Annotated in this window: 45 protein-coding genes (2 of these 45 only partly in view); 29 read left to right on the top strand and 16 right to left on the bottom strand. The window is 40.8% G+C overall.

From position 1 onward, the window contains the following. Nucleotides 1-794, top strand: partial view of an NCS2 family permease gene (locus tag BN3283_RS08160; protein WP_059026340.1) — the 3' portion only. The gene continues 508 nt to the left of window position 1, outside the view; 794 of the gene's 1,302 nt are visible here — the last part of the coding sequence; its start codon lies beyond the left edge, outside the window; the stop codon is at nucleotides 792-794. 21 nt (nucleotides 795-815) lie between these two features. On the opposite strand, the gene BN3283_RS08155 is transcribed toward BN3283_RS08160, so the two are convergent. Then, on the bottom strand, nucleotides 816-1,880 hold the full coding sequence (locus tag BN3283_RS08155) for an RluA family pseudouridine synthase (RefSeq protein ID WP_041504357.1): 1,065 nt from the start codon (nucleotides 1,878-1,880) through the stop codon (nucleotides 816-818). Next, on the bottom strand, nucleotides 1,877-2,701 hold the full coding sequence (locus BN3283_RS08150) for a PASTA domain-containing protein (RefSeq protein WP_059026339.1): 825 nt from the start codon (nucleotides 2,699-2,701) through the stop codon (nucleotides 1,877-1,879). The genes BN3283_RS08155 and BN3283_RS08150 overlap by 4 nt, the downstream gene beginning before the upstream one ends. A gap of 204 nt (nucleotides 2,702-2,905) precedes the next feature. On the opposite strand from BN3283_RS08150, the gene BN3283_RS08145 reads away from it, so the two are divergent. Beyond that, nucleotides 2,906-4,651, top strand: a complete 1,746-nt coding sequence (locus tag BN3283_RS08145) for a LysM peptidoglycan-binding domain-containing protein (RefSeq protein ID WP_059026338.1) — start codon at nucleotides 2,906-2,908, stop codon at nucleotides 4,649-4,651. A gap of 189 nt (nucleotides 4,652-4,840) precedes the next feature. Continuing rightward, nucleotides 4,841-7,024, top strand: a complete 2,184-nt coding sequence (locus tag BN3283_RS08140) for a RelA/SpoT family protein (RefSeq protein WP_059026337.1) — start codon at nucleotides 4,841-4,843, stop codon at nucleotides 7,022-7,024. Here the strand turns inward: BN3283_RS08140 and BN3283_RS08135 are convergent. After that, a complete protein-coding gene (locus tag BN3283_RS08135; protein ID WP_059026336.1) occupies nucleotides 7,021-8,283 on the bottom strand; it encodes an Nramp family divalent metal transporter in 1,263 nt (420 codons plus the stop codon). The two genes, BN3283_RS08140 and BN3283_RS08135, sit on opposite strands and share 4 nt — an antisense overlap. Before the next feature lie 121 nt (nucleotides 8,284-8,404). On the opposite strand from BN3283_RS08135, the gene BN3283_RS08130 reads away from it, so the two are divergent. The 18 genes from BN3283_RS08130 to BN3283_RS08045 all read left to right on the top strand — a co-directional run bounded on the left by BN3283_RS08130 (nucleotide 8,405) and on the right by BN3283_RS08045 (nucleotide 33,582). Then, entirely contained in the window at nucleotides 8,405-9,334 is a 930-nt protein-coding gene (locus tag BN3283_RS08130) for a calcium/sodium antiporter (RefSeq protein WP_059027215.1), read from the top strand. A gap of 76 nt (nucleotides 9,335-9,410) precedes the next feature. Beyond that, nucleotides 9,411-9,959, top strand: coding sequence for an RNA polymerase sigma factor (locus tag BN3283_RS08125; protein ID WP_059026335.1), 549 nt, complete (start codon nucleotides 9,411-9,413; stop codon nucleotides 9,957-9,959). 60 nt (nucleotides 9,960-10,019) lie between these two features. Then, nucleotides 10,020-11,171 carry a FecR family protein gene (locus tag BN3283_RS08120; RefSeq protein WP_059026334.1) on the top strand — a complete coding sequence of 384 codons (1,152 nt, stop codon included), beginning with the start codon at nucleotides 10,020-10,022 and terminating at the stop codon, nucleotides 11,169-11,171. A 74-nt stretch (nucleotides 11,172-11,245) separates the two neighbouring features. Beyond that, nucleotides 11,246-12,511 carry a SusC/RagA family TonB-linked outer membrane protein gene (locus BN3283_RS14675; RefSeq protein WP_059026333.1) on the top strand — a complete coding sequence of 422 codons (1,266 nt, stop codon included), beginning with the start codon at nucleotides 11,246-11,248 and terminating at the stop codon, nucleotides 12,509-12,511. Continuing rightward, on the top strand, nucleotides 12,487-14,838 hold the full coding sequence (locus BN3283_RS08110) for a TonB-dependent receptor domain-containing protein (protein WP_286137603.1): 2,352 nt from the start codon (nucleotides 12,487-12,489) through the stop codon (nucleotides 14,836-14,838). The genes BN3283_RS14675 and BN3283_RS08110 overlap by 25 nt, the downstream gene beginning before the upstream one ends. Nucleotides 14,839-14,856: 18 nt before the next feature. Next, nucleotides 14,857-16,266: a RagB/SusD family nutrient uptake outer membrane protein gene (locus BN3283_RS08105; protein ID WP_059026331.1), complete on the top strand. Its 1,410-nt coding sequence runs from the start codon at nucleotides 14,857-14,859 to the stop codon at nucleotides 16,264-16,266. Nucleotides 16,267-16,299: 33 nt separating this feature from the next. Beyond that, on the top strand, nucleotides 16,300-17,217 hold the full coding sequence (locus BN3283_RS08100; RefSeq protein ID WP_059026330.1) for a zinc-binding metallopeptidase: 918 nt from the start codon (nucleotides 16,300-16,302) through the stop codon (nucleotides 17,215-17,217). Nucleotides 17,218-17,319: 102 nt separating this feature from the next. Next, entirely contained in the window at nucleotides 17,320-18,240 is a 921-nt protein-coding gene (locus BN3283_RS08095; RefSeq protein ID WP_059026329.1) for an ABC transporter ATP-binding protein, read from the top strand. Between the two features lie 23 nt (nucleotides 18,241-18,263). Continuing rightward, complete coding sequence (locus BN3283_RS08090; RefSeq protein ID WP_059026328.1) at nucleotides 18,264-20,561, top strand: Gldg family protein; 2,298 nt, start codon at nucleotides 18,264-18,266, stop codon at nucleotides 20,559-20,561. Nucleotides 20,562-20,870: 309 nt separating this feature from the next. Then, nucleotides 20,871-22,019: a thioredoxin family protein gene (locus tag BN3283_RS08085; RefSeq protein WP_286137602.1), complete on the top strand. Its 1,149-nt coding sequence runs from the start codon at nucleotides 20,871-20,873 to the stop codon at nucleotides 22,017-22,019. Between the two features lie 355 nt (nucleotides 22,020-22,374). Next, nucleotides 22,375-23,688: a carbohydrate-binding protein gene (locus BN3283_RS08080; RefSeq protein ID WP_059026326.1), complete on the top strand. Its 1,314-nt coding sequence runs from the start codon at nucleotides 22,375-22,377 to the stop codon at nucleotides 23,686-23,688. Between the two features lie 273 nt (nucleotides 23,689-23,961). Further along, nucleotides 23,962-27,279 carry a hypothetical protein gene (locus BN3283_RS08075; RefSeq protein WP_147625562.1) on the top strand — a complete coding sequence of 1,106 codons (3,318 nt, stop codon included), beginning with the start codon at nucleotides 23,962-23,964 and terminating at the stop codon, nucleotides 27,277-27,279. Between the two features lie 193 nt (nucleotides 27,280-27,472). Beyond that, nucleotides 27,473-27,883: an immunoglobulin domain-containing protein gene (locus BN3283_RS08070; RefSeq protein ID WP_059026324.1), complete on the top strand. Its 411-nt coding sequence runs from the start codon at nucleotides 27,473-27,475 to the stop codon at nucleotides 27,881-27,883. A 180-nt stretch (nucleotides 27,884-28,063) separates the two neighbouring features. Then, nucleotides 28,064-28,477, top strand: coding sequence for an immunoglobulin domain-containing protein (locus tag BN3283_RS08065; RefSeq protein WP_059026323.1), 414 nt, complete (start codon nucleotides 28,064-28,066; stop codon nucleotides 28,475-28,477). Between the two features lie 138 nt (nucleotides 28,478-28,615). Then, complete coding sequence (locus BN3283_RS08060) at nucleotides 28,616-28,831, top strand: carbohydrate-binding protein (RefSeq protein WP_059026322.1); 216 nt, start codon at nucleotides 28,616-28,618, stop codon at nucleotides 28,829-28,831. A 275-nt stretch (nucleotides 28,832-29,106) separates the two neighbouring features. Further along, on the top strand, nucleotides 29,107-29,535 hold the full coding sequence (locus BN3283_RS08055) for an immunoglobulin domain-containing protein (RefSeq protein WP_059026321.1): 429 nt from the start codon (nucleotides 29,107-29,109) through the stop codon (nucleotides 29,533-29,535). A 97-nt stretch (nucleotides 29,536-29,632) separates the two neighbouring features. Further along, nucleotides 29,633-32,959, top strand: coding sequence for a hypothetical protein (locus BN3283_RS08050; protein WP_059026320.1), 3,327 nt, complete (start codon nucleotides 29,633-29,635; stop codon nucleotides 32,957-32,959). Nucleotides 32,960-33,174: 215 nt separating this feature from the next. Beyond that, on the top strand, nucleotides 33,175-33,582 hold the full coding sequence (locus tag BN3283_RS08045; protein ID WP_041504362.1) for an immunoglobulin domain-containing protein: 408 nt from the start codon (nucleotides 33,175-33,177) through the stop codon (nucleotides 33,580-33,582). 760 nt (nucleotides 33,583-34,342) lie between these two features. On the opposite strand, the gene BN3283_RS08035 is transcribed toward BN3283_RS08045, so the two are convergent. From BN3283_RS08035 to BN3283_RS08020, 4 genes are all read right to left on the bottom strand, one after another. Next, nucleotides 34,343-35,773, bottom strand: a complete 1,431-nt coding sequence (locus tag BN3283_RS08035; RefSeq protein WP_059026318.1) for a polysaccharide deacetylase family protein — start codon at nucleotides 35,771-35,773, stop codon at nucleotides 34,343-34,345. 379 nt (nucleotides 35,774-36,152) lie between these two features. Next, on the bottom strand, nucleotides 36,153-37,802 hold the full coding sequence (locus BN3283_RS08030) for an AMP-binding protein (RefSeq protein ID WP_059026317.1): 1,650 nt from the start codon (nucleotides 37,800-37,802) through the stop codon (nucleotides 36,153-36,155). Between the two features lie 104 nt (nucleotides 37,803-37,906). Further along, the gene (locus BN3283_RS08025) at nucleotides 37,907-38,491 is read right to left on the bottom strand and encodes a DUF4251 domain-containing protein (RefSeq protein ID WP_059026316.1); all 585 of its coding nucleotides are present in this window, start codon (nucleotides 38,489-38,491) and stop codon (nucleotides 37,907-37,909) included. Nucleotides 38,492-38,635: 144 nt separating this feature from the next. Then, entirely contained in the window at nucleotides 38,636-40,282 is a 1,647-nt protein-coding gene (locus tag BN3283_RS08020) for an AMP-binding protein (protein ID WP_059026315.1), read from the bottom strand. A 299-nt stretch (nucleotides 40,283-40,581) separates the two neighbouring features. Here BN3283_RS08020 and gad point away from each other — a divergent pair, with 299 nt between their 5' ends. After that, nucleotides 40,582-41,979: a glutamate decarboxylase gene (gene gad, locus BN3283_RS08015; protein ID WP_041504370.1), complete on the top strand. Its 1,398-nt coding sequence runs from the start codon at nucleotides 40,582-40,584 to the stop codon at nucleotides 41,977-41,979. Between the two features lie 206 nt (nucleotides 41,980-42,185). Further along, complete coding sequence (locus BN3283_RS08010) at nucleotides 42,186-42,698, top strand: ferritin-like domain-containing protein (protein ID WP_041504371.1); 513 nt, start codon at nucleotides 42,186-42,188, stop codon at nucleotides 42,696-42,698. Nucleotides 42,699-42,770: 72 nt separating this feature from the next. Here the strand turns inward: BN3283_RS08010 and BN3283_RS08005 are convergent, their stop codons facing one another. The 5 genes from BN3283_RS08005 to BN3283_RS07985 all read right to left on the bottom strand — a co-directional run bounded on the left by BN3283_RS08005 (nucleotide 42,771) and on the right by BN3283_RS07985 (nucleotide 48,636). Continuing rightward, on the bottom strand, nucleotides 42,771-43,448 hold the full coding sequence (locus BN3283_RS08005) for an ion channel (RefSeq protein WP_059026314.1): 678 nt from the start codon (nucleotides 43,446-43,448) through the stop codon (nucleotides 42,771-42,773). A gap of 70 nt (nucleotides 43,449-43,518) precedes the next feature. Beyond that, a complete protein-coding gene (glsA, locus tag BN3283_RS08000; protein ID WP_059026313.1) occupies nucleotides 43,519-44,484 on the bottom strand; it encodes a glutaminase A in 966 nt (321 codons plus the stop codon). A 20-nt stretch (nucleotides 44,485-44,504) separates the two neighbouring features. After that, nucleotides 44,505-46,058 (bottom strand): glutamine/gamma-aminobutyrate antiporter GadC, encoded by a 1,554-nt coding sequence (gene gadC, locus BN3283_RS07995; RefSeq protein ID WP_052634823.1) that lies wholly within the window; start codon nucleotides 46,056-46,058, stop codon nucleotides 44,505-44,507. A gap of 135 nt (nucleotides 46,059-46,193) precedes the next feature. Beyond that, the gene (locus tag BN3283_RS07990) at nucleotides 46,194-47,381 is read right to left on the bottom strand and encodes an MFS transporter (RefSeq protein WP_059026312.1); all 1,188 of its coding nucleotides are present in this window, start codon (nucleotides 47,379-47,381) and stop codon (nucleotides 46,194-46,196) included. A gap of 76 nt (nucleotides 47,382-47,457) precedes the next feature. Then, nucleotides 47,458-48,636 carry a THUMP-like domain-containing protein gene (locus BN3283_RS07985; RefSeq protein ID WP_059026311.1) on the bottom strand — a complete coding sequence of 393 codons (1,179 nt, stop codon included), beginning with the start codon at nucleotides 48,634-48,636 and terminating at the stop codon, nucleotides 47,458-47,460. 72 nt (nucleotides 48,637-48,708) lie between these two features. On the opposite strand from BN3283_RS07985, the gene BN3283_RS07980 reads away from it, so the two are divergent. The 5 genes from BN3283_RS07980 (at nucleotide 48,709) to BN3283_RS07960 (ending at nucleotide 52,719) form a co-directional block, all read left to right on the top strand. Beyond that, on the top strand, nucleotides 48,709-49,137 hold the full coding sequence (locus BN3283_RS07980; protein ID WP_059026310.1) for an N-acetyltransferase: 429 nt from the start codon (nucleotides 48,709-48,711) through the stop codon (nucleotides 49,135-49,137). 79 nt (nucleotides 49,138-49,216) lie between these two features. Next, a complete protein-coding gene (locus tag BN3283_RS07975; protein ID WP_059027214.1) occupies nucleotides 49,217-50,008 on the top strand; it encodes a UDP-2,3-diacylglucosamine diphosphatase in 792 nt (263 codons plus the stop codon). Between the two features lie 10 nt (nucleotides 50,009-50,018). Continuing rightward, nucleotides 50,019-50,924 (top strand): glycosyltransferase family protein, encoded by a 906-nt coding sequence (locus BN3283_RS07970; RefSeq protein ID WP_059026309.1) that lies wholly within the window; start codon nucleotides 50,019-50,021, stop codon nucleotides 50,922-50,924. A 45-nt stretch (nucleotides 50,925-50,969) separates the two neighbouring features. Then, nucleotides 50,970-51,875: a bile acid:sodium symporter family protein gene (locus tag BN3283_RS07965; protein ID WP_059026308.1), complete on the top strand. Its 906-nt coding sequence runs from the start codon at nucleotides 50,970-50,972 to the stop codon at nucleotides 51,873-51,875. A gap of 406 nt (nucleotides 51,876-52,281) precedes the next feature. After that, nucleotides 52,282-52,719 carry a putative signal transducing protein gene (locus BN3283_RS07960; protein ID WP_059026307.1) on the top strand — a complete coding sequence of 146 codons (438 nt, stop codon included), beginning with the start codon at nucleotides 52,282-52,284 and terminating at the stop codon, nucleotides 52,717-52,719. Nucleotides 52,720-52,728: 9 nt separating this feature from the next. On the opposite strand, the gene BN3283_RS07955 is transcribed toward BN3283_RS07960, so the two are convergent. The 4 genes from BN3283_RS07955 to BN3283_RS07940 form a co-directional block, all read right to left on the bottom strand. Next, a complete protein-coding gene (locus BN3283_RS07955; protein WP_052634830.1) occupies nucleotides 52,729-53,664 on the bottom strand; it encodes a DMT family transporter in 936 nt (311 codons plus the stop codon). Nucleotides 53,665-53,739: 75 nt separating this feature from the next. After that, nucleotides 53,740-54,546, bottom strand: a complete 807-nt coding sequence (locus BN3283_RS07950) for a sensor histidine kinase (protein WP_286137601.1) — start codon at nucleotides 54,544-54,546, stop codon at nucleotides 53,740-53,742. Between the two features lie 858 nt (nucleotides 54,547-55,404). After that, nucleotides 55,405-55,677 (bottom strand): GNAT family N-acetyltransferase, encoded by a 273-nt coding sequence (locus BN3283_RS07945; RefSeq protein WP_059026305.1) that lies wholly within the window; start codon nucleotides 55,675-55,677, stop codon nucleotides 55,405-55,407. A gap of 77 nt (nucleotides 55,678-55,754) precedes the next feature. After that, nucleotides 55,755-56,657 carry an alpha/beta hydrolase gene (locus BN3283_RS07940; protein WP_052634832.1) on the bottom strand — a complete coding sequence of 301 codons (903 nt, stop codon included), beginning with the start codon at nucleotides 56,655-56,657 and terminating at the stop codon, nucleotides 55,755-55,757. Between the two features lie 355 nt (nucleotides 56,658-57,012). Here BN3283_RS07940 and BN3283_RS07935 point away from each other — a divergent pair, with 355 nt between their 5' ends. Then, nucleotides 57,013-57,671: the 5' portion of a T3SS (YopN, CesT) and YbjN peptide-binding chaperone 1 gene (locus BN3283_RS07935; RefSeq protein WP_059027213.1), read on the top strand. 679 nt of this gene lie beyond the right edge of the window; only the first 659 of its 1,338 coding nucleotides appear in the window; the start codon lies at nucleotides 57,013-57,015; its stop codon lies beyond the right edge, outside the window.

Below are 57,671 nucleotides of genomic sequence, written 5' to 3'. Positions count from 1 at the left end.
CCCCGTCGGTCGTATTGGCCATGACGGGTATTGTTTTGGGAGGAGTATTGTTGGCCAGGCGTGTGAAAGGTGCTCTCTTTTACGTGATATTGGTCTGTACTTTGATCGGAATTCCTCTGGGTATTACTCGGATCCCGGAAAACTTTTCTCCGGTTTCTTTACCGCATTCTCTTGAGCCCGTGTTTCTTAAATTTGATTTTCATGCATTATGGGATCCCGATATGTTGATTGCCATATTCTCGTTGATTTTTATGGATATATTTGATACATTGGGAACTCTTGTAGGGACGGCTAACAAGGTGGGAATGGTGGAGCCCGACGGAAAAATTCCCCGTATAAAAAAAGCGTTGTTGGCTGATGCGATAGGAACGACGGCCGGAGCCGTATTGGGAACCTCTACAACGACAACCTATGCCGAGAGTGCGGCAGGAATTGCGGAAGGAGGACGTTCCGGACTTATGGCTTTTACGGTCACCTTGCTTTTTTTAGTCTCTCTCTTTTTTGCACCTCTTTTTTTGTTGGTTCCCAGTGTGGCGACGGCCGGAGTTTTGGTAATAGTAGGCGTATTTATGTTCGATGCCGTGGGGAAGGTTGATTTCGAAGATATGACAGAAGTACTTCCTGCTTTTATTACGATACTTATGATGCCTTTGACTTATTCCATTGCCGAGGGGATCGTTCTGGGAATGTTGTCTTATACTTTTTTGAAAGTGTTGAGCGGAAGGTATCGTGACCTGAATCCGGTCATGTATGTTTTATCCTTATTGTTTATATTGAAGTATATATTTGTTTAACAGCCCTTGAGAGAAGGAAGACTACTCTTCCGGCTCTCTGTTTATAACGTAGTTTCTCCATTTGGAGATGAGTTGTTGCATGTCGTCCGGAATTTCCGAATCAAAGGCCATGTATTTTTCCGTCGTCGGGTGAATGAACCCCAAGGTTTTGGCATGTAAAGCCTGACGAGGGCAAATGGCAAAACAGTTTTGTACGAATTGTTTGTATTTGCTGAAAGTCGTTCCTTTCAGTATTTCATTGCCGCCGTATTCCGGGTCGTTGAATAACGGATGTCTGATATGCTTGAAATGAGCCCGGATTTGATGGGTCCTTCCGGTTTCAAGTACGCATTCAATGACATTTACATATCCGAGACGTTCCAGCACACGGTAGTGGGTGACGGCGTGTTTGCCGTATTCACTGCCTTCGGGAAAAACGCCCATGATTTTCCGGTTGGAAAGATTCCTGCCGATATTGCCGATGATCGTACCGTTATCTTCTTCTAAATTGCCCCAACAGACGGCGACGTACTTCCGGTCGGAAGTTTTATTGAAAAACTGTAAAGCGAGTTTTGTTTTGGCTTCTTCTGTCTTGGCAATGACCAATAGTCCGGAAGTATCTTTGTCTATCCGGTGAACAAGTCCCGGTCGGGGGTCATTTTCTTTAAAAAGAGGATTGTCTTTTAAATGCCAGGCCAAGGCATTGACCAACGTGCCCGTGTAATGGCCGAAAGAGGGGTGTACTACCATACCGGGTGCTTTATTTATGATTAGCAGGTCATCGTCCTCGTAAACAATATGGAGTGGAATGTTTTCGGGAATGATCGTGATCTCTCTTTTCGGATGAGACATCATCACCGAAACCACCTCTTTGGGTTTTATCTTGTAGTTGGGTTTTACAGGTTTCCCGTTTACCAATATATTACCCGCTTCGGCGGCATCTTGTATTTTAGTACGTGAGGCATTGGGAATCCGGTCTACTAAGAATTTGTCGATTCGTAAAAGGGCCTGTCCGGAATCTGCTTCCAAACGAAAATGTTCGAATAACCCTTGTGCTTGTTCTTCCTCTTCGTTCAGTTCGTCTATATCTTCAATTTCTTCGATCATTCTTCTTGTGTTTCAATGGAAAGAGAATCCTGTACAGCTAATTTTTCCTGATCTTTTGTCAAATAAACCGTTAGGTAACTTCCTAAGGTAATCTTAGGATGTTCTTCGATATCCGGCGTTTGTTGGTAGATAAAAGCTTCAAGTCGATCTTGGGGGGTACGAATGGTTTCATCTGTAATAACCTCTCCTAAATTTAAGAAAGAGAAAAGAATAAGAGTTTTGGCCTCTTCTAAGGTTTTGCCCCGTAAATTCGGGATGAAAATCTGGTTATTACTTGTATTCCCATCCCCTAATATGATATCGATACTCTCTCCTTTCTGGATAATATCTCCGGGTTCGATAGGTTCCTCCTTGTACATGAAACCCAATACCAGATTCTTAAAATTGGAGGAGGTATATTTTAGTCGGCCGATATTAAAACCGATATTTTTTAACTTTTGAATGGTCTGTCTGAATGCCGTGTTTTTTAGATTCGGGAAAATCAACTTTTCCGGAGCGTTGGCATTGATGGTGAGTTGAATGGTCCGGCTGTTTTTTACCTTGGATTCGGGAGACGGAAATTGCTCGACGACAGTTCCCGCTTTCGCGTGATCGTCGTAGATAGAGTCGATAACGACGGCGAATAAATTTTTTTCTTGAAGAAACGGTGCGGCCTCCGAAGGCGTGAGTCCTCGTAGATCAGGTACGGAAATGTATTGACCGTGCAGAGTATAGCTGTCTAAACGTTGGAGAACAACGTAACCGATAAGAAAAAGAAGTGACACGGCTACCAGCAGGTTGATGCCCCAGAATATGATTTTTTTCGTATTGAATACACTCATAAAATTTTACGTGTTTGAATATTTCATCTTTCCGATTTTTTTACTCAGAATGATGGATTGATCTCTTTCCCTGGCAAAAATAGCAGAGATTTTTCAATTATCTATTACTATTTTACTATTTTTGCTATGAAAAGGGATTTTGGTATTTTGTAAAACGAGGTTCCCCTTTATGAAAGGATTGTTTATTGTAAATGAAATAATAATATGATCAGAATTGTATTGTTGCTTGTTTTTCTTGGGTGGATAGGAGGTGTAAAAGCGCAAGACGTAAAGATTGAGCGTTCTAAAGAGATGGTCGTATGGAAAGGAAAAACATATTACCTGCATACGGTGGAACCCGGCCAGACTTTGTTTTCCATTTGCAAGGCTTATGAGGTTAGCGTGGAGGAAGTGATGGTGCTGAATGAGAAAAAAGACAATAATTTGACTATTCATGAAATATTAAAGATTCCTTACGTGGAGCCTTTTAAACGTTTGGATAACCAATTTTATTATCATAAGATCAAACCCAAAGAGACTCTGTACTCTTTATCCCGTAAATTTGGGATCCGTTTGAAACGTATACTGAAAGATAATCCGGAATACAACGAAAAAGATCCTATTCCGACGGGTTCAGTTGTTCGTTTGACTTTAAAACAGATAGATAAGGATGTTTTGAATGCTGAATTGGCATGGGAGGACAGGCAAGTCAGGGAGGAAGCGGAGGTGGAGGCCTTACGGGTTGCTGCTCAAACCGTGAAAGATGAGGTCGATCTGGAGATAAAGAGGATAGAAGAGGAGGTACAGCACCCGGTATCGACTTACGCGGAACGTCCGGTCTTTTCCTATCAGGTAAGAGTGGCTTTGCTTTTGCCTTTCTATTTGAATAATAATCAATATCCTGAAGAGAAACCTGTTGTATTGGACTCTCTGGCGGTCGACCAGCAAGAAGAGAAATGGAATTTATATTCGAAGTCAGAACCTTTTGTACAGTTTTATGAAGGGATATTAATGGCTGTCGATAGTTTAAAAAAAGCGGGATATTCGGTAGATCTTCAGGTGTTCGACACGGAACGGGATCCGGGTAAGGCACGGATGATAGCTAACGAGTTGAATCGATTCAATCCCCAATTGATATTGGGGCCTGTGTATGCCAATACTTTTCAAGTCGTGGCGGATCAGTTGTATGATAAGTCCATACCCATGGTATATCCTTTATCTGCCCGTACGGAGGGATTGGGGCGTTTCCCGAATTTTATTCAGGTGAATACCTCTACAACGACATTGCTTGAAAATATGGCTGATTGGGTCGTGAAAAATAGTATCGGAGCTAATCTTGTGGTTATTCGTCCGTCCGGGGTTTCCGCCAATTCGGAGGAGAGTCAATTGCCGTATTTGGTAAGATATCGGTTGCAACCGGATATGGAGATGAAAACGATAAATTGGAGTTCGAGTATAACGGTAGATTCGCTGAAAATGCTTTTGAAACCGCATACGGAGAATATTATTTTGTTTCCTACGGTTAATGAAGCTGCGGCGAGCCGGGTATTACCGGTATTATCGGCTTTGCCCGATAGTTATAAGGTAACGGTTGTGGGTTTTCCGGATTGGTTGAAGTTTACGACATTGGGAGATGATGTGTTCTTTAAACTGAATGTGAAGTTGTTTATGAATAGTTATGTCGATTATCAGTCGGAACCAGCCCGGAAGTTTGCAGAACAACACCGGAAATATTTTTACTCGGAACCTACCCCGATTGTGAATCGAGCTTTTGATATCGGATTGTTTTTTATGAAACAGGTCGCTGATTACGGCAGGCAGGTATTAGGTCATCTGGGAACGGAGGATGAGGAGGCTTTATTCACGAGGTTTAAGTTCAAAATGTTACCTGGGGGCGGGATGGAGAATCGTGGATTGTATTTGGTCCATTTCCGTTCTAATTACGAGATAAAAATAACACCGGTAAATTAAAAGTTTCTTAAAGAGAATGTTATTATTTTTCTGAGTTTGTCGTAGAAAAATAGTTATGTATCGATGACACGGTCGTTGTGTTTATTGTCGTTCGTCAATTGGTTTCCCCTAAATCATGTTAATTGAAAATGGACGGCACTCTTTTTGCAGCAATTAATCAGTTCGTATAAATCACTAAAATTTTGCAGTATGGCAGAAGATATAGCCAAGGAGATTATTTTAAAAAAGTACAGGTTACTTCTGAAATCATGTAAGAATTTGATCTCTAAAGAGGATATTCGTTTGGTCCGTAAGGCATTTAATATGGCTACGAGAGGGAGTAAAAATATGCCCGGGGCAGATAGAGAAGAGATGATTCGTATGTTGGAAGTGGGGCTTATCATTACTTCCGAAATAGGATTGGGAAGGACCTCGATTATTTGTGCCATGTTACATAAGGTAGCGGAGAGTGACGGTTTGTCAGAGTTGGAGATTCGGGAGTTATTCGGTGAGAAGGTAGCCCAAATTCTGTCCGGTTTACGCGATATCAGTCGTATTTATGCAACGCATGCGATTGTGGATTCGGATAATTTTCGTAAGCTATTGCTTAGTTTTGCGGAGGATGTACGCGTGCAGTTGATTTTTTTGGCCGAAAAAATTTATGATTTGCGTCGGGCGGATTCGTTTTCCCGAGAGGAACAGTTGAGGTTGGCTCGGGAAACGAGGTTTATTTATATACCGTTTGCGCATCGTTTGGGATTGTATAACGTAAAGTCGGAAATGGAGGATCGGGCTTTACGTTACGAGGAGCCTGAGATATACGAGGATATCTCTCGTAAATTGGAGGATTCGAAAGATACCCGTGAGAAATATATTGCGGAATTCATAGCTCCCGTCGTGGAAGAATTGGATCGACGAGGTATAAAGTATAAGGTAAAGTATCGTACGAAAACGATAGCTTCCATTTTGAATAAGATGCGCAAGAAACAGGTGGAGTTCGAGGAGATATACGATATTTTTGCCGTTCGCTTTATTTTGGATAGCCGGGGAGCAGAAGAGAAAGCCGATTGCTGGCGGGTATACTCTATCGTGGCCGATAAATATACTCCTAACCCGCAACGTTTACGAGACTGGCTCTCTGTGCCCAAATCGAACGGATACGAGTCATTGCAGACAACTGTTTTGGGTCCGAACAATCGTTGGGTAGAGGTGCAGATCCGGACCGAACGCATGGACGAAATAGCCGAGCGGGGATTTGCAGCCCATTGGAAATATAAAGGAGGTACGGCAGATAAGACGATTGAAAACTGGTTAGCCGAGCTGAGGGATATTTTGGAAAGTCCGGAGGTCGGGGCTGTCGACTTGTTGGGGGATATAAAAATTAATTTGCAGGATAAGGAGGTACATGTGTTTACTCCGGCCGGAGATTTGAAAACCTTATCGGCAGGTGCTACTTTGTTGGATTTTGCTTATGCCATTCATACGGATGTCGGATCAAAGTGCGTGGGAGGAAAGGTGAATCAAAGGAATGAAACCCTGCGCTATGTTTTAAAGAACGGGGATCAGGTTTCTATCTTAACATCTAATAATCAGCAACCGAGTGCCGACTGGTTGAATATTGCGGTAACTTCTAAGGCCCGGAATAAGATCCGGCAATACCTGACCGAGCAATCGAGAGCGCAAGCGGAGTTAGGTAAAGAGATGCTGATGCGCCGTTTTAAAAACTGGAAGTTGGAGTTGACGGATGAGGTGATAAGACGTTTGCAACAGCATTATAAGTATAAATTTGCCATTGATCTGTATCAGGGAATTGCGGAAGGGAAACACACGATGACCGAAATTAAGGAGTGGGTCACGAAACCGAAAGAGGAAGAAAAACTTGTTGTGCCAGCGAAAGAGGTACAGATCATTCATCCTAAAAAGGTGGATGAGGATGTTTTGTTGATTGACCGGAATGTGGACAATGTTGTTTATAAGTTTGCACGGTGTTGTAATCCTGTTTTCGGAGATGAGATTTTGGGGTTCGTTTCGATCGGAGAGGGAATTAAAATTCACAGGAAGCAGTGTAAAAATGCCATGGATTTGGAAAAGCGTTATCCTTATCGGATCGTAAAGGCGCAATGGACGAACGGGGGTGCTACTTCTTATCAGACGATCTTAAACATTGTCGGACGGGAAGATGCGGGGATGGTGAATAAAATCACAGAGGTGATTTCGAAAGACCCGCATGTTACCTTGAGAGGGTTATCCATTAATTCTAGCGAGGGATTATTTGATGGAAAAATTACGGTATTGGTAGGAAATACGGAACATCTTTCCCAATTGATTTCCCGATTGAAACGGATTCAGGGCGTGATGAGAGTCGCCCGGCATGATTCGGTTATTGAAAATTAAAAGAAACTGATTAACAGCATAATATTTAACAGGGTAACAATTCCGCCGATCGCGTAAAGTAAATATTTCGTATAGGTGGAATTTTTATATTTTCCCATGACCTTTTCGGAAGAGGTGAGATGTACTTGTAGAAAAATAGTGATGGGAAGTTGTATGCTAAGTGCCATTTGAGAGTAGATAAGTCCTTGAAATGGGTTGGAAACAATTAAAATCAATCCGAAAGCCATGATCAAAGAGATGAGTACGCCCCACCGGGAATGGTTGTCTTTAATGTCGTAAGGTTCCTTGAACATACCGGCGAAAATGGAGCCTGCAGCCATGCCTGAGGTAATGGTAGAGGCTACCCCCGCAAAGAGTAGAGCGACAGCGAAGATGATAGCTGCATTGTTTCCCAAAAGAGGCTGGAGCAGGGTATTGGCTTGTTCTAATTCCGTAACGGGAGTTCCGTGTTTAAAAAAGCTGGCCGCGGCTAAAAGAATCATGGCGCTGTTGATCGCCCAACCGATGAACATCGAGAGAATGGTGTCCGCGTATTCGTAACGTAATTGTTTCTTGATCACTTTATCGTCTTGAATATTCCATTGCCTGCTTTGAATGATTTCCGAGTGTAAAAACAGATTGTGCGGCATGACGACAGCTCCTAATACGCTCATGATAATGACCATGGAGCCCTGAGGAAAAGAGGGAGTTATCCAGGCTACGGTGGCGGTGTTCCAATCGATATCGACTAATGATAATTCGTAAATGAAAGATAAGCCGATAATGGACACGAAAGCGATAATCCATTTTTCAATGATCCGGTAGGTATTGGTGAAAAGCATAATCGTAACGAAGAGTAGAACCAACAAGGAACCGGCCTTTATCGGAATATGAAAAAGCATTTCCAGGGCGATAGCTCCGCCTAAAATCTCGGCCAGTGAGGTCGAAACGGAAGCTAATACTGCGGATCCGAGGATTAAGTTGGCCTGTTTGGGTTTGAGATGGGTTGCCGCTGCCTCCGACAGACAAAGACCGGTGGCTATGCCCAAGTGAGCCACGTTATGTTGTAGAATAATTAACATGAGGGTAGACAGGGTAACCATCCAGAGGAGGGTGTAGCCGTATTCGGCACCAGCCGCCAAATTGGAGGCCCAATTTCCCGGATCTATAAAACCGACCGTTACCAGTAAACCGGGACCGATGTATTTCAATATTTCAAGTCCGCCGAAATTCGGATGATGTTTTGCCGTACTGAATAATTGCTTTAAATGTTTAAGCATAAGTTCTTTTGTGAAAATAGATTTATTTTTGAGTGTATAGACTAAATTAGTTTATAATTTTGAAACTTCAAATATATTCTTTACGATTGTAAGAGGAAAAGAGTTTATATAATAGATGAATATGGTACTGAGTGTAGTTTTAGTTGTATTATCCCTGGCGATTCTTTATTTCGGGGCGGATTTTTTAGTAAAAGGAAGTTCATCCATGGCTGTTCGGGCGGGAATCTCCCCTTTGGTGGTCGGCCTGACGGTTGTTGCCCTGGGTACGAGTGCTCCCGAATTGGTGGTTAGTATAAAATCGGCATTGGAGGGTATCGGTAGCATCGCCGTGGGAAACGTGATCGGTTCCAATATTTTTAATATTTGTGTGATTTTAGGGATTTCCGCCATGATCTGTCCTTTGCAGGTCGATAGACGGTTGATTCGAATCGATACCCCAATCATGCTTATAGCTTCTCTCCTTTTTGTGCTGTTGTTTAGCGATGGGCATTTCGGGCGACTCCCTGGGATCCTGTTTTTGGTGGGGATTGCGGGATATATGTTATTTTGCGTATATAAGGCTAAAAAAGGAGAGGCTATCGAAGGGGAACAGGAGATAAAGCCGACGAAAAGTTGGTTGTTGGATGTAATTCTGGTGATAGGCGGATTGTTGTTATTGGTTTGGGGATCGGATATGTTGGTGAAAAATGCCGTGATCATTGCCAAAGCTTTGGGATGGAGTGAAGCCGTAATCGGATTGACCATCGTTGCTGCCGGAACGAGTATGCCGGAATTAGCGACTTCCGTCGTTGCCGCCTTAAAAAAACGGACGGATATAGCTATCGGGAATGTAATCGGTTCCAACATATTTAATTTATTTGCCGTGCTGGGAGCTACGGCAACCATTACTCCCATCCGGACAGATCAGATTAATGTATTGGATATGGCTGTCATGCTGGGGGCGGCTATCATTGTACTTCCTTTTATGCGTACGGGATTTCGAATTGAACGTTGGGAAGGAATAGTACTATTTGTTATTTATTTGGTTTATACGCTCTATTTATTGATATAATTTTGTCAGCTCTATTGTATTTCTTTTATATATTTGTATTTTATTAATAGTATGCATGTCATAATTTGCCGGGATAATGAACGAAGATTTAGTTTTATCTGGTGTAAACGATAAAGACGAAAAGGCTTGGGCGAGTCTTTACGATTACTATTATGCGGCATTATGTACATATGTTAGTCGGATTTTGAAAAGACCGGAGAGTAGTGAAGATTTAGTACAAGAGGTGTTCATTGCTGTCTGGAAATCAAATAGAGTTTTTATTTCCGTGCGTGAACTGACCAACTATCTGTACCGGGCATGTTATAATAATGCATTGATCTTTGTCAGAAATAATCAAATTCATGATACTATTTTGGATTCAATCGGTGCCGGAAAAGAGTTTACGGCTGATGATGTTTATGCTTTAACTGTGAGTGAAGAGGTTACCCGGCAATTATATGTGCATATCGAATCTTTGCCATCGGAACAAAAACGGGTAATACTATTAAGTATTGAAGGATATTCCTGGGAGGAAATAGCCGAAAAATTGGGAATTAGTATTAATACGGTTAAAACCCATAAAGGACGTGGCATTAAGTATTTACGTTCAAAACTGCAAGATTCGATCTATCTTTTCTTAATTTAAATCAAAAAAAATGGACTTCGTGTCATCTTATAATAAGTATAAAAACCGAATAAAGATGATATGAAACGAGATATACATGAGGATGCTTCTTTGTTCCGGAAAGGGTTGCTTGGAGAGACGACCGAGGAGGAACAACAAAAATTGGAGAAGCTATTGGAAAACGCTTCCTTGCATGAAATATACGATCAGCTAAAAACGAGTTCTTTTTTAAAAGAGCAGTTCGATGCCTATAAAAATTATTCGAGTAAGGAAGGTTATCGAAAATTTTGTCTAAGGGTAGGGCGGAAAAATGAACAGAAACGGTTCGTGTTACGATGGGGTAGTGTAGCTGCGGTTATGCTTTTGGTTTTAACAATCTCTTTTTGGCTTGTAAGAGATGAGACGAGACCGTCGGCGCTGCCGAAAAAAATAGCTATGATCTCCGCCGGAGGGAAAAAAGCACAGTTGACATTGGCCGACGGTCGTGTGATCCCCGTGATGACGAAAGAGATCTCTTTACAAGAAAAGGACGGTACGGAGATATCCTATAAAGACGGTACATTGTGTTACCATAAAGGAGAGAAGGGATCGAAGTTGATATTCAATGAACTGAACGTTCCAATGGGAGGAGAGAGTTTTTTGGTTTTGGCCGATGGAACGAAAGTCTGGTTGAATGCCGGGACGAAGTTACGTTATCCCGTGAGTTTCGTGGGAGAGTCCCGGGAGGTTTATTTGGAAGGAGAAGCTTATTTTGATGTAGTGAAGGATGAATTGCCATTCGTAGTGAAAACCTCCTTCGGAGAGGTGAATGTGTTGGGAACTGCATTTGGCGTCGAAGCTTATACTACCGGGTCTGAATGTTTTACGACGTTGGTAAGGGGAAAAGTAAGTTTTACGACCGAGGAAGGTCATCCCCTTGTTATCGTTCCGGGTGAACAGGTGATTGCGGATAAATCGGGAGGAATGCGAAAAAGGACTGTAAACCCCGAAGAATACGTGGGATGGAAAGATGGTTTGTATGTGTTCAAAGAGAAGTCTTTGGGCGAGATTATGAATACACTGGAGCGTTGGTATGATATTTCGGTCTCCTTTCGGGAGCAATCTTTACGTGATATTCCTTTCACGGGTAATCTGAAACGATATGATTCCATCGAGCAGTTCCTGGATGCCTTAACGCGTACGGGAGATATACGATATGAAATCGAGGGAAAACAAGTGATCTTGTTTAAATAAAACAAGGCGACAAACTACAATTTCTCAGGTTGGAGGTCTGCCGCCTTATTTACTAACTGATATTTTACAAAATTATGGGAAAAAAGCGATTAATCAAGTGGGATCGGACAAAAAATCAAACGCATCTGTTGCGTGTATGCTGTCTGATTCTTATGTGTTTGTCCGGAAGTATTCCGAAACTAATAGCGGTGAATATGTTTGCAGATACGATTTCTCTGGATTTGAAAGAGGTGAAGATGGAGGAGTTCGTGGAAGTAATGCGGCAAAAGACGGGTCTGAATTTCTTGTATAATGCCCTTTTGCTAAAAGAGACGAAGCCCGTATCGATCAAGGTAAAAGGAGAGTATTGGGAATCCGTGTTAAAACGGGTTTTGGTAAAAGAGGGGCTTACCTATGACTTGAAAAATGGAATTGTGGTGATCAAACGTGCTTCTTTGAATCCCGAAGATGAGCGAAAAGTCAAGGGTTTTATTGTTAAAGGGCAGGTGGTCGATCAAAAAAATGTTCCGCTTCCCGGGGTGACTGTTTTGTTAAAAGGAACCACGATAGGTACGGCTACGGATTCGAACGGTCGTTTTTCATTGGAGGTTGTCGAGGGGGTGGATACATTGATCCTTCGTTTCGTCGGTATGCAGACACAATACGTACGATTAGATCGGAACAAAACCGATTATCGGGTTAAAATGAAAGAGGAGACCGAGGCATTGGAGGATATAGTGGTGACGGGATATGGAAATGTAGCGAAGCGAAATTACACCGGGGCGGCAACAACGATAAAAGCAAAGGATATTATTATTCCGGGTGCCAGTACGATCGATCAGATGTTACAAGGTGTTGTGCCGGGAATGTTGGTACAAACGCGTACCGGAATGGTGGGAGCTTCTCCCAAAATTAGGGTGCGGGGGACTTCTACCTTATTGGGAAGCCAGGAACCCGTGTGGGTGGTCGATGGCGTGATCCAACGAAATCCGCAACCTTTTGATGCGAGTGATAATACGAAGTTTTCGATGGATGCCGATGATATCAGTAAAATGGCCGGAAATGCCATCTCTTGGCTGAATCCGCACGATATTGAAACCATCACGGTGTTAAAAGATGCATCAGCCACGGCGATTTACGGTTCGCAAGCTGCAAATGGGGTGATCGTGATCACGACCAAAAAAGCACAGGTCGGAAAGGTGAGTGTATTTTATAATGGAGATTTTTCTATCGGACAATGTCCCAAGTATGCCTTGTACGATCGGATGAATTCCCAGGAAATGATGCAATTCTCCAAAGAGATGTATGAGGAAAGGGTGAGTTATCCGACCCTTATTTGCCGATCGGATATGCCGGTTTGATTGAAAGAATGCTCGATAAGGAGATTACTTTCGAAGAGATGGATCGGGAATACCGGAAAATGGCTCGCCAGAATACGGACTGGTTTAAATTGTTGTTCCGCAATTCATTTAGTCACAAGCATGCTTTAAGCATAAGCGGTGGGTCTGAAAAAATCATGAACCGTACGTCTTTCAATGTAGATCAACAGATGGGTGAGGCTAAGGGAAATGATTTGTCGAATATCGGTATGATATCGAGTACGGAGATACATATCGGAAAAAATTTTGTGATGAATTGGTCTTTGAATGGGAGCATGAGAAAGGTCGAAAGTTTTGCTTACGGGGTGGATCCTTTCACTTATGCTTATGAAACGACTCGGGTCATTCCCGCTTACAATGAAGACGGAACCCTGTATTATCATGACAAGTGGGGTGCGGGTAGTTTTGCGGTAAATGATAAAAATAATTACAATTATAATATATTGAACGAATTGTCCAATACCGGTGCCCGAACGGAATCAAGAAATTGGGGAACGACATTGGATGTGAGTTGGGAACTTTTTCCGGGCTTACAATATCAAGGTGTTTTTTCTTACAACTCTTCTTCTTCGGATGTAAAGCAGTACGCCACGGAACGTTCGTTCTATATAACACAATATAGGGGGTACGAATACGGGACAGCTCTGCCTAATAGTCAAGAGGAGCGTTCCGCCCGGATTCCCTATGGTGGAGTGTTGGAAACCGGAACGACAACGGTGGAATCAGTTACGGTAAGAAATAGTTTGAACTACTCTAAATTATTACGGGATAAACATTTTGTGGTTTTTGCTACAGGAGTGGAAACGAATTCGACCAAAACTACCGGAGGGACGAATTTAAAATATGGTTATTTGAAAGACCGGGGAGAAACGTTTGTCAATATTCCTTTTATGATCTATTATGGAATGGATATGGAAAATTCGGAATATGCCTACGGAAAGACTACGGTTTTAAACCGGAAAAATAACTTGCTGAGTGTTTATGCCCAAGGTGTTTATTCCTATGATGATCGCTATGTTGTAAACGTGAGTGCCCGGGTAGATGCATCCAATCGTTTCGGACAGGATAAGAACAGGCGTTTTGCCCCGACCTGGTCTGCCGGAGTCAAGTGGAGCGTGGGAAACGAGTCGTTTTTAAAGGGTTCGCTCTGGTTTAATTTGTTGGACATCACGTTGTCGTATGGTTATCAGGGCAACGCGGTAGAAAGCGTCTCTCCCTATTTGATTGCTCGGGATGGGGGGATCGATGCTTCCTATAGTTCTTATATTTTGAAAATAAAATCTCTGCCTTATCCTAATTTAGGCTGGGAAAAGACAAAAAGCTATAATTTGGGAATCGATGCCTCTTTTTTAGACGGACGTTTGAATTTCGGTTTTAACTATTATGAAAAGGATAGCGATGTCTTATCGTCGCGGGATATTCCCCATGAGAACGGAATGGCCCATTCCGTTGTTTCCGGTTCGAAAATGAAGAATACCGGATTCGATTTTACGGTAGAAGTGATACCCGTGAGAACAGATCAATTTTCCTGGCATTTATCGGTAAATTCGGGAGCAACAAAAAACAACGTCCGTAGAAACGACCGGATTAATACCTTGGAGGACTTTCTCTCGGGTTCGGCCGTGGTCGAGGGAGAGCCCTTCTCTACTTTTTATTCTTTTCAATTTAAAGAATTGGACCAGAAGGATGGTACTCCCTTATTCAATAAGTTGGATCAGACACAGGTGAGTTCCCCTGTGGAATACCTCGTGAAGAGCGGGAAATTCACCCCGGATTTTTCGGGCGGATTGAACACGATGTTTAAGTATAGAAATTGGAATCTTTCTGCCTTTTTTGCCATGCAATGGGGGGGAAGCGGTCGATTGCCGGAATTGTATCGAACCGAATACAATAACGGAGTGCCTACTCCGGAACAAAATGTATCTCGAAAATTACAGAGAAGGTGGAGGAAGCCGGGCGATCAAACGATCTATCCTTCCATTCCGGGTGTCGGGAGAGCCAAAAAAATGAGTTTGCCACAAGAGCAGACGGTTTGGTCGACCCCGATAAGGAGTCCTTATAAAATGTATAACGAATCGGATATCCGGGTGGCTAAAACCGATATGATACGGTGTACTTCCATCTCTTTGGGATACGAATTTAATCCCGAAATATTGCGGAAGTTATACATCGGTCGTTTGTCTCTGATAGCTTCGATGCAGAACCCTTTTATGTGGGTAAGGGATAAAAAATGGGAAGGAATAGATCCTGAAACGGGGAACTGGCCTGCCCGGAGAGTCACATCTCTCTCGTTACAAGTAGCATTTTAACCCGTAAATAATTTGAGGATGATGAAAAAGTTTCAAATAATAATATCTGTTTTGAGTCTTGTCTTTGCCTGGGGATGTTCCGATTTTTTAAATGAAGAATCGCAAGACGAGGTAATCGTGCATACGGTGAAAGACTATAGCGAGCTACTATTGGGGGCGGGCTATCCTGAGCCGTACGGCTATCTTTATGCTTCGCTTTTTGTGTTTGACGATGATTTGGAAATCGATGAGTTAGAGTTAAAAGATAAAGATCATTTTATACTTACGGCCAATTTCGGTTGTTTCACCTGGCAGCCGGATATGTGGGATCGGGTGGCCAAAATGAATGAAAGTTATATCGCTTCCTATCGGCGTATCATGGGATGCAATGCCGTGCTCGACGGGATTGATAACGCTATCGGAAATCAAGTCGATCGGGAGCGCGTGAAAGCAGAGGCACTTGCCGTACGGGCTTATTTTTATTTTCAACTGGTGAATTTGTATGGACAACCTTATAATGCCGATAAGTCGGCTTTAGGTGTGCCTCTGAAACTAACGGCGGGAATCGAAGAAAACGGGATTCGACGCTCAACCGTGGAACAGGTGTACAACCGGATCGTGGAAGACTTGGAGGAGGCTTCCGCTTTGTTGGAAAAACATCCGAAAACGAGGGGTGATTTTCGGATTAACTATCCATCGGTAAATATTCTGTTGTCCCGGGTGTATTTGTTTATGGAACGTTGGCAGGATGCGATTGCGGCGGCAGATCGGGCAATTAAAAGTGGTGGAAGTTTAACGAATTACACGCAACTCTCTGCGGAAACATTTTACTTCACGGATTATAAACTTTCGGAGGTGGAGTGGATTTATGGTGCGAATGATAGATCGGTCGGAATGAATGCGATGGTTCCCTCCAGGGAACTTCTGTCTAAATTTCAGACGGATGATCGTCGCCGGGATTTGTATTTCGGAAAGAGTATGTATACGGGAAGTACGGTGATAAAAAAGCAAAACCATAAAGAGGGGTTGGATATGCCCGATAATGTGCTGAGAATATCCGAAGCTTATCTGAACCGGGCGGAGGCTTATGCGCACGAGAAAGACGGACGTGTTGCTGCATTGGCGGATTTGAACAAACTGCGTAGAAACCGAATCGTTGGATATACTGATGTCGAAATTACCGATGCGACAACCTTATTGGAAGAGATTCGCTTGGAACGTCGGAAAGAGTTGTGCTTCGAGGAACAACGCTGGTTCGATTTGAGACGTTACGGAATGCCGTCCATTTCACATCGTTTCCGGGCAAAGAAAACCGACCCGTGGAAAGTGTATACGCTAAAAGAAAAAGATCCTCTTTATACCCTTCCGATACCGAATGAGGCTATTTTGCAAAATCGATTGTTGGAACAAAATCTTTCTCGGCAGGAGCCGATTCGACAAGGGCTTTGACGAATAAGAGAGAAACCGATAAAATTTAACTATATGAATATTATAATTATAAAATGGATTCTGGCAAGCATGTTGTTTTTGAGTGCGTGTGCCAAAGATCAGAAACTCGCGGAGATAGAACCTTTAACGAGTGACTACACCTTGCCGCAAGGAAAGTCGGCTGCAGACAACCGGATCGTGGAGTTGTACAATACATATGGAAGTTATTTCCTGTATGAATTTTCGAGACGGGATTTCGATTGGAAATTAATCAATACAAGTCTGAACGAATACGGTGATCCTGACTTTGTTTATAGATATACATCTGCGGATCCCAATTACATGGGAGATATATTGGATTTTTTAAATGATGTATGGTTTCGTTTTTACCCGGAACAGTTGTTGAAAAAACTGATTCCCTACCGGGTGATGTTTGTGGCGAAACTGGAAAGCAAGTTTCCTGGGTACGAGGAGGAGTGGGAGGTACGATATTTTCGACTCGAAAAGAATCAGTTCGTGTTTAGTTGTTGTTCGGAGGAATTAAAAGAGATGCCGAAGGAGGAAAAGGAGGAATTTAGAAAAAGTTTTCAATGTGAGTTATTTAACTTCTGTATATTTAGCGGAATCATGAAATTACCCGATGAATTTTACGAGTTAAGTGATTATTCTTCGAATGCCGACGAGGATCCGGAGTCAGATGATTTTACCCGTGAGCGGGGTTTTATAGCGGATAGAACCGGATACGAATGGAGTACGGATATGCAGGGAAGTTGGGGAGAGGAATTACGGGAGTTCGATTTGGCTAGTGATATATATTCATATTTGTATGGAATGCTACTACGCACGTCGGAAGAGTGGGAAGAAGATTTGACCTGGCCTCTTGTAAAGCGAAAATACGAGTTGATGCGGAATTATTTTAAAGAGAGTTACGGCATTGATCTTCAGTTAATTGGTGATGCTGTTTACGAATAAATAAAATTGAAATGTTTTTAGCTGTAAAGCCACGGGGGAGATGCTTTTGAGTCTCCCTCCTGCTAAGACTATGTTTTTATTGTATGTAAATAATTAAAAAAGATGGAAGAAACAATTGTAAAAGTAGAAAATTTATCCCATCGCTACAGCGTACAGTGGGCGATTCGGGATATAAACTTCGAAATCGCCAGAAATGGTATTTATGGTTTATTGGGTTCGAACGGAGCCGGTAAATCGACTACCATGAACATCATGTGTGGTGTTCAGAAGCAAACGGAGGGAAGTGTGATTATTAAAGGGATCGACATGCGGGAACATCCCGTGGAGGCAAAACGCCATATCGGTTTTTTGCCGCAAAAACCACCCTTGCATCCGGATTTAACGGTGGAGGAATACCTGGTACATTGTGCTAATTTGCGTTATATCCCGGGTAAAGAGGTAAAAAAAGCCGTGGCAGAGGTGATGGGACGCTGTGGAATTTCTCATTTCCGGAAACGACTGATCCGAAATTTGTCCGGTGGATACCAACAACGGGTAGGGATCGCTCAGGCTATCGTGCACAATCCTGATTTTGTGGTATTGGATGAACCGACGAATGGTTTGGACCCGAATCAGATCGTTGAAATCCGTCATCTGGTGAAGGAAATTGCGGAGGATCGTACCGTTATTTTGTCTACGCACATTCTGCCGGAAGTTCAGGCGACGTGTGACTATATCCGGATGATCGAACAAGGAAGTCTGGTATTTTCCGGAACTGTGGATGAATTTGATAATTACATCATGCCCAGTTCCGTGCTTGTTTCGCTGATTGCAATGCCTGCGGTCGACGATTTACAGGCTATTCCGGGAGTATTGAAGGTCGACGAGTTGGGCGGAACGAGATATCGTCTCCATTTCAGCGATGCACAGGAGGCCATGGAAAAAGTGGTTGAAATAAGTATGACCCGTGGTTGGCGCTTGAACGAGATCTATCTGGAGAAGAGTTCGCTCGATGCAATATTTGCGGAGTTGTCTAAAAAATAGGTTTATATTAAAAGAGAAAGATTATGAAAATGATATATAAAATCGCGAGAACAGAGTTACAAACACTATTTTATTCTCCCATCGCCTGGTTGATCTTGGTACTTTTTGCGTTTCAGGCGGCCATGCTATTTGCTGCAAACATGAGTAATTTTGTCGAATATCAAACTGCCGGATTCGGTATCGGGTTCGTGACTTTTTCGGTATTTGCAAATCCCTGGGGAGGCGTGTTGCCTGAAATGCAAGGTTATTTGTATCTCTATATCCCGTTATTGACAATGGGATTGATGAGCCGGGAATTGGGTAGCGGATCGATCACATTGCTCTACTCCTCTCCCGTGACAAACTTACAAATCATTTTAGGGAAGTATTTGTCAATGATGATCTACGGCTTGGTGTTGATCGGTGTTTTGTTTCTTTTTGCCGTGTTTGGTGCTTTCACGATAAAGGATTTTGATTTTCCGGCTATTGGGGCTGCACTGCTGGGGCTTTATTTGTTGATTTGCGCATATGCTGCCGTGGGACTTTTTATGTCCAGTCTGACTTCCTATCAGGTTGTTGCAGCTATATTGACGTTGACCATGCTGGCTTTCTTTAACTATGTGAGGGGCGTGTGGCAAGGTGTGGAGTTGGTGCGGGAGGTTACTTTTTGGTTGGGTATGTCCGGACGTGCAGACGAATTTGTACAGGGGTTGATTTGCAGTGAAGATCTACTTTATTTTATCATCGTGAGTGCATTATTTCTGACATTGTCCGTGATTCGTTTGAAAGCGTGTCGGCAGAAAAGTCTTTGGATGGTGACATTGGGAAAATATGTCGGAGTTCTTTTCTTGGCCTGTTTTCTCGGATACCTCTCCTCGCGTCCCATGCTGATGACTTATTATGATGCTACTGCGACCAAAACCAATACACTGACAGAAAACAGTCAAGATGTAATTGCTCGAATGAAAGGGGGATTGACTATAACGACTTATGTCAATCTTTTGGATGGTGACGACTTGTGGAACGGGCTTCCGGAAAATGTGAAAAGTGATCAGGAACGTTTTAAAAAGTATGTTCGCTTTAAACCGGAAATTGAAATGAAATACGTCTATTATTATGATACGATTCCCGGTGAGAATTGGGCAAAGTATTATCCGGGTAAAAATATAGATGAAATTGCCAGCGAACTTTTCCGGGCTTATAAACTCGATTCTTCCCTATTCCTGACTCCTGAACAGATACGCGAGCAGGTCAATCTTTCCGCGGAAGGAAAGGTGTTTGTGCGTTTATTGGAGCGAGAAAGTGGTGAAAAGACTTTTCTGAGAGTCTATAACGATATGCAGCATTTTCCGGGAGAGACGGAGATTACGGCAGCATTCAAACGTCTCGCGATGGAGCTTCCGAAAGTGGGCTTTTTGACGGGACACGGCGAACGGGATAACCGGCGGGTCGGCGACCGGGATTACAATGGTTTTGCCTTGGACCGCAAATTTCGTTATGCATTGATCAATCAGGGATTTGATGTGGTAGATGTGAATTTGAGTCAGGAGGTTCCGGCTGATATTCGAATCATGGTGATTGCCGAAATGAAGAGTGCGATGACAGATTCGGAGAAAGCGAATCTGGATCGATACATCGTTCGAGGAGGTAATTTATTAATCACGACAGAACCGAATCGTGCGGATGCAATGAATTCTTTATTGGCTGAATTCGGTGTAAAACAGATTCCCGGGACTCTCGTGAGAATGACTGAAAATTTTTCACCCACTATAGTCGTTGTAAAACCTACGCGGGAGGCTGCCGATTTGGTTTATTGGTTTAACGGAATGCTTCGAAACGAAGAAACGGTTACCATGCCGGGTGTTTCCGGGTTAACGTATGACTCGAATGCCGGTTACACGTTTACGCCCTTGTTCGTTAGTGATTCTTTGACTTGGAACGAAGTGGAGACGACTGATTTCGTGGATGAAGTTCCGGTGATGAACGCAAAGGCCGGAGAGATACAACAGCAATATGTGACAACCTTGGCTTTGTCCCGGAAGGTCGGAACAAAAGAACAGAAGATTATAATCATCGGGGATGCCGATTGTATCAGTAACGGAGAATTGAACATGCAACGAAAGGGTATTGAATCCAATAATTTTACGATTGTCATGGGGGGCTTTTTCTGGATGTCCGACAATGAAGTGCCGATCGACGTGCGCCGTCCGTCTGCCCCTGACGATAAGATGTATATTGGAGAAAAGGCGATGTCCGTTTGGGATATTGCCTGGAGGTGGATTTTTCCCGGATTACTGGTATTGGCCTCTGTCTTTATCTGGTTACGCAGAAGAGGACGATAGGATTTTTGAATGGATTTACTGACCTTTTATTTTATATTTTGATTAAGATGTGGACAAGCGGGGTACTATCAAGAGGTATAGTACCCTGAGCTTCCTGCCTTTATCTGCCAGGAGATTTGTTTGGATCATGATTTCGATGGTGGATGATCTGGAGAATGGAAACTTTTAATTAAAAACCGAATCAAATGAAAAAATATATGTATTATTTATATGCTGTTTTGGGACATTGTTTGCCCATAGTGAAGGAATTAAATTTTTTCAGGGAACTTTTGAGGATGTCCTGAGTAAGGCTAAAACAGAAAAAAGATAGTGTTTGTAGATTTTTTTGCAACCTGGTGCGGACCGTGTGCAATGCTCTCTACAAAGACATTTACGGATCAAGAGGTCGGGGCCTATTTCAATAAACATTTTATTTGTCTGAAGGTAGACGTGGATAAAGAAAAGGAATTGGTGCGTCGCTATGACATCGATGCCATGCCGACCTTGGTGTTTTTTGATGCCAACGGAAAAGAAGTAGAACGTTTAATGGGGTTTATGCCTGCAGAACGTTTGTTGAAAAAAGCAAAAGAGGCGACCGGGGAACTTCCTGTTTTTGATGTTTTGTGGGAAAAGTATGAGAAGGATAAAAATAATGTAAAGCTCATGCAGGAGTTGTTGCCGGAACTTCCCTACGTTATGCAGGAAAAGGGAGATGAGATCTGGGAAGGTCGAGGGATAAAAATGTTCGAAGAGTATATGAAGTTGAAACCCCGGAAAGAGCTGATCAATAAAACGGACTTCGATATCATTATGATGTATGCTCGATCGGGAAGAACGGACGAAATCATGGATTTTGTGAGTAAACATTTGGCCGATTACCTGAAAATCATGCCTTTTTCAGAAGTATTCGATGCAATTATTCCTTACACGGGAGGTTTAATCGGTAATTTGGCCAAAGCCGGATATGCCGGTTATAATAAAGTGATTGAACAGGCTGTAACGGAACAAAAGGTAGTTTTTGATTCGATAAAGCATGGGAAATGGATGCTGAAAGAATTTTTGACCAACAGAGCCGACGGTTATAATATGCTTTACGCGAAGAAAGATCAACAGGGATTTATAAAACTTCGGATGGTATTTTTTGAAAATATGGGAGATCAGGTGACGCCGGAAGCATACAACGCCATTATCTGCGATCTGTTCGATGCCACGAACGGGAATCTGACAGAAGAGTCGAGCAGGCAATGTATCAAATGGCTAGACGATCTTTTAAAATTAGGTGAAAAACCGGCCATAACATTGGATACAGCCAATTTAAGCCAGATCTACCTGTTGAAAGGAGAGTGTTATGCCATCCTGAAAGACAAAGTTAAAGCGGAAGAAAATTACAATCAAGCTTACAAACTGGCTTCACGATTGGGTGATGCCCGCTATTTGGAATACATTCAGCAAAGAATAAATTTACTAAAGAGAAATTAAGGTATAGTCGTAAGTGTGTTCAGGTATTCCCGTAAAAGGAATACAATCTTTATTACAAACGACGAAAGAGGATGTTTTGCATCCTCTTTTTCTGTGTAAAATAGGAATGTATTTTACATTTCTTTGTTGTAAAAAAAATAAGTATGTGATACTTATAAAGTGAATGGACTATTTTAAATTTTATAAAAACAACCCTAAATCTTTTTATTATAATCTATCATTGTAATAAATATAACATAATAATTACCCTTCCAAGGTCCCTGGCGTCATTGAGGAAGAAGAGAGAGAAGGTTACATCTCGAATATAAAATTAGCGAATGACATTGAAACATTTATTGGAGGCGGTAGTTGTAGCGTGAGGCCCACGTTACGGGGAAAAACGATATCCATAGCCTCGCCGGAGTGTCCTATCTTGCATGATATTTTGAGTGATGTGGCACGTAAAGATCGGGGAGTAAAATCGTGGACATACCCTGCTGAAGATTATGTGGCCGTGGAATACTTGAGTCGAAATAGCTTGAAAGATGCCTTGCAGGATAAATCCTTACCGCCCGAAGCATTGGATAATATCATTCGTAAAAAAAATAATGAATTGCAGGCCTATATGTCGTTGTTGATGGATCGAGAACGTTTTCGTCGATTTTATCATAACTTCTTAGCAAGTAATCTTTTCAAGGAGACGACAGCGGAAGAGTGTTTTTCCCGATTTTATCAAACATTTGGCATCCGGTTGGATTCGCTCGTTGAGGATTGGTACAACTCCGCTCGTTTGCCCTTACTCGATATACGGGATCCTCGGGCGATTAAAATCACAGGTACCGAAAAGGCTCACTGGTTGTATTGCTTTAAGGTGTTTAACAAGAGTGACGTGTCGGGGCTTGTTCAAACAGATAATGATCAAAAGTGGATTATTCCCCCTCGTGCGGGAAGAGAGATCAGAACACGTGTTTCCGTAAATCCTATGCAATCGTTTTTTAGCGTGAGTACTCCTTTGACTCGGAATCTTCCGGCTATGATATTATTGGAGCCGGAAGAGGCGAGTTATCTGTTTGTAGACACCACGACCGGTGTTTTTAACGTAGATTCGTCAGTCTTCCTTTCGATGGCGGGAGAGAATGAGATTATTGTCGATAATGAGGATGCCGGTTTTAGGGTGGTGAAAACGGAAAATCTTATTACTTCCCTATTCCGAAAAGAGAAGAGTAGTAAAAAGTATTATGATCATGTCACGGGTGAGGATATTTGGTTACCCATGATTAAAGAGCATTTTTATGGATTTCCCGTGCGAAGTGCACTCTATAAAAGAGACGGTACGGGGAAACAAAAAGTGGAATGGAATGTCCGGTTGCCGCGAGAGGGAAAATATGAGTTATTTTTCTATTACACGACGTTTTTCGGGGGAGGTAGAAAAAATAGTTTTGATAACAAATTGATAGTAGATTCTGGAGAAGCGATAGTATCGAAGGAACGAATTTCACGTTATTATACTATTTTCGACGGCCAAAGGGAGTACGAGGTTGTAGCTCATCCGAGTGAAGACGAGAAAGGAACATGGGTCTCTTTAGGAATATTTGATTTTTCAGAAAACGCCAAAGTGACATTGAGTGATAAGGCTGTAGATGAAGAAGGCCTTGTGGCGGATGCCGTAAAATGGGTAAAGGTAGAGTAGCGATAGGAAAAATTTAACGTGAATTCGGGTAAAGAATTATTTTATTGGTCGTTATATAATAATACTTTAAAGGTGATTTTAATTTATTGTATATATTGAAAATATTTTTCATTAATATTATTAGCAGATGTTTTTATTTTTATTTATTTTAGAAAACTTTATTGATTCATTTAGTGCAATTAGGATTGTTTGTTTTATGGAATGACTCCCTATTTCTGTCCTATGGAAAATGGTGAATTTATCAATTGGTTTATAAACATTAAGATGAATGTTATGGACAAACGTGCTGTTTTTGTGATTACTTTATACGAGTTTAAGTTTTCTTGCAGGAGTGTTGTTTTTGGTATATTCACCACTCTTTCCATCGTTGGGCTTCTTGTTTATCTGTTTGCCCCGGCATCGGCCGATTCGGTAAATGATTTGTTTCGTTCCTCTTTGGATTGGATCTCGCAAGTCTTGCCCTCGTCCATGGCTTATAAGGCGGCCTATTACTTTAATTTTGTCCAGTTGCTTTTTGTCATAGGTTACATCACCGGCGATTCGAGGGTGGCCAGGTTAAGAGCAATGGAGGCGTTACATGTTCGTCCCTTGAGTAACAGCGAGATTGTCGTCGGAAATTTCTTGGGAAAATTATTGTTTTTCACACTCGTGAATTTTATCGTGTTCGGCGTTTCCATCTTGATCAACGCCAGTTTTTATTCCCGTTCTTTCGATTTATGGGCTTATCTCTTTTATTGGGTTACCTTGACTCTGCCGACGTTGGTGTATTTTCTTGGTCTTTCTTTTCTGATGACTCGTGTCCTTCGTCACCAGGGAATCAGCTTACTGATCCTATTCGCAGTTCTTGGAGTTTTTGTTTTTTTCGGGAGCGATTGGTTAAATGGTTTGCTTGATCCGCTTGCACGATTTATTCCGAACATGTTCTCGGATTTCACGGGTCATGTTAACATAGGGAATTATTTGTTGCAACGGGGATCTATCTTGTTGACGGGAATAGGTTTCCTGACTTTGTCGGTTATTCCTTACCCGCGAATTCCCAATGATTTGCTTGTTTTCACAAAAACCGTGGGTGTGGCCTGTGGATTCTTTGTTTTCGCCGGGGGACTGGCTTTCGTTTATCACGTTCGTCACGCTTCCGTCGATAGGAACCGGGAGATTTACAGGCAAGTTTACGCCGAACATGGTAAACATCCTGCAGCCCGTGTGGTACGGAATGATTTACAGGTGAAGGAGCTCGAGAATGGTGATATCTTCGTGGTCAGCGAGTTGACCGTTACCAATCGGGCATCTGTTGTAATCCCTCTCGTGATTTACCTTAACCCGGGTTTAACCGTGAATCGTCTCGATATTGACGGTCAACCCGTTTCTTTCCGTAAAGATCACCAGGCATTGATCACGGGTAAAGAATTAAAGCCGGGAGAGAACTGCGAGGTTGTTATGAGTTACGAGGGAGGTGTTGTCAATGACCTCTGTTTTCTGGACGTTAACCCGAGAGAATACAATCTTTCCGGAGTAAATCGTATCGGTATATATGGTTTCGGTTATTCACCTGCCTTTTGCGGTAAGGATTACAAGTTACTCACGCCTGAATGTGTCTGGTATCCGGTTTGTGTGCCTCCATACGGGGATTTGGGAGTTCGGGATGTGAATTTTTCCCGCTATAGTTTAAGCGTGGAACATAATCCCGTGCTGACGGCTATTTCTCAGGGAGATGTTGTTAGCGAGAGAGAAGGAGAAACCGTGTTTGTCTTTGATCATGACATGCCGGGGATTAGTCTTTGCGTTGGACATTACAAGAAACGGATAGCCTCGTTAGGCCCTGTTCGTTTGGAACTCTATTATTTGCCTGATCACGAGTATCTTCTTAAGGATTACGATATTTTACTGAAAGACACTATCGTGTCGAGACTCTCGCATATTAAACGTGGTATGGAGAGTGAAGAATGTATACAAACGCCGAAATTTTTGGAAAAATGTTATATCGCAAGTTTTTATAATAAGGAGCGAGAAATTCATGATCCGATACAGCAATACCCGTATCGATGGGTGACTCTCTTGGAAGTACCTGTTGCTTTTTATTGTTTTCCAGGAGTGATGCAAAGAAGTGGAGAGAGAGTACAGGGAGGACTTGTTTTTCTTCCCGAGAAAGCTTATTCTATAAAAGATTATCCTTTTGAAAGTCCGGATGGCAAAGCCGAGGAGGAAAAAGAGAATTTTATGGATATAAGAATGAAGTTGCGTGATATTAAAACGTTATTAGGAGAGGGTAGTTGTGATATACGTCCCATGATGCGGGGTAAAACGACATTTATTGCTTCCCGGGAATACCCGATTTTACATGATGTCCTGGCTAACGTGGCCCGCAGGTATGGAGGTCTTAAAGCATGGTCTTCTCCCGTTGATGATTATGTTGCCGTGGAATACCTGAGTCATAATAGCCTGAAAGATGCTTTATACGATCATTCGTTGTTACCGGAGGTGCTGGAAAATATCATTCGTAAAAAAAGCGAGGAGTTGTATTCGTATATCTCTTTATTAGTGGGAAACGAGCCATATCGTCAGTTTTATCATGATTTTTTGGCAAACAATTTTTTCAGAGAGACGACCGCAAAAGTATTTTTTGACCAATTTCATCTGGCCTTCGGGGTTCGTTTGGACTCTCTCGTGGAGGATTGGTATCATGCCAATCGATTGCCTATACTTGATATCAGAGAACCTCGGGCAGTAAAGATTACGGGAATAGACGAACCCTATTGGCTGTACTGTTTTAAGGTATTCAATAGGAGTGATGTGCCCGGTCTTGTCGAAACTGAATTTCATCAGGCATGGATTATTCCCCCTCACGAAGCAAAGGAAATCAGAACACGTGTATCTCGGATTTCCAGTTTAAAGGCAGTTTTTAGCATAGGAACGCCATTGTCTCAGAATCTTCCTTCAATAATTCGATTAGAGCCGGAAGAGGCAAGTTATTTGAGTAAGGACACGATAACCGGTGTTTTTAGTGTGGATTCGTCTATTTTCGCTTCGAGTAGCGACGAAATTATAGTTGATAATGAGGATCTGGGTTTTAGAATTGTAAAACCGAAAAATTTTATAACTTCTTTATTCCGGCAAAAAGATGTTTCTAAAAAATATTATGAATATCTCACGGAAGATACTTGGTTGCCCACGATTAAAGAACATTTCTATGGTTTCCCGGTGCGAAGTGCGCTTTATAAAGAAGTTAGCGAAGGTAAACAAAAAGTGGAATGGAGTGTTCGGTTGCCTGAAGCAGGGAAGTATGAGGTTTTTTTTTACTACACGGCCTTCGCCGGTGGCGGTCGGAAAAGTATTCCTGATTGGATTGAATTCTCTTCTTTATCAGAAAAGAAAAAGCAAGAAACTTCACGTTTTTATACCGTTTTTGATGGCAGAAAGGAGCATGAAGTGGTTGTTGCTCCGGGAGAGGATGACTTGGGATGTTGGGTCTCTCTTGGAATATTTGATTTTACTGAAAACGCAAGGGTAACACTAAGTGATAAAAAAATGAATGAAGGGTATGCTCAGGGACTCGTTGCCGATGCGGTGAAATGGGTAAAAGTAAAAGAGTGATGTTTAATTTATTGCATACTGGTGTAATAAAACTGATTTTATTTGCTTTTGAGAATGAAAAATGATGATCTGAGATGATCGTTATAGTGATGTTTATTGTGATACATCATTTTAGTTATAAATATATTATTAATGTCGATAATGTATATTATTTAAATTGGCAAATTATATTAACTAATTAAAATTTATGACCATGAAGAAAAAATTATTATTTGTTTTAATGTTATTTGTAAGTCTTACGGGGTTTAAAAATAGAGAGGAAGTAACTTCTAACAGTCTTAATGTTTCTAAGGAGTTATATGCTGTTTTGTCCCAAGCTCCTGTGATAACTAGAACGATTCCTCGTGATGGTGAGGTTAAATGTTTTGAAGGTCAGATTATGACATTTGCTATTGAATTTGTTGCAGATGCGTCTACTGAATTTGTAATATTAAAGGATGGTGAACAATTTGGTTCTGGAAATATTAGTAAAAATCAAGATACGATGGAATGTACTATAAAGAATGTAAAAATAGCTCACTCCGGGGAATATAAAATTGTGCTTTGGAATAAAGCTGGAACAGCTGAAGCCAAATTTAATGTGAAGATATATCCTAATGAATAACATCTTATTGTATATTTATTTCGATGAAATTTGCCAGTAACATAAAATTTTATATAAATATTGTTGTTGAGCCAGGAAATATGAAATTACGGGTAAAGGAGATCATGATTTGTTATATTATAATTATTATGATCTTATATTATTAAAAAATAAAATAATTAATCATCTAAATTTGCGACAATGAAAATAAATATATTATTTGTTTTGATCTTATTTTTAAGTTTTACAGGGTTTAGAAGTCAAGAAGTAGAAAAAATTAATGATGTCAATATTAGTAAAATATTACTTTTTGCTTCACCGAGTAAACCTGTCGTTAACCATACGACTCCTAAAGATGGTAATGTAAAAGGTTTTGTGGGACAAATTGTTAAATTTGAAATTAATTTTACTGCAAATCCAGAGGCTACTTATAAAATATATAAAAATGGAGAATTATGGCAATCTTCGGAAGACGTTTCTTTTACTAATAAAGTTTTAACAATTAAACTACTATCTGCCGCTCTGGAAGATTCAGGGGAATATAAGATTGTGCTTAAAAATTCGGTTGGAGAGACTGAGGTTATATTTAAGGTAAAGATTTATCCAGATAAATAACATATTGTATTTTACAAGAATTGGCTTTGGGGTAAAAAGTATATCTCGAGTCAATTCTTTTATTATACAACGTTCTTAGGCAGGTGTGGAAAGAGGATTATAGTAGAGTATTTTACTGGTGAAGTCCTTGAATCAAAAGTGCAGGAATCAGGCTATTATACTGTTTTTGACGGAGAAAAGGAGCATAATGTTATTGCTGTTCCTGGTGATGACGAGGTAGGAACCTGGGTGTCCTTGGGTATATTTGATTTTACTAAAAACGCTAAAGTAACATTAAGCGATAGAAAATCAGATGAAAAAAATTCACAGGGGTTAGTGGCTGATGCCGTGAAATGGGTGAAGGTAGAAGAGTGATATTTTTATTAATGATATTATGATTAGCTGATTTTCAATATAATTTATGACTTCTTTATTGAATAGTACTGAAATGATTCATTTTTTAACATGAAATCGGTATAGAATCCATATTTAAAATGTTGTGTATTTGTATTTTTAATTAAATGAAGTATATCATTATCTCTTTATTTTTTTTTGATCTATTATTGTATTGTGAATGATATAATTATTTGCTATTGTAATTATTTTTATGTATTATTGTGAAAAGTGCAAATTATTAAAAACTCACGATCATGAAGAAAAAATTATTATTTGTCTTAGTGTCACTTGTAATTCTTACTGGATTTAAAAGCAGAGAAGCTGGATTAACCGATAATTTTAATGTCAAAAAGGTTCTTTCTTCGGAAGAGAACGGTTTACCTGAAATAACCAAAGTCGCCCCTAACGAAGAGGGACTTGTTTTTGGCATTGAGGGACAAATTATCACATTTTATATTGAATATACGGCAAATCCAGGTGCTACTTACAAGGTGTATAAAGGGGAACAGCTTCTGAAGAGTTCCGAGATTGCTAAAAACAAAAATAAGGTGACGGTTACGATAGAAAATGTAACGCGAGCATCAGAAGGAAGTTATAAAATCGAAGTTGTCAATACGATTGGGGTTGTTGAGCAAATGTTTTATGTGACGGTAATTGTCATTGCCCCTGAATTGGAAGTTTAATTGACATATCGAAAATATATCTAAAAAAATAACTCTTTGTGGTATATGATTTTTAATCTGTTTTTTAGGTAGATAATTGAAAACGAGATCGGTCATTATGAATAAACGTAATATTTTTATAATAGCCCTGTACGAGTTTAAATGTGCTCGTAGAAATATCTTTTTCGGTATATTTACGATTTTATCTCTTGTCGGGCTTGTTATTTATCAATTTACCCCGACAGAGGTTAATTCCGTACATGACGTGTTTCGTTTTTCCATGGAATGGATTTCACAAGTTTTTCCTGCATCCTTGGCTTATAAAACGGCTTATTTTTTTAACCTTTTTCAATTGTTTTTTATTGTTGGCTTCGTTGTTGTCGATTCAAATATAAACCGGCTGGGAGTAATAGAAACTCTTCACGTACGCCCGTTTGGTAACACGGAGATCGTGATCGGGAATTTTTTGGGGAAGCTCTTTCTTTTCACGTTAGTGAATTTGATCGTGTTTGTCGTTTCTATTTTGCTCAATGTTAGTTTTTTTTCTCGTTCTTTTGATTTGTCAGTTTATTTCTTTTACTGGATTACGTTGATTTTACCGACATCGGTTTATTTTCTCGGATTTTGTTACCTCGTGACTCGTTTTGTGCGGCATCCGGGGATCAGTATGCTGCTCCTGCCTGCTTTCTCGGGAATTATTATTTACGACGGGGCCGGATGGTTAAACGGCTTGCTTGATCCGTGTGCCCGTTCCATCCCGAACATGTTTTCGGATTTTACAGGGCATGTGAACTTAGAAAATTACTTGTTGCAAAGAGGTTTTACCTTGTCGGTCGGTATCGGCTTTCTGGTATTGTCCGTTCTTCCTTACCCGAGAGTACCTAATCATTTGCTGGCTTTCAGGAGAATTTCAGGTATTGCTTGCGGTATTTTTATCGTAACCTGCGGATTGGGTTTTGCTTATCAGGCTCGTCACGGGATTGTTCATGATAACCGGGAGGCTTATAAACAGGTGTACGAGGAGTTAGGAAAATTTCCTGCTGCTAAGGTCGTACGGAATGATTTGCGAGTAAAGGAGCTTGGGAATGGTAATATCTCGGTAGTCAGCGAGATGACTGTCACGAACCGGAATTCAGTCAAAATACCTTTAATTATTTACTTGAACCCGGGTTTAAAAGTGACCTCCTTCGAGATAGACGGGGAAACCGTTTTTTATCGTAGGGATCATCAGGCATTGATCACGGGTAAAGAGTTAAATTTGAGAGAGACTTGCAAAGTGTTGATTCGCTACGAGGGAGGTATCGAAAATGACTTGTGTTTTTTGGATACGCCCCCGGGGGCGTATACCTGCCCGACAGTGAATGGTATAGGGATCTATCGTTTCGGGTATTCGCCTGCTTTTTGCGGTAAAAAATATAAACTGTTAACGCCCGAGTGTATTTGGTATCCCGTGTGCGTGCCGCCATATGGGGAATCAGGTATTAGGGTCGTAAACTTTTCCCGTTACAGTTTGAGAGTAGAGCATGATCCTCGTTTGATGGCTATCTCGCAAGGTGATCGTATTGAAAAAGAAAAAGGTGAGACGGAGTTTGCGTTTGCTCATGATATGCCGGGTATCAGTCTTTGCGTGGGAGACTACAACGAGCGAACGGTACTGCTCGACTCTACGCGAGTATCGTTTTATTTTCATCCTGCTCACGAGTATCTTTTGGAAGAATATGATATTATACCGGAAGATACTTTGCCTAAAAGACTTTTGCGTAAAAAAGAGAATTTGGAAAATGAAGAGTGTATACAAACTTCGGAGTTTATAAAGAAATACTACATAGAGAAATATTATTACAAAAGGGGACAAGATGTTAGTGACCCTACCCAGCAGTATCCGTATCGTTGGGGTATATTAGTGGAAGTTCCCGTTGATTTTTATTGTTTCCCGCATGTGATGCAAAGGACGGGAGAGAGAGTGCAAGGTGGAATCGTGTTTCTCCCGGAAAAAGCTTACTCCATAAAAGCTTACCCATTCAAGGTCCCTAACGTCATTGAGGAAGAAGAGAAAGTAGATTATATCTCGAATATAAGATTGGCAAACGATATTGAAACCTTTATCGGTAAAGGTGGATGCAGTATAAGACCCATGTTACAGGGGAAAACAATATCCATTATCTCCCGGGAGTATCCTATCTTGCAGGATGTATTGAGCGATATATCACGTAAGAATAGGGGTACTGTATCGTGGACATATCCGGCGGAAGATTGTGTGGCCGTGGAATATTTGAGTCGAAATAGCTTGAAAGATGCCTTACAGGATAAATCCTTACTGCCCGAAGCATTGGAAAATATCATTCGTAAAAAAAATAATGAATTGCAGACTTATATATCGTTGTTTGTGGATCGAGAACGTTTTCGTCGATTTTATCATAACTTCTTAGCAAGCAATCTTTTTAAGGAGACAACAGCGGAAGAGTGTTTTTCCCAATTTTATCGAACATTTGGCATCCGGTTGGATTCGCTCATTGAAAGTTGGTACAACTCTGCTCGTTTGCCCTTACTCGATATACGGGATACTCGGGCGATCAAAATCACAGGTACCGAAAAGGCTTACTGGTTGTATTGCTTTAAGGTGTTTAACAGGAGCGACGTGCCGGGGCTTGTTGAAATAGATAATGATCAAAAATGGGTTATCCCCCCTCGTGCGGGAAGAGAGATCAGGACACGTGTTCTCATAAATCCTATGCAATCGGTTTTTAGTATGAGTACTCCTTTGGCTCGGAATCTTCCGGCTATGATATTATTAGAGCCGGAAGAGGCAAGTTATCTATCTGTAGACACGACAACTGGTGTCTTTAACGTAGATTCGTCTGTTTTTCTTCCGGCGGCGGGAGAGAATGAGATTATTGTTGATAATGAGGATGCCGGTTTTAGGGTAGTGAAAACGGAAAATCTTATTACCTCCCTATTCCGAAAAGAGAAGAGTGGTAAAAAATATTATGATCATGTCACTGGTGAGGATATTTGGTTGCCTACGATTAAAGAACATTTCTATGGTTTCCCGGTGCGAAGTGCGCTTTATAAAGAAGTTAGCGAAGGTAAACAAAAAGTGGAATGGAGTGTTCGGTTGCCTGAAGCAGGGAAGTATGAGGTTTTTTTTTACTACACGGCCTTCGCCGGTGGCGGTCGGAAAAGTATTCCTGATTGGATTGAATTCTCTTCTTTATCAGAAAAGAAAAAGCAAGAAACTTCACGTTTTTATACCGTTTTTGATGGCAGAAAAGAGCATAAAGTGGTTGTTGCTCCGGGAGAGGATGACTTGGGATGTTGGGTCTCTCTTGGAATATTTGATTTTACTGAAAACGCAAGGGTAACACTAAGTGATAAAAAAATGAATGAAGGGTATTCTCAGGGACTCGTTGCCGATGCGGTGAAATGGGTAAAAGTCAAAGAGTAATGATAAACGTTTTCGCGTATGAATGTTACGTATATTTAATTTGAGATTATTCTTATAAAATATAATCTATCGATAATCTACTGTTTTATAATGTGGTACGAGTGTTCATCGTGTTGTAAAGATTGAATACGATCAATAATTTAATTGTTATTATTGTTGGCGTGTGCAATTATTTTATCTATTTTAGTAAAATATATTAATTAAATCACATAATCATGAAGAAGAAATTGTTATTTGTTTTGGTGTTATTTATGAGTTTTACCGGGTTTAAAAACGGAGAGGTAAAGGTATCGGAGGGTTTATATATGACGAAGGGAATCCTTCGGGGTACGGCGATTCAACCTGTAATAACCGAGAAAGTTCCTAAAACTCTTGTTGTTAAGGGTTTTGAAGGACAGATTATTTCTTTTTATATTGTATATACCTCGCAACCAGAGGCTACCTGCGAGGTGTATAAGGATGGTAATCTGTATCATGGAGATATCGAAGTGCAAAAGAAAAAAGTAACTGTTACTATAAAAGAGGCAAAGACGAGTGATTCTGGCAGATATAAAATAGTACTTAGAAATACGGCAGGAACGACCGATGTATCATTTGACGTGACGGTATTGGCTGATCAATGAAGATAAATTTATAATCTCGTTGGAAATGATTGTTCCGGGAAATGGTTTTTGACCGTTTCCGGAACATTTTTTTAGCTGTAATTTTATTTTCCTGACTGTTTGTAACCGAAAGTGATTGATGACGATTCTGCTTCTCCCGGTTATGGCGGAACAAGGAGATTTGTAAAGGGTGAAAACGGATGGGGTGGTATCGTAATCCTTCAGTCTTGAAGCCTGCGAAGTACGAGTTTAAATGTGCTTGTAGAAATATCTTTTTGGGTATATTTACGATTTTATCTTTTGTCAGACTTGTTGTTTATCAATTTACCCCTACAGAGGTAAACTCGCTACATGACCTGTTTCGTTTTTCAATGGATCGGATTTCACAAGTGTTTCCTTCCTCCCTCGCTTATAAAACGGCTTATTTTTTTTAATTGTTTTTTATTGTAGGCTTCGTTGTTGTCGGTTCAAATATAAACCGGTTGGGAGTAATAGAATCTCTGCATGTACGCCCCTTGGGTAATGTGGAGATCGTGGTCGGGAGTTGCTTGGGGAAGTTCTTTTTTTCATGTTAGTGAATTTTATCGTGTTTTCCGTTTCTATTTTGCTCAATGTTAGTTTTTTTCTCGCTCTTTTGATATGTCGGTTTATTTCTTTTACTGGATCACGTTGATTTTGCCGACAGCGGTTTATTTTCTCGGACTTTGTTACCTCGTGGCGGATGCGGTGAAATGGGTGAATATAAAGAAGTGATAAAACAAACGCTATAACGAGGTTCGGTCTATTTTATCCTTTTCAATAATTCGTTTTTTTTATCGGAATCCTTTAGTTGATTTATGAAATAAAGGGCATCGTTTCGGTTGGATACTGTTTTGTCGGATTCGTATTTCCTGACATAATGGGTGGCGTGGTCCGGTAGGAACCTCCGGCAATCGATGTTTAGCATGAGGCCGTTGTTATGATCCGCATAGGATAGTCCGCTAACGGTATTTCCCGAGACGATGGAGATGATATGCTGCTTTTGCAGGTGACCCAGGTTGACGGTAATGGAGGGGTAGTAAAAATGGGCTTTGGAGGGTAGTGTAACGGTTAATTTCAACGTGTTGCCGATGAGTTGTTTTCGAATGACGCTATGTATGCGGTAGTAATTATATTCGTAGTACTCTTCCAGGCTGGGAGACCATACGGAATCGTCTCCGTCTTTTCCGTAAGTATTGTTAAGCCAAAGAAGAAATTGTGCCCAGGCGGGATCGGTTTTGTGAACCCCGATCTGGATGGCGGCTCTCTCCTCTTTGCTTTTTTGTAATTCGGACCGGATGTATTCTTTGGCTTGTTCGGTAGTGTAAAAGAATCTGTTCAGTAGTTGTTTATATAAGTCGTTTGTCGTTTTAAACGGGTATAAAGCGGAAGCTTCGCTTTGTGCCGTCATGATCAGGATCGGATCATACGCCAATGCCGCTTCCACGTAAGTTTTATTGCCGTCGGGCTCCGTTAAAACCTTGCATGTCCGTCCCGATAGTTTGTCTGTAATAATCTTTTGGGATAGACTATAATGTACTTTTATACTATCCCGGTTATGGAGCATGGACGTTTTTACATCATGAAAGGCTATGCCCACGCCGTAATTGACCATCTCGATAACATTATTCCAAATAAGACCGGATTTCATATAAAAACGATAGTAGTTTTTAGTGAAACCGACTTGTACGGAAGGTTTCGCGTTCATCCACTCCCATTCGGGAGCAAGCGTTGTCGTGAAAGAGAAACGTACCTCGTTGCCGTTCCCGTCTGTACTGCCTAACGTTTTACCGAGATTGTAATTGTCCGGGGGTAAGTCTCCGGCTTTTAAATGGGCCGCATCGTAATAATATTTCGAGGATAACGGTTTGCCGTGAATGGCCGCCCATGTATTGCAATAGGCTGTTTGACTGCAGTCGTCTTGAGTTAAAAGGAATAGCCAGGATTTGTTATATTTCAAAGGAGGAATCTCGACTTCGATCTCATTCAAATCGATTTTACCGTCTGTGCTGATGGTAAGTTCGGCCGTAATGTCGTGAGATTCCTTTTTAAACGGATAAATGTAAACGGTTTCTTCTTGCTCTTCCTGTTTTTTCTCTTCATCTCTTTTAGATAGATCGACTTCTTTGATACATGAGAGGAACAGGATGGTAATTAAGAAATAGCGTGTTGAGTTGATGATATATCGATTCATCTAAGCGGTTGTTTAAGTTGGAATACATTTTGCAAATATAGGAATAATTAATATATTATAGACGCAATAATACTCTATTTATTTTATTTTCGGATGTAATATTGCAATACTCCGTTCGGAGGAATGAATCGGAATATAGAAGATGATTTTTAATAACGGGCTGCTTTTTAGAGCGTAGATACATGATTGATAGCTGAGTGTTCGGATAATGCGGCCTTGTTTTTGAAAGAAGAGCGATAGATAATTTGCGGGATAGTGAAATTTGAAGGTATAGATTTTCTAACGCGATAAAATCGACGGTAAATTGTTTGCTATAAAAATGAGTTTTACGTTTTTCTATAAAAAATATCTCCCGGATTAGAGTAACCGGGAGATATTTTTATTGGTACAAATAACGTTTGATACTACGTTTGGGAGTTTTTTCAAACTCTTCATTGTAGATTTTCATTTTCGTTATTTGGCTGTAAGCCGGAAGTGTTTTATTGACCTCCAGACGATTTTCTTCCATGATTGTGGTAAGGTTCTCTTCTGATTCCTTATGATCTGCGGTTGCTGCTTCAAAATCCGGATAAATCAAAGCGATTAGTTTGCCTTCTTTTTCTATTACGATGGATTCTGCAACGTATGGTAGGTTATTGAGTTGATCTTCTATCTCTTCCGGGTATATGTTTTGACCGCTCGGGCCCAAGATCATATTTTTGCTGCGTCCCTTGATATAGAGGTAACCGTCGGAGTCTATCAGACCTAAATCTCCCGTGTGCAACCATCCGTCGGGTGTAAGAGCCGCTTTGGTTGCCGCTTCGTTTTTATAATAGCCGTACATCAGGTTATCCCCTTTGGCTAATATTTCACCTACGATATGGGCCGGATCGGGAGAGTCGATTTTTAACTGCATGCGCGGGGCTGCTTTTCCGCAAGAGCCTTTTTTGAATGTTTCCCATCCGTCGTAAGAAAGAATAGGACCGCATTCTGTCATTCCGTATCCGACGGTATAAGGGAAGTCGATGGAACGTAAAAATTCTTCGACTTCTTTATTTAGAGCTGCTCCTCCGATAATAAGTTCCTTAAAATTGCCCCCAAAAGCGTCAATAACTTTTTGTCGGATAGATTGTTTTACCTTTTTATCTATAAGAGGAAGATTCAATAATAACTTCATAATCGGCTTCTCCAATGTAGGAAAAACCTTTTTGCGAATGATCTTTTCAATTATAAGCGGTACTGAAATGATTAAATTCGGCTTTATCGTGGCGAAAGCTTCCGCGATGATTTTCGGTGAGGGAGTTCGAGTTAAGAAGAAAACATGCGCACCGCTGGCGAATTCGTAAATGAATTCGAAAGCCAAACCGTACATATGAGCCATAGGTAACATGGAGATGACCCGTTCTTCCGGAAGTTTGCCGAAAACACCGAAAGCAAATTTCAAGTTCGACCATAGGCTTCGATACGGAAGCATCACTCCCTTCGAGAAACTGGTTGTCCCAGAGGTATAATTGATGACAGCCAGATCTTGCAAGTTGTCGTATTGATAATTAACGTTCTCCGGTTTAAAGCGTTCCGGATATTTTTTCCCGAAAAATTCGTTCAGTCTATGGCGGGCCTCCGTAAGAGAACGACTGCGAGAAATAAGTAAAGAGTAATCTTCCATGCTGATAATCCCTTCTAAAAGCTCCATGGAATTTTCATTTAATCCTTCCCAAACGACACTTCCCACGAACAATAACTTAGCTTCGGAATGGTTCACGATATTGTGAATGTTATCCGTTTTGAACTCATTTAAAATGGGGACAGCTACCGCTCCATAAGACAGAGTGGCCAAAAAAGCGATTCCCCAATTGGTCGAATTACGACCGCATAAGGCAATTTTATCTCCTCTTTTGATGCCTGCATTTTCAAAAAGGATATGTAGTTTTTCGATTTTTCGAGCTACGTCTTTGTAACTGCAATTTACCCCTTTGTAGTCTGTTAAAGCCGGGCGATCCCAATTTTCTTTGATACTTTGTTCTATATAGAATAAAAAACTTTCTTCCATTGCATTATATGATGATATAGAATTCAAATTTAGGAAATTATTTTCAGATAACGCAAGAGATGAGTTTTTTTAAGAATTAAGAAAAGGGCCTTTAAGCCCTTTTCTTATTTCATATAAATAGCCTTTTTGTCTTCTGGAATGGAAGATACTTTCCCGCTATAAGAGATCGAAGCTCGCTTGTTACTATTGACTTTTACGCTACAATGCCCGTTGGAATAAATCTCCACGTAAAAGGAGAAGATATCGTTTCGGTTTCTAACCTGAAAAGAGTACATTATAAATTGTTTTTTTCGTTTTTGAATAACCTTTAATGATTCGTTTAGCAACTTTGCCTCTTCGAATTCGATGCCCCCCCCCTCACCGTATGGGACAGAGTAAGCTCTGCCAAAGAACGGAAGCTTTCCGGTAGCGATCGTGTCCATTAAAAAGATCTCTCCTTGATTCATTGCTAAAGAAACATGACCTTCTCCGCCGATTGTTTTTTTCCCGTATTTGGAATCTATTACGATACTGCTGTTTCCGCTCGGGAACGCATCGTCAAGAGTGATGTAAAAAATTTTACTTTTCACGAGTTCCACGATGCGGTTAAAAGCGGCTGTGTCCACTTTGGCTTTCTTCTCTCTTGCCGTTACTACAAAAGAGGAAAAAATAAGTATCCCAATAATTAAAATGCTTTTTCTTGTTTTCATAGTTTTTAATTTTAGTTGTTTTTCCCGTTTTTATGACAGACAAATTCTATACCGAAATGAAAAGAACCTGTCATTACGGCAAGATAATAAAAAATAGGTAATTCTCCATATCTTTGAAATGTGTAAGTTTTGCAAACTGACTTTTTACTGATACAGGTAACGCTTGATACTTCTTTTCGGTGTTTTTTCGAATTCTTCGTTATGAATCATGATACGGGCTATCTGACTATAGGACGGGAGCTGTTGATTCACTTGTTTCCGGCTTTCCTCCAAAATCCGGGATAGGTTCTCCTCCGATATTTTATTTTGTTTCATAGCCTCGAAATCCGGGTATATTAATCCGATTAGTTTTCCTTCTCTTTCGATCACTAAAGATTCTGCGATATAAGGCATGACGTTCAGGTAATCTTCAATCTCTTCCGGATAAATATTTTGGCCGCTCGGTCCCAGGATCAGGTTTTTGCTACGTCCTTTGATATAGAGATAACCGTCTTTATCTATGATGCCGAGATCGCCCGTATGCAACCACTTGTCCGAGTCCAATACGGCATTTGTGGCTTCAGGGTTCTCGTAGTAACCGTCCATTACGTTCATTCCGCGGGTAAGAATCTCTCCCACGACGTGTTCAGGATCGGAAGAGGCTATTTTCAATTCCATTCGATCTACGACCTTCCCGCAAGAGGTAGGGCGGAAGGTATCCCAATGGTCGAAAGCGATGGCCGGTCCGCATTCGGTCATGCCGTAGCCTACCGTGTAGGGGAATTTGACAGAATGCAAAAAGGCTTCCACTTCTTTGTTGAGGGCGGCTCCTCCGATAGCAAGTAGTTTGAATCGACCTCCGAAAGCATCTAATATTTTTTGTTTGATTTTGTGACGTATCTTTCCGTTTAAAACCGGAATTTTTAGCATGAGTTTAATATGAAATTTATCCAATTGCGATAGGACTCTTTTTTTGATTATCTTTTCAATGATAAGAGGAACGGCCACGATAAGGTGAGGACGTATTTCGGTAAACACTTCGTTGAGTATTTTAGGGGATGGCATTTTCTGCAAAAAATAGATGTGCGTGCCACTGGTAAACGGATAGATGAACTCGAACGCCAGTCCGTACATATGAGCCATGGTTAGGATAGATACCAATTTCTCACCCGGATTATATCCCATCTGATCCAAAGCATACCTTAAATTTGACCACATGCTTCGATACGGGAGCATGACTCCTTTCGGGGAGCTGGTTGTTCCTGACGTGTAATTGATCATGGCTAACTCTTCCGGAGCGTCTACACGATACAAGACGTCCTCGGCTGTAAAACGTTCCGGATATTTTTGTCTGAATAGTTCGTTTAAACGAGTATTGGTCTCTTCCAGTTTATTATTTCTGGAAAAAATTACCGAATAATCGGACATGGCTAATATACCGTCCAGGTCAGGCATATCTTCGTGATCTATTTCGTCCCATACCGATTTCCCGACAAAAAGTAGACGTGCTCCGGAATGGTTGATGATGTGATGGATGGTATCCGGTTTGAATTCGTTTAAAATGGGGACGGCAACAGCTCCATAAGTTAATGCGGCTAAGAAAGCAATCCCCCAATTGGCTGTATTCCGACTGCATAGAGCAATTCTGTCTCCCGGATGGATATCGCTTTCTTTAAATAAGATATGTAATTTTTCCACTCTTCTGGCAACATCTTTATACGTGTGGTTTGCCCCCTGGTAATCGGAAAGAGAGGGTAAATTCCAATGCTCTTTTATACTGTGTTCGATAAGCTTTAAAAAACTTTCTTCCATAAAATGTTTTTTATTTCATTTAGACAATTTCTATGTTTATACTGAAAATCAGGTGGGAAGGTTCCGAAAATACAAGTGATCTGTTTTCGGAATTTAGGTTCCTTTTCTCCAGAGGTAAGGCAAGGTTTCTTTAAGCCATTTTTTATTAAAAAAGCATGAGGTAACAAAGCAAAGTGCAAGTGTAGTTAAATATTGTGAGGAGCCGAAACTTTCGATAGAATAACCCGTAACTATTAACGAGCGTCAAGAAATGCCACTCGTTAATTCATTATGTTACATTATATTAAAAACAATTAGTTATGAAAACAGAAAATCCAAACACGCCTATTTTTGGAACATCGGAAGAAGCTCGTGTTGCTCCGAAATACGAGATGCCCAAAACTTCTATGCCTGGAGAGGTCGCTTATCAAATCGTTCACGATGAAGCCATGTTAGACGGGAATTCCCGTTTGAATCTGGCTACCTTCGTTTCTACTTGGATGGATGATTATGCTCGTAGGGTTATGACCGAGAATATGGATAAAAATATGATCGATAAAACGGAATATCCTCAAACGGCAGAGATTGAGCGTCGCTGCGTGAATATTATTGCCAAATTGTGGAATTCACCGGAAAAACCATATTGTACGGGAACCAGTACCGTCGGGTCATCTGAAGCATGTATGCTGGGAGGTATAGCGGCTTTGAAGCGTTGGCAAAAACGTCGGAAGGCGAAAGGGCTTCCTATCGATAAACCGAATTTCATTATCTCAACTTGTATGCAGGTCGTATGGGAGAAATTTGCTATCTATTGGGACGTGGAAATGCGTATGGTACCGGTTACGATGGATAAGATCACACTTGACCCGCAGGAGGTTGTGAAAATGTGTGATGAAAATACCATCTGTGTAGTTCCGATCCAGGGAGTTACGATTACGGGTTTGAACGATAACGTGAAGGAAATCAACGATGCACTTGATAAATTGAATGCAGAAAAAGGTTGGGAGATTTGTATCCATGTGGATGCGGCAACCGGTGGGTTTATACATCCTTTTATCGACCCGGAAACGGTTTGGGATTTCAGATTGAAATGGGTACTTTCTATTAGTGTGTCAGGTCATAAATTTGGTCTGGTATATCCGGGTGTAGGTTGGGTTGTTTGGAAGGATAAGCAATATCTGCCTCAAGAGATGAATTTTGCAGTGAATTATTTGGGTGCTGATATCCCGAGTATTTCAATTAACTTCTCTCGTCCCGGAAATCAAGTATTGGCTCAATATTATCAATTCTTGCGTTTGGGATGGGAAGGTTATCGACAAATACAACAGAATTGTTTGAATGTATGCTTATATTTGAAAAAACGATTGCAAGATATGGGGATATTCGAATTTTTCAGCAATGAAATGCCGAATCCGCTGTTTATTTGGAAGTTGAAAGATGATCCCAAACGAAAATGGACCTTGTATGATTTGTCCGATGCCCTCCATGTGGAAGGTTGGCAGGTTCCGGCCTATACTATGCCTAAGGATATGGAGGATGTGGTTATCATGCGCGTTGTTGTTCGTCAGGGAACAGGTTTCGATTTGGCGGATTTGTTGATGGAAGATATGAAACGTTGCGTGGATCAGTTGAATAAACTGGAAGAACCCACGAACAGTGCTATTCTTTGGAATAAGAAGATGCCCCAAAAACCAAGAGGTTTTAACCACAGTAGGTAAGACCAAATAATTATTCTGTTCTGAAAATACCCCATCAAGAATCTTTCTCTTCGATGGGGTTTTACTTTTTATATTCCGGGAACGGTTCTTGGGAGTCAAAATAAACACCGAGAACCGCCCCTATGGGGTATTTGTTAAAAATACAGGTTGCTCAAACAAAATGTTTGCTTGTCCGTTATATATATAAAAAACTAAATACGAATATTATGGCTAAAGAAAGTGTAAAAATCCTGCAAGGAAAGCTGGATGTAGAATGCTTGATTTCTCAATTGAATGCGGCATTGTCTGAAGAGTGGTTGGCATATTACCAGTATTGGGTAGGTGCGTTAGTAGTAGAAGGTACTATGCGTGCCAATGTACAAGGGGAGTTTGAAGAGCACGCAGAGGAAGAGCGCAAACACGCTCAAATGATAGCTAAACGCATCATGGAGTTGGAAGGAGAACCTGTTTTAAATCCTGAAAATTGGTTTAAACTGGCAAAATGTAAATATGTTACTCCAAAAGACTTCGATTCAGTCAGTCTGTTAAAAGACAATGTCGCTTCCGAGCGTTGCGCAATTTTGAGGTATCAGGAAATTGCCGAGTTTACGGACGGTAAAGATTTTACAACCTGCGATATCGTGAAAAAAATTCTGGCTGAAGAGGAAGAGCACGAACAGGATCTTCAAGATTACCTGACTGACATTGTCAGAATGAAAAAATCACTCCTTGCGAAGTGATTTGTTAATCGGTAGGAGAGACGGTTCTCGAGGTTTAAAAATGTGCCTTGAGAACCGTTTCCGTTTAGTTGGTTAATTATTTTCCACTCCTTTTCGTTTAGCTTGAAACTTAGTAGTGACGTAAGCGGTAAAGATGGGGAAGAAAATCATGCCGGCAGCGGCTAAAATGACGGCGAGGGATTGTCCTATTTTCGTGACACCGAAGATATTGGAGCCTACGGTAGTGACATTCATAAGAGCCCAGTTGAAAGCATCCCAATAGTTTTTAACCATAGGATTGACTCCGTGTTCCATGAAGAAAAAAAGGATGCTGCTGAAATAGATCGTCGTAAATAGAATCGTCAAGTAGGTTGCGAATAAATTGGTGACCTTACTGCGGCTCATCCATCCCACGATAAGCGATACTCCATATATCCCTCTGGCCAAAGGTATCAGTCTTAGTGTCAACCACAAGCCGTGAGAGATCGTTGTCGTCAGGGAATGGACGATGTTTAGATAAGGGATGGAAACCAATAAGAAAAACAGGTTGTTGAAAAAGAAACGTTGGCTCCATCCGTCTGTATACCAGCGAACAAAGAAGTCTGCTAAGAATATGGAACAGACCAATAGATGAAAATGAAGTATAAATCGTTCACTTAATACGTTTTGAGTAGATAGCAATTCGATCGAAATCACTACAATAATAGCGATACTTCCGATTAGGACAAGTGCATTTAGAAACTTCTCTAATGCTTTACTTTTAGGTATCATGTATAAGATAAGATTTATGGATCAGCTTTGCGACAAGAAAATGAATTCTTACCGCAAAGCTGGTAATTAATTATTCCGTAATTTCTATACTGTTTCCATTGAATACATTTACTTTTAGTTTTTGAGCGATGTATTTAATGGCAGCCTGAGCTTTTACTGAATTTCCGGCTTCGTCCAATGGCGGAGCAAAAGCGGCAATACCGAATGCACCGGGAAGAACTCCCATAACCCCTCCGCCTACTCCGGTCTTGGCCGGGATTCCGCTGGTGTATAGCCAGTCTCCCGTATGTTCGTAGAAGCCGACTGTTGCGATTAGGGAGATAATTTGCGGGGCCAGATTCTCATCGAATACCTGTTTGCCCGTTACCGGATTTTTACCTTTATTGGCAATGGTGCATCCCGAAATAGCCAGTTGTTTGGCCGTTACGCCCATAGAGCACTGACGGGTATAAAGATCAAGAGCCATATCCGGATCGTCATATATTCTGTCGTAATTTTTGAGTAACCAGGCAATAGAACGGTTGTTGAAATTGGTGGCTGTTTCCGATTTGTATAGTTCATCCTGCAGAATGGGCTCACTGCCGCAAAGATCAGTCATGTTATCGATGATGGCAGACCATTTGGAATTACTGTCTCCTACGGGTTTAACCATACTGTCAGCAGCAATGGCCCCGGAGTTTACCAAGGGAGTACTCGGATGATCTTTTTCGAGTAAGATTGCCATGATTGAATTGAAAGGTAGTCCGGTTGCATCGGCTCCGATTTTTTCCAATAGGGCTTCAGCTCCGTATTGGCGTAATACCAGGATGGCCGTGTGTACTTTCGAAATGGATTCGATACCGAAAACATAATTGGTATCTCCGGCTTCAATGATTTCTCCGGAAGGGAGAGATATGGCTATTCCGAACAGATTAGGATCGATTTTTGCCAAGAACGGGATGTAGTCTGCGTTGGCTCCTCCCTTCATTCCCTTTAGTTTTTCATGAGCCTCGGCGACAACCGCCTTAAGGTCTGACAATTTGATAGTCTGTTTCATGTGCTTGTTTTTAGTTTGGTTTAATTTTTGTCTGTGCCCGGTGTCGTACTATTTGTTTGTGTACTTTGGCTTGTCGTCGGTTGGGTTGAAGTTGCCGCTACGGCAGGAGCTTCTTCCCAATGGAAAGGTTCGATGTCTGCATTCGGATCTTTCCATGACGGTTTTCGTGCCGCGTAAATAATGAACGGGGTCGCAACCACAACAATACACCCGATGATCAGAACGGAGAACCAAACGGTGTTACTACCGGTATTGATCTGGGAAGGCGGAATAAAGCTTAATATAAATGCAAGTAAGGCTCCACAGAATCCGAGTCCGGCGATAATCCATATCAAACCGTTGCTTTTTCTACCGATAGCGAAGGGACGTTCTGCTTTTTTCATTTTGTAACGCAGTACAATGGCTCCCGAAAACATTAACAGGTACATGATTAGATATAGAAGTACCGTTAATTGGGAAAGGATCTGATAAAAGGATTGAACAGATGGCATAACGACGAATAGTAGGGCCAAAATGGTTACAATTCCTCCCTGTACGAATAGGATGTTTTTCTGTACGCCTATTTTGTTTGTTTTTTGGAAGAAAGGAGGTAAGTATCCGGCTTTACCCACGGTAAAAATACCTTTTGACGGACCGGCAACCCAAGTTAATACTCCTGCTAACACACCGAACATTAAGGCAATGGCGATAATGGGAGAAGCCCAGCTCAAATGAAGGTATCTCAAGTAATTGTCAAATCCCACCAATAAACTTTGTGTCAGGTTAATGTCTTTTGCAGGAATGATTAGACCTAAAGAGAAGGTTCCTAAAACGAAGATTAAAACGGTAATACCGGCACCGATGAAGATGGCTTTCGGATAATTTTTGGCAGCAGGAGGAGTTACGTCCATCACGTGAATACCCATCATCTCCATACCGGCGTAAAAAAGGAAGATACCCGAGGCTAATACCAAATTGTCGAAATTTGCCAAATCCGGAAAAAAGCCTTGACTCATGTCCATGTAATTATGCCCCCCGGTTGAGATGTAGATGATTCCGAAAATAATCAATAGGGCGGCAGGGATGATAGTTCCGACCATGGCGCCTATCTTGGAAACTTTACCGACCCATCCTAATCCTTTTAGCGAGATAAAGGTGGCGACCCAATAGATAATTAACACGGTAACCAGGGTGAAGACTTTATTAGAAGCTAATAGTGCGTCTCCTGCAGGATTCATTCCTATGTAAGCAATGGATACGGCTCCGAAAGTCAATACCGTCGGATACCATATGGTGCTCTCGATCCATTGGAGAAAAATTGCCAAAAAACCGAATCGTTTTCCATAAGCTTCGCCGACCCAACGGAAAACTCCACCTTGCTTTTGTGAAAACATTGCAGCTAATTCGGCGGCGACCAAGGCCGTTGGAACAAGAAATACGATAGCTGCAAACAAATAATAAAATGCGGAGCTTAATCCGTATTCTGCTTCTGCAGGTAGTCCCCGAAGGCTTACTACGGCTGCTACGTTCATGATTGCTAAAGTCATGACGCTGAGCTTTGCTACGGAACTCTTTTTGTTTGAATTTGTTGCCATAATTTAAATTGAAGTTTGGTTAATTAATTTAGAATATTGTTTTATAGTTTACTAAGCTTTATTTGTATTTCAAAGTAAGTACGGGAAACAGGGATGAAGGTTTAATTCCTCACAATATTTAACTTTGACAAAGTTTTACCATTCGTCTGGAGAAATTCCTACCGTTTTTGTTTTTCGGCGGAAGTAGACAAACAGGGTGAAAGCAGCACTGATAAACATATTTAACCAAAAAGGGAAATAGGATGAATCTGTCGAGAATAAGTTTTCCAATGCCCTAATTATGAATGGATAGGTGATAATGGCAATATAATTCATCGACATGACCAAAGCGAGGGCGTAGGTCGGATGGGGAGAACTGTTGGCTGTTTTATCGTAGATGACGGGTTGCATGCAACCGTATCCCAAACCGATTAAAGTCACGCCTAAGACGAGGGTAAATATATCACCTTTGAATGCAAATAAAATTAATCCTGATGTGATGGCAGCCATTGCTATAAAATTCGTGTAGCTTTTAAACCAGGATATGATTTTATTTATGAAAAAACCGGGAAGTGTCATGGATAAGAAGAATACTGAAATGAGGCTTCCGGACATATCGGATTTTCCGATGTGTAGGTTTTCCATGTAAAGAGCTAAGTTGAATGGAATCGTTAAGGCTAAGATCGTGATGAGGTAATAGAATAGCATTAGACCGACCGGCCAATGAAGAGTAAAAGATCGGTGTGGTGTCGACGAGTGTTTGGAAACGGGTGCCGGATCGTTTTTCAGCTTGAAGGCAAATAAAAGGGATATCCCCGATAAGCAATAGACCAAAAAGGAATAATGCCAATTAATATTGGCCAAAATACCGGATAACAAGGTAGCCAAGACTAACGTGATGTTTGTTATGGAAGAGGCTATACCTAATTGTTTAGTTCGATATTTACCTGTAAAATAATTTGCGATCAAACCGGTTGAAAAAGGAATAACCATTCCGGCGCCGATGCCTAATAATGCGCTGATTATCAGTAGTAAAATTAGGGTTTTTACAAATGGATAGATGATGCTGCATCCGAAAAATATGCTTAATCCGATGATTAAGACCTTTTTTTGATTCGTATGCATGGATAGCCTGCCGGCTAAAAGGATAAAGGGGACGATGATAAAGGAGGGAAGTGATTCCAACATTTGTAATTGCAGATCGCTTGCCCCTTTAAAAATGGTTTCGAGGGATCCGAGTATAGGAGAAATGGCCAAGCCCGGTAAAGAAGTTACCATGGATATGGAATAAATGGCCAGTAGCGTAAATAAGGAAATGGTTCCTTGTCCCGTTTTTATTTTCATCTTTTTTCTAATTATCGTTCTTTTCGATGATACGAGTATTAGGATAAAAAGTTGAAGATGGCGATGGTTTTGGAATTTATTTACGGCATTGAATAAGAATGGGGGTATTCGGGTGTAAGGTGGTTGCGAATAAGTATACATGGCCACCTTCCGTGATTCTACTTTTTTGACGTAAATCTTTTACCGATAAATTGAAATTTCTTGTCGTTATGTTGGCTTGTGGAATAGTTCGGCAGAGCTGTTTTAATCCTTTTCCGGAGAAATCGAAGACCTTGTCAACGACGAATTTTCTCCCGGGAAACTCTTCAATCCACAGATCGGAAGTATAGAGATGACTGTGTGGATGCAGCTTCTCTACATTAAAACGTTTCGCGGGTAATTTAAAAGCTCCGGCCTTTAATATGGAACTGTCGGGTTCATATAAAAATTTCTTAATATGCGAAGTGAAGATTATCGTTGTCTCTTTTTCTGCAGAAAGTTGAAAGTCGAAAAGTTGTTTCTCTCCGGTAGAAGTGATATTTAATGTGGAGACGATGGGGTCAACATCTTTTTTTTCGTTTTCCAACACATATAAAAGTTCTTTACATTCGTTTTTGACTGAAAGTACGTGGATTTCTGTCGTCTCTGGCAAAAGCCTTAGCGTTTCCATAATATCAGCCATAGGTGAGATCTTGATAATAACCCGTTTGGCATGATCTAACAAAAGGGGTTTTAATTGCAGTACGTCCGGTTCGCATTCGGATAAAGCGAATACCCGTTTGTTGCCTTCCGCTCTCCGAGCCGGATCGATGTAAAAGGTATCTACCTTGACGGATTCGGCAACATCTCCTGCCTCCTGATTTAAGACTTGTATGTTGTTCGCCTGTAATAGGCTGAAATTGTGTTTTGCCGCTTCACAGTAATGGGGAGACCGTTCCACGTAAATCACTTTCTTTACTTGTTTCGAAAAATAGAATGAGTCTACCCCTAAACCGCCGGTAAGATCGCATAATGTCTCTCCTCGAGTCAGTTTTTGTTTGTATTCTGCCGTGATCTCGGAAGAGCATTGTTCAGTAGCCAGACGGGAAGGATAAAATAATTCCCGGCAAGCGTGCCAAGAGGGTAATTTATCTTTTATTTGCCTTCTGGCTATGATTTGGTCCACGATTGCAGGCATGTTGATTTCCGGGTATTTAGAGGCCGAGAGTAATAATTTATCCGTGTTATCGTTTTCGTGGAGTTTTATAAAATCAATGATAGACTGAGTCAGGATCATACATAAAATGAATTGAGATTTGATCTTCAAACATACGAAAAATTATTATCTTTATCTGATAAAAGAAGTAATATGATTCGTAAATATACGGTTCCGGACGAGGATGTCCTCGTGAAAATATGGTTGGAAGCCTCTTCTCTTGCTCACGATTTTATTCCGGAATCTTTTTGGTCGGAACAGGTCGAGAAAATGAAGCATCTCTATTTGCCTTCGAGTGAGACCTGGATACATGAGGGAGAAAACGGGGAGATCGATGGCTTCGTATCTTTGGTCGGAAATTATATGGCGGCTTTATTCGTGAGACCCGACCGGCAAAAAATGGGAATAGGAGATGCTCTGATGCGATGGGTAAAGAGAAAATATGAACGACTGGAGTTGAATGTTTACACGAAGAATATTTCGGCGGTTGCATTTTATGAATGGCATGGTTTTAAGGTGTTAAGACGACAAATCGATGAAATGACGGGATGCGAGGAGTTCGTGATGGTGTATGAGGGATAAACTTCACGGTATAGTCATTGTTTCTACATCTGTTCGTAACAAAATGGTTGTTTTTTTGTCGGAGAAGATAAAAGAAATTATGACAAACAGATTAAAATTTGCAACGGTGATCCTGTCAGATGTACATTTAGGATCGGAACATTCGAAAGTGGAAGAACTGACCAATTTCCTTAAAAGTGTGAATTGTGGTAAATTGATATTGAACGGTGATATCATCGACGGTTGGAAATTACAACGGAATCCGTTCGGTCGTTGGAAGCAATCCTACACGAATCTAATCAAGGTCATCATGAAAATGATGGAGAATTACGGAACCGAAGTGATTTATGTACGTGGGAATCATGATGACTTTTTAGACAAATTGACCCCGTTGACCTTGTCCAATGTTTCGGTAGTAAAAGATTATATTCACGTTTCTTGCGGGAGGCGATACTATGTGACTCACGGTGATATTTTCGATCATATTACGACCCATATGATTTGGTTGGCGAAATTAGGAGATTGCGGATACGCTTTTTTGTTGTGGATGAATCGTATCCTTAATCAGTACAGACGGAAACGGGGTAAACCTTATTATTCTTTTTCCCAATCGATTAAACACAGGGTAAAATCTGCTGTTTCTTATATTTCCGATTTTGAGAAAGAGCTGTCATCTATCGCGGAGAGTCGCCATTTTGACGGTATTATTTGCGGACACATTCACCAACCCGCGGACAGGTATTACGGGAATATTCATTATTTGAACTCCGGAGATTGGGTCGAATCGTTGAGTGCTTTGTTGGAGTATCCTGACGGTCGTTGGGAGATATACAGTTACGAGGCGAGTACCGGCATGCAAATGGAAAGAGAAACGTTCAAGATCACGGCTTAATAGGATTCGTATGCGTTTTGTTTTTATCATTCAGGGAGAAGGACGGGGACATTTCACTCAAGCTCTTGTTATGCGGGAGATGTTGACGAGGCGGGGAGATGAAGTTGTTGAAGTTTTGATCGGGAAAAGCGAAGCACGGCAGGTTCCGGATTTTTTTCTCCAGAAGATCGATGTACCCGTGTTGACGTTTGAAAGTCCGAATTTTTTACCTTCCGTGCAAAATAAACGTCCTTCTTTATCCAAAAGCATTTATTTTAATATAGGCAGGTTACCGGTTTTCGTCAAAAGTATGCGGTTGATCCATCGCAGGCTGGAGGAGTTACAACCTGATATGGTACTGAATTTTTACGAGTTGTTGACGGGGTTGGTTTATTTATTTACGCCGCCGGATATTCCTTTGGTTTGCATAGGGCATCAGTATATGTTTTTGCATGATGATTATGTCTTTCCGCGTATTTCCCGCTTGGAATTGGCTTCTTTACGTTTTTTTACCCGGTTGACATCGGTAAGAGCGGTTCGTAAATTAGCACTCTCTTTTTACTCCTTTCCCCCTGCACCGAGAGCTTGCGTAACCGTTGTTCCGCCTCTATTGAGGAAAGAGGTACTTCAATATAAGCCGGTGAAAGGAGAGTATATTCATGGTTATATGCTTAATAGTGGTTATGTTTTAGATATTATAGCTTGGCATCGAATACACCCGGAGATTGCACTTCATTTCTTTTGGGATGAAAAATCAGCTCCGGAGACTTGGGAGGTCATGCCGGGATTTACTCTTCACCGAATTAACGATATGCAATTTCTAAACTGTATGAACGGTTGTAAAGCTTACGCCCGACGTAAATCTTCTTTGTATGAACGTTTGTATTGTAGAATTGCGGATGTATTATTATCGAGACAGAGCTGTATCTTATTTTAAGATTTCAATTATAATCGTTTCCTTTGCAGTATAAAATTTACTGTCGTGTTACAACGTTTAAAAATTTGGATGATGCCGTTGGCCATGTTGATAGGAGGGTTATTTTATCCCTTTTTCAGTAAATTAGCCGCGATGACTCCTTGCCTCATATTTTGCATGTTGCTGATTACCTATTGTCGATTGGCTTTCAGGGATATGACGTTTTCTCGTTTACATTTTCGGTTGTTGGGTGTTCAAGTGGTCGGGAGCTTTGTCGTCTACGTTTTAATCGTTCCTTTCGACCCTTTGTTGGCGGAAGGAATGATGATATGTGTTCTGGCGCCGACGGCTGTTGCCGCTACGGTGATAACCGGGATGTTAGGAGGAAGTGTGGCTTGTTTGGCGGCATATACATTGATAAGTAATCTTTGTGTTGCCTGTATTTCGCCTTTTGTTTTTTCCTTTATCGGCACTCATCAGGATGTCCCTTTTTGGGATTCTTTTTGTACCATTTGTAGACAGGTTGTTCCTTTGTTGATATTACCTTTGGCCGGGGCATGGGTTTTGGAAAGATTTATTCCGTTGGTTCATCGTAAACTGAAGAGATATCAAAGTGTATCCTTCTATCTGTGGAGCTTGGGGCTGACTATTGTGACGGGTAAAACGGTCTCTTTTATCGTGGAACAAAGCGATGTAAATTTATGGGAAGAGATAAGGATAGGATTAGCGGCATTAGTTCTTTGTTGCTTACAGTTTATGCTCGGGCGTTATTTCGGAAAGCGCTACGGGGAGGTGATTGCCGGGGGACAAGGGTTAGGACAGAAGAACACAATACTGGCGATTTGGATGGCGCAAGTTTATTTATCTCCTCTTTCGTCGATAGGGCCCGCTGCTTATGTGTTGTGGCAGAACGGTATTAATAGTTATCAGTTGTGGAAAAAGAGAAAGGATGAGATGAAATATCGAATATAACCTGCTTATTTTCGGTGTTTTATATTTGTTCGTTATCTTTTCCTTTATCCCCGTTACGAATGTTACAGCCCGAATAGCGTGCGTAGAGAAGTAGAAAAAGCAATATTATGTTCCGGAAATCAATAGGAAGAATGTTTTAATTGGTTTAAAGGTCATTGGGCAGGTTGTGTCCGAATAATGCCGCTGTTGTGGCAAACTCCGTAAAAGTAAGGGTTCCTTCGTTCGTGGTTTATTTTGCGGGAATACACGGGGAATACCGTGAATATCCCGCATTTCGTTATTAGCTCTTATAGCTTTTTACCGAATACCTGTAAAACGAGCTCTCCGACGAACGGATAAAATTTTGGAAGAATAGACGGAAAAGTCGTTTAGAAGTATTAAATTAGGAAATCTAAATGAGGAAAATATGGATTGGAGTGTAGTTCTTACGTTTACTTATCCCCAGGAGGCTTATATGGCTAAAAATTATTTAGAATCCGAGGGAATAGAGACATTTATACAGGATGAATTAACGGCCCAAAGCGGTATGTACGCTAATGCCATAGGCGGTGTTAAGCTGTTGATTCCTACTGATAAATGGGAACAAGGGATAGAGATACTGAAGGAAGGGGGATATATCGGTCCGGCAGATCTTTATCGGGAGGAAGAGATTAAGATCGTGAAATGGGAAAAAGGTATGGATAAAACCCGTTGTCCTTTTTGTGGTTCTACCGATGTCGGTAAAAAAAAGGACCCGGATAAAATCATGGTTTATATCTTGCTGGTTTTATCGGTGTTGTTTCCTATTTTCAGATCTTCGTATAAATGCTTTGATTGTCAGAAAGTCTGGAAATATAGAAAATGAAATGCGTCTCTATGCACTTTGCTTGCTGGGGATTTTCGTCCTTGTTTTTTTGTTGATAAGGATGAACCCGATGACGATCAACACGAGTGCGATAGGGTAGTGCCAAGAGAATTCTTGTAGCCCTAAAGCGATAGAGATTATGGCTCCCGTGATGGGTAGGAGGTATATGTAAATACTCTCGACAAAAGGAGAGATGTATTGTAATGCCTTAACGTTTAGAAAATAAGCAATCATTGTAGCGAAAATCAACGTGAATCCCAGTTCTAACCAGATATGGACGGGAGCTTCTCCGGTAAATACAGGAGCATGGAGTAGTTGAAAAATACCGAAAGGCAGTGTGACGATAAAAGCGGCCAGGCTCATCCATTTCATGACGACGATCGGGTTGTATTTTTGTGTGTAGGGTTTGATCAGGATCAGAAATAACGCCGAACAGACGGAGGCGGAGAAAATCAGTATATCTCCTGTAAACGAATCTTTTGCTCCGTTAGCATGAGGTACGATTGAAATGTAGAGTGTACCGGCCAAACCAAGTAAGATGCCGATGGCTTTGTTTATGGTAAATTTCGCGTGCAGGATGAAAACGGCTAATGCAATTACCACGATGGGTTGTACCGTGCGGATAACAAAAGCATCAACGGGTCCCGTGAGAGCCAAACCGTTGATATAAAGTAGCAGGTTTGCTCCCATTCCTAAAGCTCCTCCCAACATGATGATGCCGATCTCTTTTCCCGAAGGGTGGTTTTGTCGTGTCGCATGAAGGAAAAGCGAGATAAACCAGAATCCTACCGTGCTGGCGATACAACGGATTAATACCAGTCCATGGGCTCCTATCCATTCGGGCATCACGATTTTCATGAAGTTGGTATTAAAACTATATATCAATATGGTGGCTAACGCCATAAGGTGTCCTTTGTAGGCTTCTGGTTTTTGAGATATCTCCATAATTCTTTTTCGGAGATAAACGAAAAAATGAAGTTAAAGTTCCATTTTTTGATTTTTTCAATACTGAAAAAACGATCAGAGTATTAATTCCTCCTTAGGAATATCATTTTTCTTTATAGAAAAGAATACAGACGTACCTCTGTCTTTTTTCGATTGAACTCGGATATCACCTCCCAGTGCTTTGATATAAGCTTGGCAAATGGAGAGTCCTAATCCGGGGCTATCAGAAAAATCGTTTCCCCTATAAAACCGTTCAAACAGATGTATCTGTTGTTCTGCCGACATTCCGCATCCGGTATCTTCCACGACAAAGTCTACGCTATGCTGTTTTTTATTGATTTGGCAAGCAATTCGAATAAACCCTTTGTTCGTAAATCTTTGAGCGTTGGAAATTATATTCAAGAGAATTTGATGGAGTTTCATCTGGTCGGAGTATACGATAATGTCTTCTACCGTTTTGTCCAGGTAAAGTATTACATCCGGGTGAGAATAACTTAAACGGATATTGATTAAATTCTGACAAAGTTCTTTTACGTTAAAAACAGAAGGAGAAATATCGATATCAACATTGTCGATTTGCGAGAATTGAATGATATTGTCGGAAAGATGTAGTAGATTATCCGTATTTTGATAAATCAGATTGATGTATTCCTGTTGTTGAGTGGACGTGAGTTTCTGGTCTGCAATGACGAGGCTTGTCCATCCTAAAATACCGTTTAATTGATTTCTGATCTTATGTCCCAAGTTTGATAGAAATAGGGACTTGGATCTTTCGACACGTTTGAATTTTTCTTTTATATCCTCTAATCTGAGTTCATTTTGTTTTTGGTCTGTAATGTCGCATATGGTCAACAGCATTCCCCCGGAAGGTTGCGTATACATATAGGAGCCGTAGATTAAGACGTGGCAATTGTGTATCTTTTTATCTGATATTTGTATTTGCAAAGTGGCCTCTAATTTTGAAAAATTGGATTTATGCCGTAAGGAATTAGTGATTGTTTGTCGGATTATACAGGTTTTGCATAATTCACCTTTTCCACATTCTCCGGCTTCGATCGCGTTTATACAGTTGAATAGTTCCCCCACTCTTTTAGGTGAGGATGCTTGAGTGGAGGTAAGGGCATAAAAATTTGTTTTTAAGACAATGAAATCGGGATTTATCAGTAAAACGTATGCTTGAATATTTTCAAAAATACTTTCAGAAAAAGAAGTGATGTCTTTTATTTCTCGAATCTTATGTTGAAGTTGTTTTTTTAAATACAACATCTTGTATATTAATAAAACAACTACACCACATAATAGAATGATAAAAATATGATATGCTATTGAATTCAAAATCTAAAAGTCGATAATATACAAAGATTGCAAAAAAAATTCTTATGCCAATGAAAAAGAGTTGAATTTTTGCAGACATTTTAGCTGATGAAAAAAGGATCAATAATTAAATGTTTGTTGATTGACGGATAAGTGGGGGGGAAAGAAAAATGAAGATGACGGGTAAACACAATGAATTGCCGGACCGTCAAATGAACGGACGGTACCTCGTCTTGCGATGAGCGGAATCCGTCAATTGGGGTACCTTGTCTATCTCTCTTTGGTCGGAGATAGGTGACCGTATCAATAGAAGTTACACCTGATTCGTCGGCGGAACGAGTCGTTTCGATGACGTTTGGCTCTGTACGATCATAAATAAAAAACCGGAAGCTTTAGATCCCGGTTTTTTCAGACACCGTGTTTCTGTTACGAGAATATCAAATTCTGATATTCCGGATGCCGGGCAACATAACTTCTGGAAAAAGGACAAGTGGTAATCACTTTTAAATGATTTTCCCGGGCATACTCTAAGGCATGTTTTACTAAAGCGGAGGCATATCCTTTGTTTTCCATCTCTCCCGGGACATAGGTATGTATGATGTCGATTCCTTCTTTGAAGGGTTTGTATTCAACGACTGCCGTATGTCTACCGTCCCGAATCTCAAATTTGTGATCGTGTGTGTTGTGTATAATTTCCATGATTTACAGATTAAATATTTATAATATATTTTATACGTAAACAGCATGGATATCGTTTGTCGTTTCGGGTGAAAACTTTACAGGTGTTCTTCTACAGAAAGTAATTGTCGTTTTTCTCTGTTCAGGTCGTTGAATGCAATGTCTATTTTGTAATTTTTTTTGTTTATAATGCAATTTCGAATGAACCATACGATGGAGTCCAGATCCTCCCGCATGGCAAGCTTAGAGATTTCGTGCCCCATGCCCTCGTAGCGTTTTAAATAAAAAGGATAATTTTCTAAAGTGAACAGGTCTGCCAAGTGGCTGGAACCTAAAAGTAAGTAGGTACTTAGACGCATCCCTTTGTAGATGACCACATGATCTTCTGTACCGTGGAACATCATTGTTGGAGCGGGATCTATTTCGTATTTAGGCAGTCCTGTCGTGCTGAAAAGTGCTCCGGAAAAACTGATGACCCCGGCGTATTGGAACTCTTGCGGTAAGTTCGTTGGATATTTGTTCGGGTTCCTTTTGTGCCAATCTGCCGATAGAACAACCAATGCTCCGGCACTCGATCCCGAAAGGATAATTGTTTTAGTATCGATATGTAAGGTCGTGGCATTTTTTAGAATGTAGGACGTGGCATCAAACAGATCTTCCCGGGCTATGTCGATGGCCTTTTCCAAAGGAGTTATGTTTTGAGCCGATACATCCGGATGGTCTTTTAATCCCAGTCGGTAATCTATGGATGCTATTATAAATCCCTCTTCCGCCATTCGATTAAAGTAGAAATTATATACTGCCCGATTCCTTTCTCCATGGGTAAATCCTCCACCGAAAAGGAATAGGATCACCGGGGTATCATTAGACAGATCGGACCGAGAGATAATATCCATTTTTAGTCTTTGATTATCTTTTTCCGCGTATAGGTAAGTTCGTTTTGACAAAAGAGGGTTTAACGGAGTTCCTTCGTCGGGTATGTTGAATGATGTTGTATTCATATTATCAGATCATATAAAAGGGGTTTTTGCATGTATTACGAATTGTATTATGTAAAGTTATATACTATTCAATTCATAAATATTAAGCTATTGTTTCTTATTGTCGCAAGATAGGTAAAATAATTTTTATTTGAATACTTTTAAGTTTAATGGAAGAATGGTAGGATTGGATCACAATAAAGTGCATGGTCTAAAATATTAATAAAATATATTTCCAGACCGGGGAGTTATCAATTATTTCATAATTTTATGACGTCTGTGTGATTTTGTTATTGAGAAGTATGAAGGTATTTAATAAATCTTGTTAGATAGAGATTTATGAAAACAATGTAATAAAAATTAAATGGCTGCAATTATGAAGCAAACCTTGACTTTTAATCTTTCCACTATAGCCTCGACGGAAAGTAAGTTGAATGTCGATTCGTTCGACGCGAGTGTAGAGGCTTTTGAAAGTAAAGAATATTTACGTTCTTTTTATGCTTTACTGGATTATATCAATGCAGAATTTCGCACGAAATACGGGAATGTGCAGGGGACAGAATTCAATATTCCTCATGGATCCATAGTGGTTAACTTGAGGTTGGAGGATGATGAATTGAAAATCACCGCTCCTTTTCTTTCCATTCCCGAAAAAGGACGTATTCCCCTGTTGCGTCAGATAGCCGGATTAAATTTCAATCATATGGATTTGGCACGGATTTCTCTTCAGGATGATCGATTATTTTTTGAGTATAGTTGTCCTATTGCTTTGGTTAATCCCTATAAGATTTATTATGTATTGGAAGAGATTTGTCGGGTCGGTGATAAATACGACGATGAATTCGAGGCGAAATTCGGGGCGAAACGGATTTATGAACCGAAAGTTATTCCTTATGATGCTCAGACCGTAGGCGCCGTATACGATGTCGTGCAATTAAGCTGTAAGGAGTGTATGGATGCCGTTAATTATTTCGAGGGAGGACGCAAATACGGGTACGCGTGGAATGTCGTTGATACTACGTTACTGAAGATTCT

The organism is Gabonibacter massiliensis (assembly GCA_001487125.1).
GTDB classification, from domain to species: domain Bacteria; phylum Bacteroidota; class Bacteroidia; order Bacteroidales; family Marinifilaceae; genus Gabonibacter; species Gabonibacter massiliensis.
This window is presented reverse-complemented; position numbering and strand designations above follow the sequence as displayed.

What these genes read in the sequence shown, in the direction of transcription:
- BN3283_RS08125 (WP_059026335.1), top strand. Translation starts at nt 9,411, where the DNA reads ATGAACGAAGATTTAGTTTTATCTGGTGTAAACGATAAAGACGAAAAG.
- BN3283_RS08065 (WP_059026323.1), top strand. Translation starts at nt 28,064, where the DNA reads ATGAAAATAAATATATTATTTGTTTTGATCTTATTTTTAAGTTTTACA.
- gad (WP_041504370.1), top strand. Translation starts at nt 40,582, where the DNA reads ATGAAAACAGAAAATCCAAACACGCCTATTTTTGGAACATCGGAAGAA.
- BN3283_RS07985 (WP_059026311.1), bottom strand. Translation starts at nt 48,636, where the DNA reads ATGATCCTGACTCAGTCTATCATTGATTTTATAAAACTCCACGAAAAC.
- BN3283_RS07975 (WP_059027214.1), top strand. Translation starts at nt 49,217, where the DNA reads ATGACAAACAGATTAAAATTTGCAACGGTGATCCTGTCAGATGTACAT.
- BN3283_RS08135 (WP_059026336.1), bottom strand. Translation starts at nt 8,283, where the DNA reads ATGCTTAAACATTTAAAGCAATTATTCAGTACGGCAAAACATCATCCG.
- BN3283_RS08140 (WP_059026337.1), top strand. Translation starts at nt 4,841, where the DNA reads ATGGCAGAAGATATAGCCAAGGAGATTATTTTAAAAAAGTACAGGTTA.
- BN3283_RS07950 (WP_286137601.1), bottom strand. Translation starts at nt 54,546, where the DNA reads ATGTATACGCAACCTTCCGGGGGAATGCTGTTGACCATATGCGACATT.
- BN3283_RS08050 (WP_059026320.1), top strand. Translation starts at nt 29,633, where the DNA reads ATGAATAAACGTAATATTTTTATAATAGCCCTGTACGAGTTTAAATGT.
- glsA (WP_059026313.1), bottom strand. Translation starts at nt 44,484, where the DNA reads ATGAAACAGACTATCAAATTGTCAGACCTTAAGGCGGTTGTCGCCGAG.
- BN3283_RS08095 (WP_059026329.1), top strand. Translation starts at nt 17,320, where the DNA reads ATGGAAGAAACAATTGTAAAAGTAGAAAATTTATCCCATCGCTACAGC.
- BN3283_RS08070 (WP_059026324.1), top strand. Translation starts at nt 27,473, where the DNA reads ATGAAGAAAAAATTATTATTTGTTTTAATGTTATTTGTAAGTCTTACG.
- BN3283_RS14675 (WP_059026333.1), top strand. Translation starts at nt 11,246, where the DNA reads ATGGGAAAAAAGCGATTAATCAAGTGGGATCGGACAAAAAATCAAACG.
- BN3283_RS07945 (WP_059026305.1), bottom strand. Translation starts at nt 55,677, where the DNA reads ATGGAAATTATACACAACACACACGATCACAAATTTGAGATTCGGGAC.
- BN3283_RS08105 (WP_059026331.1), top strand. Translation starts at nt 14,857, where the DNA reads ATGATGAAAAAGTTTCAAATAATAATATCTGTTTTGAGTCTTGTCTTT.
- BN3283_RS07960 (WP_059026307.1), top strand. Translation starts at nt 52,282, where the DNA reads ATGGATTGGAGTGTAGTTCTTACGTTTACTTATCCCCAGGAGGCTTAT.
- BN3283_RS08075 (WP_147625562.1), top strand. Translation starts at nt 23,962, where the DNA reads ATGGACAAACGTGCTGTTTTTGTGATTACTTTATACGAGTTTAAGTTT.
- BN3283_RS08100 (WP_059026330.1), top strand. Translation starts at nt 16,300, where the DNA reads ATGAATATTATAATTATAAAATGGATTCTGGCAAGCATGTTGTTTTTG.
- BN3283_RS08030 (WP_059026317.1), bottom strand. Translation starts at nt 37,802, where the DNA reads ATGGAAGAAAGTTTTTTATTCTATATAGAACAAAGTATCAAAGAAAAT.
- BN3283_RS07940 (WP_052634832.1), bottom strand. Translation starts at nt 56,657, where the DNA reads ATGAATACAACATCATTCAACATACCCGACGAAGGAACTCCGTTAAAC.
- gadC (WP_052634823.1), bottom strand. Translation starts at nt 46,058, where the DNA reads ATGGCAACAAATTCAAACAAAAAGAGTTCCGTAGCAAAGCTCAGCGTC.
- BN3283_RS07970 (WP_059026309.1), top strand. Translation starts at nt 50,019, where the DNA reads ATGCGTTTTGTTTTTATCATTCAGGGAGAAGGACGGGGACATTTCACT.
- BN3283_RS08045 (WP_041504362.1), top strand. Translation starts at nt 33,175, where the DNA reads ATGAAGAAGAAATTGTTATTTGTTTTGGTGTTATTTATGAGTTTTACC.
- BN3283_RS08010 (WP_041504371.1), top strand. Translation starts at nt 42,186, where the DNA reads ATGGCTAAAGAAAGTGTAAAAATCCTGCAAGGAAAGCTGGATGTAGAA.
- BN3283_RS08035 (WP_059026318.1), bottom strand. Translation starts at nt 35,773, where the DNA reads ATGAATCGATATATCATCAACTCAACACGCTATTTCTTAATTACCATC.
- BN3283_RS08055 (WP_059026321.1), top strand. Translation starts at nt 29,107, where the DNA reads ATGAAGAAAAAATTATTATTTGTCTTAGTGTCACTTGTAATTCTTACT.
- BN3283_RS07980 (WP_059026310.1), top strand. Translation starts at nt 48,709, where the DNA reads ATGATTCGTAAATATACGGTTCCGGACGAGGATGTCCTCGTGAAAATA.
- BN3283_RS08145 (WP_059026338.1), top strand. Translation starts at nt 2,906, where the DNA reads ATGATCAGAATTGTATTGTTGCTTGTTTTTCTTGGGTGGATAGGAGGT.
- BN3283_RS07955 (WP_052634830.1), bottom strand. Translation starts at nt 53,664, where the DNA reads ATGGAGATATCTCAAAAACCAGAAGCCTACAAAGGACACCTTATGGCG.
- BN3283_RS08025 (WP_059026316.1), bottom strand. Translation starts at nt 38,491, where the DNA reads ATGAAAACAAGAAAAAGCATTTTAATTATTGGGATACTTATTTTTTCC.
- BN3283_RS08130 (WP_059027215.1), top strand. Translation starts at nt 8,405, where the DNA reads ATGGTACTGAGTGTAGTTTTAGTTGTATTATCCCTGGCGATTCTTTAT.
- BN3283_RS08005 (WP_059026314.1), bottom strand. Translation starts at nt 43,448, where the DNA reads ATGATACCTAAAAGTAAAGCATTAGAGAAGTTTCTAAATGCACTTGTC.
- BN3283_RS08020 (WP_059026315.1), bottom strand. Translation starts at nt 40,282, where the DNA reads ATGGAAGAAAGTTTTTTAAAGCTTATCGAACACAGTATAAAAGAGCAT.
- BN3283_RS07990 (WP_059026312.1), bottom strand. Translation starts at nt 47,381, where the DNA reads ATGAAAATAAAAACGGGACAAGGAACCATTTCCTTATTTACGCTACTG.
- BN3283_RS08090 (WP_059026328.1), top strand. Translation starts at nt 18,264, where the DNA reads ATGAAAATGATATATAAAATCGCGAGAACAGAGTTACAAACACTATTT.
- BN3283_RS08150 (WP_059026339.1), bottom strand. Translation starts at nt 2,701, where the DNA reads ATGAGTGTATTCAATACGAAAAAAATCATATTCTGGGGCATCAACCTG.
- BN3283_RS08155 (WP_041504357.1), bottom strand. Translation starts at nt 1,880, where the DNA reads ATGATCGAAGAAATTGAAGATATAGACGAACTGAACGAAGAGGAAGAA.
- BN3283_RS08120 (WP_059026334.1), top strand. Translation starts at nt 10,020, where the DNA reads ATGAAACGAGATATACATGAGGATGCTTCTTTGTTCCGGAAAGGGTTG.